Source organism: Pseudoduganella sp. jia 9, assembly GCF_055502615.1.
Genome location: NZ_JBUPWE010000004.1, coordinates 229,556 through 286,268, shown reverse-complemented (window position 1 = coordinate 286,268; position 56,713 = coordinate 229,556). Strand labels below are relative to the sequence as shown.

Here is a 56,713-nt window from a genome sequence, read left to right as displayed (position 1 = left end):
GCCCAGGTCGTGCAGGCCGAGCAGGCCCAGGCCCAGCATCACGAACGGGAAGGCGCTGCCATCGTTCATGCCGGCCTCGGAGCTCAGCGTAAAGCGCAACGGGTCCTTGTCGCCGGCATGGCGCAGCTGTACGTCGCTCGCCAGCACCGGATCGGTCGGCGCCAGGATCGCGCCAAGCAGCACGCCGGCACCGAGCGGCAAATCCAGCACGTAATACGAGAACAGCGTCATCAACAGCACCGATATCGCCATCGCCAGCCATGCAAGGCGGATGGGTGGCAGCCAGCGCGGGATCGTTACCGGAACGGGCATCTTGATGCCCGCCGAGAACAGCGAGATCAGCACCGCCACCTCGGTCAGTACCTCGAGCAGCGGCGCCTCCGCGAACGGATCGAAGGAGAAGATGCCGAGGCCGAACGGTCCCACTACCAGGCCAACGGCGAGGTAGATCATTGCGGATGTGAAAGGGAGATGAGCGATCGGCGTTCCCCACAACCCGCGCGCCAGCATCAGGCAGCCGATCAGGAGGAACCACTGGAATGTCGGCATGTGGAAATACCAGGACTGCGAGGCCCGATCTTACCGGCTCGTGTCGCAATGCGGCGCCAGCGATAGCGGGGCAGGTGGCGGCTTCAGTCCCCGCTCATCGCCTGCCGTTGCCGCTCCATGAACTCCTGCAGCGTATCGATCCCGCGCAGCTGCAGGATGGTGTTCCGTACGGCGGCTTCGAGCAGCACCGCGATGTTGCGGCCGGCGGCGACGGGGATCACGACCTTGCGGATCGGCAGGCCCAGCACGTCTTCGGTGGGGAACTGGAATGGCAGGCGTTCCACTTCTTCCTCGAGGGCGGAGCGGCGCACCAGGTGGACGATCAGCTTCAGGCGCATCTTCCGGCGTACCGCGGTTTCGCCGAAGATCGCCTTGATGTCCAGCAGCCCCAGCCCGCGCACTTCGAGCAGGTTCTGCAGCAGGGGCGGGCAGCGGCCCTCGATCATGTTCGGCGCGATGCGCGAGAACTCGACGGCATCGTCGGCCACCAGGCCATGGCTGCGGGAAATCAGTTCGAGGCCCAGCTCGCTCTTGCCCAGGCCGGAATCGCCGGTAATCAGCACGCCGACACCGAGCACGTCCATGAACACGCCATGCATGATGATGCGTTGCGCCAGCTTCTTCGACAGATACACGCGCAGGAAGTCGATCACCTGCGCCGCCGGCAGCGGCGTGGAGAACAGCGGAATATTCTTTTCGTCGCAGATCGCGAGAATGTCGGGCGGCGTTTCCAGCCCTTGCGCAACGATCAGTGCCGGCGGCCCGCCGGCGATCAGCTCGCCGATGACGTGGGCGCGCGTGAGTGCCTTGAGCCGATGGTAATAATTGATTTCCTGGTGTCCGAACACCTGGATACGGCCCGGATGGATCGTGTTCAGGTGGCCCACCTGGTCGGCGGCCGAGGCGGCATCGCCGGAGATCGTGCGTTCGCCGCCGGGAAAGCCGGCGAACCACCCCAGTTGCAAAGATTCCCGATTGTCGTCGTACAGGCGTTGAATCGTCAGGGGATTTTGCAGCATGGGCTTTTTTATTGTGGAGTAGGGCGAGGCCCGGTTTAACCTGCCGCCTGCAGACTGGGTTGCCAGTTCACGATGCGGCGATGGACGGACTGCGGGTCGGGATCGGTGGACAACGCCTGGCGGAAACTGTCGTCCGAGAACATTTCTGCGATCTCGGAAAGGATTTCCAGGTGCTGCTGCGTCACATGATCGGGAATCAGCAGGAAGAACAACAGGTTGACAGGCTTGCCGTCCGGCGATTCGAATGGAATCGGCTCGGCCAGCCGCACGAAGGCCGCCAGTGGCGACTTCAGGCTTTTCGCGCCCTTGACCCGGCCGTGCGGCACGGCCACGCCGTGGCCCAGGCCAGTCGAACCCAGCCGTTCACGGGCAAACAGGTTGTCCGAAACGGTCGAGCGGGCGATGCCGCAGTTATTCTCGAAAATAAGGCCTGCTTGCTCGAAAGCTCGCTTCTTGCTGGAAACTTCTAAATCCAGTTGAACGTTCTCGGGCGAAAGGATTTTACTCAGGTTGTTCATAACGCGACGTAATTGGTGCGGCGCACAAAGATGGCTGGCGAGCAGAATTATAGGCCTGTTTGTCCGCCGTGTAACCCGAAATTGCTCGGACCGGCAACGGCGCCTCGTTGCGGGCCAGCGTGCCATGCACGCGATGAAAAGTATCCAGTTTGGCCATGAATATGCCTGGCAATATGCGTGACGCTATTTCCACGTCAAAACAATGCCGGGCGCCGACATTTCCATCGCATGAAATCGCATTGACCGATTATTGCGCGTTTCCGGCCAACGTGCCGCGAGCATCCTGAAGCTGAGCATACTCTCATCGCGGCTGCTTTGCGCTGACTCAATTATTGTCTTGCGTTGCGTAAATTCGACGGCCGGCCGGCCTTGGTGAAATTGCTGCGCCAAGGATTGATGTCGAGCCCGCCACGACGGGTATACCGGGCGTATACGGTCAGGTGCGCCGGTTTGCACTCGCGCAGGATGTCGACAAAGATGCGTTCCACGCACTGTTCGTGGAATTCATTGTGTTCGCGAAAGCCGATCAGGTATTTCAACAGGCTTTCCTGGTCGATCTGCGGCCCGGAATAACTGATCTGCACACTGCCCCAGTCCGGCTGGCCGGTCACCAGGCAATTCGATTTCAGCAGGTGCGATACCAGGGTCTCTTCGACCGGCAGCTCATCGAAGTTCGCTTTCAGGATCGACGGCTGCGGCGAATACTGGTCGACCTCGATGTCCAGGCGGTCCAGCAGCAGGCCGTCCAGCTCGCCCATCCGCAGGGTCGCGAAGTCTTCCTGCATCGTCAGCGCCACCTGCACGTTCGCGCCAGTGGCAGCGGACAGGTCCTGCTGCAGCAGGTCGCGCAGCGCGTCCGGGCCACCCAGCCGTGTCTGGTTGAAGGAATTCAGGTACAACTTGAACGACTTCGATTCGATGATGTTCGGCGAATCGGCCGGCACCGTAATCCGCGCCACCGCCACCTGCGGTTTGCCACGCATGTTCAGCCACGACAGTTCGTAGGCATTCCAGAGGTCGACACCGAAGAACGGCAGCGTGCCGGTCAGGCCGAGCTCGTCACGCTTGCCGATGCGCGGAATCGGGAACAGCAGCTCCGGTGCGTAATCGGTGCGATAAGCGGAGTTCTTGCCGAGCGGAGAATGTTCGGGGGAATTCGACATGGCGGGCCTTCAAGACGGGACAGCCTGCCATGGTAGCGCAAAACCTCGAAGCAGGAAAACGCCTGGGCATGCATGGCAAAAATCAGGGACGGACCCTGTTTTTCAGGAAACCCGCGAAGAACAGGCCGGCGAGCGAACCCGATTTCCGGAAGTTTCCCAGAAAACAGGGTCCGTCCCTAATTTTGCCTAATTTTGCATTGGCAGTACGCTGTTACAGGAACAGCTTGTACACCGGGTTCTGCGTCTCGTCCCAGTACCGGTAGCCGAGCGTGGCGAGGAATTTGGCGAATTCGTCCATTTCTTCCGGCGGTACCTGCAGGCCGATCAGGATGCGGCCCACGTCACCACCCTGCGAGCGGTAGTGGCACAGGGAGATGTTCCAGTTCGGCGCCATGCTGTCGAGGAAGCGCATCAGCGCGCCCGGGCGCTCGGGGAATTCAAAACGGTACAGCAGTTCATCCTGGGCCAGCGCGCTCTTGCCGCCCACCAGGTGGCGCAGGTGGGACTTGGCCAGTTCGTCGTGCGTCAGGTCCAGCGTGCGGAAATCGTGCTCCTCGAAGCGGCGTGCCAGCGCGCTCGATTCGCCGCGGTCGGCGATCTGGATGCCGACGAAGACGTGGGCCTGTTCCTGGTCGCTGATCCGGTAGTTGAACTCGGTCACGTTGCGCGGGCCGATCAGGCCGCAGAAGCGCTTGAAGCTGCCGCGCTGTTCGGCCATCGTCACGGCAAACACGGCTTCGCGGAATTCGCCCAGCTCGGCGCGCTCGGCCACGAAGCGCAGCCGGTCGAAGTTCATGTTGGCGCCCGAGGTGACGGTGATCAGCGTCTCGTTGACGATCGGGTTCCTGGTCAGCGCGGCGCGCTCGATATAGGCCTTGGCGCCGGCCACGGCCAGCGCGCCGGACGGTTCCAGGATCGAGCGGGTATCGGTAAACACGTCCTTGATCGCCGCGCAGATCGCATCCGTGTCGACGATGATCACATCGTCCACGTACTGCTGCGCGAGGCGGAACGTTTCCTCGCCGACCAGGCGCACCGCGGTGCCGTCCGCGAACAGGCCCACGTCCGGCAGGGTCACGCGCTCGCCCGCCTTCAGGCTGCGCGCCATCGCATCGGCATCCATCGTTTCCACGCCGATGATCTTGATGTCCGGCCGGATCTGCTTGATGTACGCGGCCACGCCCGAGATCAGGCCGCCGCCGCCGATCGCGATGAAGATCGCATGGATCGGCCCGGAATGCTGGCGCAGGATCTCCATGCCGATCGTGCCCTGGCCGGCGATCACGTCGGGATCGTCGAACGGGTGCACGAACGTCAGCTTCTGTTCCTTTTCCAGCGTCAGCGCATGGTTGTAGGCATCGGTATAGGACTCGCCGTGCAGCAGCACTTCCACGTTGTCGCCGCCGCGCGCCTTGACCGCTTCGATCTTCAGCAGCGGTGTGGTGGTGGGCATCACGATCACGGCGCGGCAGCCCATGCGCGCGGCCGACAATGCCACGCCCTGCGCATGGTTGCCCGCGGAAGCACAGATCACGCCGCGCTTCAGCTGCGTTTCCGACAGGTGCGCCATCTTGTTGTAGGCACCGCGGATCTTGAAGCTGAATACGTCCTGGATATCCTCGCGCTTGAAGTAAATGCGGTTCTGGAAGCGCTGCGACAGGGTCGGCGCCAGTTCCAGCGGCGTTTCATGGGCAACGTCGTAGACGCGCGCGGTAAGGATCTTCTTCAGGTAGTCGGTAGTCATGGTCTCGAGCGGAGTAAATCCAGGCGGATGGCGGGGGCGATGAATCGACGGTGGATAACCGGGAAGTACCCGAACGGGTACAGGGTGCGCGGGGTGGTGCGTGCCTGTTCATTCGTGCGGGGTTGACATGGGTCGAATCATTATAATGGGAAGCTCCCGCTACCCGCCAAATCTTCATGATCGCCTTTGCATGATCGCAGCAACGTCATCGAAACCCCGTCATCGCATCTCCATGGTTGACACTGCATGATTGAGAGCGCCATCGCCTGGCTGCTGGCCTTCCTGGCGGCGCCGGAAGTGGGGTTGACGTCGGTATTCATCATCTCGTTCATTTCCGCGACCCTCGTTCCGCTCGGCTCCGAACCGGCCGTGTTTGCCGTCTGCAAGGCCAACCCCGAACTGTTCTGGCCCGCGATCCTCGTGGCCACCTGCGGCAACACGCTGGGCGGCGTGGTCGACTACTGGATGGGGTATTACGCCAAGGCGGCTTTCGCGAAGGAACGCGAAAGCCGCTGGTTCGGCTGGCTGTCGCACTACGGCGCGAAGACGATGCTACTGTCGTGGCTGCCCGGCATCGGCGACCCGCTGTGCACCCTCGGCGGCTGGCTGAAGCTGCCGTTCTGGCCCGCCGTGGGCTACATGGCGATCGGCAAGTTCGCCCGTTACCTGACCATGACGGTCGCGCTGCTGTACATCCCCGACGGTTTCTGGCGTTCGCTGGTGAATCTGCTGGGTGGTTGAAGCGCTACACTTTATTTTGCTCGGACGGAATGCGCGCACGTTTTTGATATTTTTGCATGTCAAAGCCGCATGGATGTCGTTCATCGGTGAATGTTGCCGAATATTATTTCGTCACTTTACGTACACGTAACCCGGCAAAAAATAGGGGTGTTGGGGCGTGGTGCGCCGCAATAAGTTAAAATGGACCCCTTAGTGACCATCTCCAGCGTCTTCTGTATCCCCCACACATGAACGCACCAGCACACATCCAGGCCCTGCTCGCAGAATCGCCGGACGGCCACGCGCCGACCCGCGTCCGTGAAATCCCGTACAACTACACATCGTTCTCCGACCGCGAAATCGTCATTCGCCTGCTGGGCGAGGAGTCGTGGCAACTGCTGGACGAACTGCGCAGTGCCCGCCAGACCGGCCGCTCCGCGCGCATGCTGTACGAGGTGCTGGGCGATATATGGGTGGTACGCCGCAACCCCTACCTGCAGGACGACCTGCTGGACAACCCGAAACGCCGCCAGGCGCTGATCGACGCGCTGCATCACCGCCTGTCCGAAGTGGACAAGCGGCGCATGGCCATCGACGCCGATGAAACCGGTGAAGCCGCCGCGAAGCGCGCCGCCAGCGTCGAAAAGCTGCTGGCCGCCGCCGGCAAGGCCGTGGCCGATTTCGGCGAGGAATTCCGCCTGATGTACGACCTGCGCAAGCGCGCGGTCAAGGTGCTGGGCCGCTACACCGCCAAGCACAACATCTGCTTCGACGGCATGAAGCGCGTCTCGCACGTGACCGACGCCACCGACTGGCGCGTCGAGTACCCGTTCGTCGTGCTCACGCCGGATGCGGAAGAGGAAATGGCTGGTCTCGTGAAAGGCTGCATCGAACTGGGCCTGACGATCATCCCGCGCGGCGGCGGCACCGGCTATACCGGCGGCGCCATCCCGCTGACGCCGCTGTCGGCAGTGATCAACACGGAAAAGCTGCTGCGCATCGATCCCGTGGAGATGAAGGTGCTTCCTGGCCTCGATCGCGATTACGCCACCATCTACACCGAGGCGGGCGTGATCACGAACCAGGTGTCGGTTGCGGCCGAGAAGGCCGGCTTCGTGTTCGCGGTCGACCCCACGTCGGCGCATGCCTCGTGCATCGGCGGGAACATCGCGATGAACGCGGGCGGCAAGAAGGCCGTGCTGTGGGGCACCGCGCTGGACAACCTGGCATCGTGGCGCATGGTCGACCCGAACGGCGACTGGCTCGACGTCACGCGCCTGGATCACAACCTGTCGAAGATCCACGACACGCCGCTGGCCCGTTTCAAGCTGGAATGGACGCACCCGAACGCCAAGGGCGAGGCGAAGGGCGCGCCATTCAAGACCGAGATCCTGGAAATCGCCGGCCGCAAGTTCCGCAAGGAAGGCCTCGGCAAGGACGTGACCGACAAGTTCCTGGCCGGCCTGCCGGGCATCCAGAAGGAAGGCTGCGACGGTCTCATCACGTCGGGGCGCTGGATCCTGCACAAGATGCCGAAGTTTACGCGTACCGTCTGCCTGGAATTCTTCGGCCAGGCGCGCGATGCGATTCCGTCGATCGTCGAGATCAAGGATTACCTGGACGGCCTGCCGGCGCAGGGCGAGCAGTTCGCCACGCTGCGCCTTGCCGGCCTGGAGCACCTCGACGAGCGCTACCTGCGCGCCGTCGGCTACGCCACCAAGTCGAAGCGCGGTGTGCTGCCGAAGATGGCGCTGTTCGGCGACATCGTCGGCGACGATGAATCCGCCGTGGCGCTGGCCGCATCCGAAGTGGTGCGCCTGGCCAATACCCGCGTCGGCGAGGGCTTCGTTGCCGTCAGCCCGGAAGCGCGCAAGAAATTCTGGCTCGACCGCGCCCGTACGGCGGCGATCGCCAAGCACACCAACGCGTTCAAGATCAACGAGGACGTCGTCATCCCGCTGAACCGGATGGGCGAATACACGGACGGCATCGAGCGCATCAACGTCGAGCTGTCGATCAAGAACAAGCTGCAGCTGGCTGCCGCGCTGCGCGAGTACGTCGAAGCGGGCAACCTGCCGATCGGCAAGAGCGACGACGCGTCGGAAGACGGCGTCGGCGATGCCGAAATGCTGGGCGACCGCCCGCAGCAGGCCCTGGCCCTGCTCGACCAGGTGCAGGAACGCTGGGCCTACATCCTGGCCAACCTGGACAAGCCGCTGGATGCCGCGCGGCTCGAGCTGTACCAGCTCGGCCTGCAGGACCTGAGCGCTCTGTTCGAAGAACGCCTGCAGCGCCAGCCGGCCGCCACGCTGTTCGACGTGGTGCAGGACCGCACCGTGCGCATCAGCTGGAAGCAGGAGATCCGCGCCGTGCTGCGCCAGATCTTCAACGGCGCCGCCTACAAGCCGATCCTCGACGAAGCGCAGGCGATCCACAAGAAGATCCTGCGCGGCCGCGTGTTCGTGGCGCTGCACATGCACGCCGGCGACGGCAACGTGCACACCAACCTGCCGGTGAACTCGGATCATTACGAGATGCTGCAGGACGCGCACCAGGCCGTGGCCCGCATCATGAAGCTGGCGCGTTCGCTGAACGGCGTGATCTCGGGCGAACACGGCATCGGCATCACCAAGCTGGAATTCCTCACCGAAGACGAAATCGGCGAATTCCGCGACTACAAGCTGCGTGTCGACCCGGAAGGCCGCTTCAACAAGGGCAAGCTGCTGAACCTGCCCGGCATGGATGCCGACTTGCGCAACGCGTACACGCCGTCGTTCGGCCTGATGGGCCATGAGTCGCTGATCATGCAGCAAAGCGATATCGGCGAGATCGCCAACAGCATCAAGGACTGCCTGCGCTGCGGCAAGTGCAAGCCGGTCTGCAACACGCACATCCCGCGTGCAAACCTGCTGTACTCGCCACGCGACAAGATCCTGGCGACGTCGTCGCTGATCGAGGCCTTCCTGTACGAGGAGCAGACCCGCCGCGGCATCTCGATCCGCCACTGGGAAGAGTTCGAGGACGTGGCCGATCACTGCACCGTGTGCCACAAGTGCGAGACGCCATGCCCGGTGAACATCGACTTCGGCGACGTGTCGATGAACATGCGCAACCTGCTGCGCAAGATGGACAAGCGCTCGTTCAATCCGGCCAAGGCCGCCACGATGTTCTTCCTGAACGCGACCGATCCGGGCACCGTCAACGCGGCGCGGCAGGCCATTGTCGGAGTCGGCGCCAAGGCCCAGCGCCTGGGCAACGAAGTGTTCAAGAAGGTGGCGCGCCAGCAGACCAAGGCACCGCCGCCGACCACGGGCAAGCCGCCGATCCGCGAGCAGATCATCCACTTCGTCAACAAGAAGATGCCGGGCAACCTGCCGAAGAAGACGGCGCGCGCGCTGCTCGATATCGAAGACGACAAGATGATCCCGATCATCCGCGATCCGAAGAAGACCAATGCCAACACGGAAGCGGTGTTCTACTTCCCGGGCTGCGGCTCCGAGCGGCTGTTCTCGCAGGTGGGCCTGGCTACCCAGGCCATGCTGTGGGAAGTGGGCGTGCAGACGGTGCTGCCGCCGGGCTACCTGTGCTGCGGCTATCCGCAGCGCGGCTCGGGCGACTACGACAAGGCCGAGAAGATGATGACGGATAACCGCGTCCTCTTCCACCGCATGGCCAACACGCTGAACTACCTGGACATCAAGACCGTGCTCGTCTCGTGCGGTACCTGCTACGACCAGCTGGCCACGTACGAATTCGAGAAGATCTTCCCCGGCTGCCGCATCATGGACATCCATGAATACCTGCTGGAGAAGAACGTCAAGCTGGAAGGCGTGACCGGTACCCGCTACATGTACCACGATCCCTGCCATACGCCGATGAAGCTGCAGGACCCGATGAAGACCGTGAACGCGCTGGTGCAGACGCACGACAGCGTGAAGATCGAGAAGAACGACCGCTGCTGCGGCGAGTCGGGCACGCTGGCCGTGGCGCGGCCGGACATCTCCACGCAGGTGCGCTTCCGCAAGGAAGAAGAGATGGTCAAGGGCGCGGACAAGCTGCGTGCCGACGGCTTCGATGGCGACGTGAAGATCCTCACGAGCTGCCCGGCGTGCTTCCAGGGCCTGTCGCGCTTCAACGAGGATTCGGGCACCACCGCCGACTACATCGTCGTGGAAATCGCCCGCCACCTGCTGGGCGAGAACTGGATGCCCGATTACGTGAAGCGCGCCAACGACGGCGGCATCGAGCGCGTGCTGGTATGACGCAGAACGACGCGGTGAACGGCGCGATGGCCTGCGACCTGTGCACCCTGCTGGCGGCGCCCCCTGCGGGCACCGTCATCTGGAGCGACGATGCGCTGTCCGTTGTCGCTGTCGACGAGCCGGGCTACCCCGGTTTCACGCGCGTGGTGTGGAATGCGCACGTCAGGGAGATGACCGACTTGCCGGCCGCGGAGCGCGATCGCGTGATGCGTGCCGTGTGGGCCGTGGAAGCGGCGCTGCGCGACGTGCTCGCGCCGCACAAGGTCAACGTGGCCAGCTTCGGCAACATGACCCCGCACGTGCACTGGCACGTGATTCCCCGCTATGCGGACGATGCGCACTTCCCCAACCCCACGTGGGGCACGCGCCAGCGCGATCCTGCCGCTGCCGCGCTGGCCGTGCGCACCGCCTTGCTGCCCGAGCTGCACGCCACGATCCGCGAACGCATGACGCATGAGGCATGAGGCGTGACGCACGAAGCACGAAGCACGAAGCACGAAGCACGAAGCACGAAGCATAGAAAACTGACCTAAGCTGATTCATTATGGCCAATCCCACCGCTATTACCCTGCATAACAAATCGCGCACCCTCGAAATCGCTTTCGACGATGGCGCATCGTTCAACATCCCCTTCGAGCTGCTGCGCGTGTATTCGCCGTCGGCCGAAGTGCAGGGCCACGGCCCCGGGCAGGAAACGCTGCAGGTCGGCAAGCGCGACGTCGGCATCACCGACCTGGAACCCGTGGGCCAGTACGCGCTGAAGCCAATCTTTACGGACGGGCACTCCTCCGGCCTGTACACCTGGCAGTACCTTTACGAGCTGGGTGCTAACCGCGATGCGCGCTGGCACGACTACATCGGCCGCCTGCATGCCGCCGGCTTCTTCGGCGATACCGGGCGCGAACCGGGCGCCGTCCTCCACGGCACGGAGACCAAGGCCCATCACGGCTGCGGCCACCGCCACTGACCCATCACCGCCGGCTGTGCTGCTCGTCGGCAAGCTGTTGTAAAAAAGCTGTCCCCAACGTTGTTTAGCAACCAGCTCGGCAGTTGGGGCGGATCTGCCATCGTTGCACGCAAGTCGTGCAAAACGGGATCGGGTCGAGATCTTTCTAGCAAGTTTCTGTTGCTCTGCGGCTACTTTCTGGTGCATTCCAACGGTGCGATATTGTGCGCACCAAAGCGTGGCAGGAGAATACGGTTCTCTGACCGCTGCGCTTTTCCAGGAAGACCACATGCCCAAACTTACCGTTCGATTCAGCCTGATGGCTGCGCTATGCCTGTTTACCGTGATGATCGCGATCGGCGCGGCGCTTGGTGTGTTCATGATCAAGCGCTCCAACGGCGCATTGTCGCTGGTGCAGGATATTGCCCTGGAAACGCAGGCAATCAATGACGTCTACAAGGACGCCACCCGCGTTCGCTCCAGCCTGAACCGCGCCTATTCGGAATCGCGCGACGGCGGCCAGGTCGCCGGCAACGGCAGCGCCCTCGGCAATGCCACGAATTACCTGGTCCGCACACGCAAGGCGCTGGCCGATTTTGCTGCTGCGCCGCCATCCCAGGGGACCGATGCCCAACTGCGCAACGATCTCGTCGCGTCATCGACCCGCATGCTCGATACGCTCGAAGGGGCCATTGCCGCGCTGAAGAGCAATGACATTGCCGCCTTCGCCACGATCAACAGCCGCGACCTGACACCGCGCGGTGCCGAGATCTCGACGCTGCTGGAAAAGTTCCAGAAGCAGAACACCGAGCGCGGCGAAGCGCTGATGAAGGAGCGCAACGGCGAGTACCGGCTGGTGCTGTGGCTGGTGGCGCTGGGCCTGGCCGGTGCAATGGCGCTGGTCATCGGCATGCACGTATTCCTGCGCAACCTCGTCATCTCGCCGCTGGAGCGCGCCGTGCAATTGCTGGACGGCGTGGCGCACGGCGACCTCACCGCCCAGGTGGAAGCACGGGGCAACAACGAGATCGACCGCCTGATGGGCGGCATCGGCAAGATGCAGCAAAGCCTGATCGAGATGGTGTCGAACGTGCGCGCCGGTGCCCAGGCGATCGGCACGGCCGCCAACGAGGTTGCCATGGGCAACCAGGATCTCTCCTCGCGAACGGAAAGCCAGGCCAGTGCGCTGGAAGAAACGGCCGCCACGATGGAAGAGCTGACCAGCACCGTGCAGAGTACCGCCGACAACACGATGCAGGCGCGCGAGCTGGTCGAGGCAGCCTCCACGAAGGCGGCGGCGGGCGGTGCCGTCATGGGCCAGATGTCGGAGACCATGGCGGCGATCGACGCATCGTCGCGCAAGGTGGTCGACATCATCGGCGTGATCGACGGCATTGCTTTCCAGACCAATATCCTGGCGCTGAACGCGGCCGTGGAAGCAGCGCGCGCAGGCGAGCAGGGCCGCGGCTTTGCCGTGGTGGCTTCCGAGGTGCGCACGCTGGCCCAGCGCAGCGCCGCGGCAGCCAGGGAAATCAAGGGGCTGATCGCCGATTCCGTCGACAAGGTGGGCTCCGGCAGCATGCTGGCGACTCAGGCGGCGCAGGCCATGAACGAGATGGTGGCCAGCGTCGAACGCGTGACGGGCATCGTCGTCGATATCGCCGAAGCGAGCCGCGAGCAGAGCAACGGCATTGCGCAGGTGAACCAGTCGATCACGCAGATGGATGAAGTCACGCAGCGCAATGCGGCGCTGGTCGAGGAAGCGGCTGCCGCCACGCAAGCGATGCAGCACGAGACGGAAAACCTGCTGGGCGCCGTCAGCGCCTTCAAGCTGTCGAACGATGCCGCTCCTGTTCCAGCACGTGCCCATGCTCCTGCACCTGCATCGCCAAGGCCGGTGGTTGCGCTGCCGCGCGCGGCCGCGTCCGGGAAGGCGCCGCAGCCGCGCGCGCAGAAGCCGGCAGCCAGCAAGGCGCCTGCCGCGGACGAGTGGGAAGAGTTCTAAACCGGTTTCGTGGTGACCGGTGCGGCACGGCAGGTGGCGCACCGGAGGCAAGCGCGATGCGACAGCAGTGTGGCGGATGGCTTCAAGCTGATACCGCCGATGTTGCCGGGCGGCCTGGATGACGTGCTGCACTCATCGTGGCAGAACTGCAACGGCGCGGATCGTTCCGCACCCATTCCAGCAATACCACTTCGCGCGAACTGCGCCGAAGGCAGGGCCCGAAGGCCCAGGTGTCAATTGGCTTGTCAGTTGACTGCGCCAGCGCGGCGGCGCTGCACGTATTCCTCGTAGCGGCGCTGTTCGCGTTCCCAGATGTAGCGGAAGGCGGCACGGGCGGCCGGCGGCAGCGTACGGATCGCCTCGGCATTGAACGGCATCGGTGCGGGCGGCTTGCCACCCTGGGCGCGGCGCGCCTGCGCATCCGTTGCGTCGATCATCTGGCGAGTTGCCTCATCGATCTCCGGAAAATGAATATCCTTGGGGAGTTGATGTTGAAGCTCCATTGTCTTCCTCCGTAATCAGTAGACAGATGCCGTGTCGAAGAGACCGGCTTGATCGCTTAACGCTGCCTTGTGGAGGGTGGTTGACATGATTTTGAAAAAGTGTTTGAAATTGCATAATCGGCAATGTGTGTTGAGCCGGCGACCCACGAGCGCTACCTCCTGGATGACGCTTGTATAATGCCGGGAGATCAACCGCCCCAGCGCAATCATTCACCTACGCTAATGACCAACACCACCCATTTCGGTTACAAGACCGTCAACGAGGATGAGAAAGTAAAGGAAGTCGCCAAGGTCTTCCATTCCGTCGCTGCCAAGTACGACGTGATGAACGACCTGATGTCCGGCGGCCTGCACCGCATCTGGAAGACGTTCACCATTGCCAATGCGGGCGTGCGCCCCGGCATGAAGGTGCTGGACATTGCCGGCGGCACGGGCGACCTGGCCAAGGCGTTCGCCAAGCAGGCCGGGCCGACCGGCGAGGTCTGGCTTACCGACATCAACGAATCGATGCTCCGCGTGGGCCGCGACCGGCTCTTGAACAAGGGCCTCGTGACCCCCACCTTGTTGTGCGATGCGGAGAAGCTGCCGTTCCCGGACAATTATTTCGACCGTGTCAGCGTGGCCTTCGGCCTGCGCAACATGACGCACAAGGACCAGGCGCTGGCGGAAATGCGCCGCGTGCTCAAGCCCGGCGGCAAGCTGCTGGTGCTGGAATTCTCGAAGGTGGCCGAGCCGCTGCAAAAACCGTACGACCTGTATTCGTTCTCGGTGCTGCCATGGCTGGGCAAGCGGATCGCCAACGATTCGGAAAGCTACCGTTATCTCGCCGAATCGATCCGCATGCATCCCGACCAGGAAACGCTGAAGACGATGATGCAGGCGGCAGGGCTGGAGCGGGTCCAGTATTACAACCTGACGGCAGGTGTGGCCGCTTTACATACCGGCATCAAATTGTAGTCAACACAGGACAAAAGCCATGAAACTGAAAAAACTCCTCGTCGGCGCCACCCTGGCGCTGGCCGCCATCTCGATGACGGCGGAGCTTGCCGCGCGTCCGATGGGCGGCGGCAAATCTTTCGGCCGCCAGTCGCAGAACGTCAAGAACATGGCGCCGCGCCAGGCGCAGCCAGCCACGCCGCAACAGCAAAACGCGGCGCGTCCGGCCAACCAGCCGGCGCCGGCACCGGCCGTGCCGGCCAAGCGGCCGAGCATGTGGAAGGGCATCCTTGGCGGCGCACTGCTGGGCCTTGGCCTGGGCGCACTGCTGTCGCACCTGGGTATCGGCGGCGCGCTGGCCAGCGCGATCGGCACGATCCTCACGTTCGCGCTGATCGCCGCGGCGATCTTCTTCATCTGGCGCCTGATCAAGGGCAAATCGCAGGGCAGCCGTGCCCAGCCTGCCAGTGCCTACGCCGGCGGCTTCGGTGGCGGCAGCAGCGGCGGCAATGGCGGGTTCAATAACCCGGCACAGCAAGGCGGTTCGTCCACGCCGGAAATCGGTTCGCGCCTGCAGCCGGCATCGTCGGGCTTCGACCTGAACAAGCCTGCCTCGAACGTGCAGCAACCGCACCAGCAATGGGGTGTGCCGGCAGACTTCGACCAGGCCGCGTTCCTGCGCCATGCCAAGGGCAATTTCATTCGCCTGCAGGCGGCCTGGGACAAGAGCGACGTGAACGATATCCGTGAATTCACGACGCCCGAAGTGTTTGCCGAACTGCGCCTGCAGATCCAGGAACGCAACGGCAAGGCCGACTACACCGACGTGGTGGAACTCGAAGCCGAACTGCTGGGTATCGAGAACACGGGTACCGAGTACGTGGCCTCGGTGCAGTTCTCCGGCCGCAGCAAGCCGGCCCCGGATGCGCTGCCGGAACCGCTGAACGAAGTATGGAACCTGGTCAAGCCGGTCAACGGCAATGGTGGCTGGCTGCTCGGCGGCATTCAACAGCTTGCCTAAGCCCGTCGTCACCATTGTGCAGGGTTAACCCCTGCAAACTGGTAAGATCGAAACCGCCCCGGATTCCCTGGGCGGTTTTGTTTTTTTGCGCCTCTAAAAAATGTTCCCATTTCCCACTGCGCTGCCGACATTGTCGATGCCGGCCGCTGCCACGATCAACCACCTGCTGGCGCAGGAGCCCTGGGCCCGCGCCGAGCTGAAGCAATATGCGGGCAAGGTGGCCCGCATCGATGCGTCGCCCGTCGAGCTGCGCCTGCGCGTGGCGGCCGACGGTATGGTCGAGGCTGCCGCTGCCGGGCAGGCCGCGGCGGTGACGATCCGGCTGAAACTGTCGGACCTGCCGCTGATCGCGCAAAACCGCGAGCGTGCGTTTTCATATGTGCAGATCGAGGGCGATGCCGAATTCGCCAACGCGATCTCGCGGCTGTCGCAGGCCTTGCGCTGGGAAGCCGAGCACGACCTGGAAAAACTGGTCGGCCCGGTGGCGGCGGTGCGCATGGTAACGGGGGCACGGTCGGCCCTGGCGACGCTGCAGAACGGACATCGCAAGGCCACGGAGAACGTGGCCGAATACTTCCTCGAGGAAAATCCTGTCCTGGTGCGCCCCGTGACGGCCCAGGCGTTTGCCGGCGACGTGACGCGCCTGCGCGACGATGTAGAGCGTTTCGCCAAGCGGCTGGAAAAGCTGGAACAGAAAATTAACAAGAAAAGCATTCACCCTCGATGATCCTGAAATTTCTTCGCCTGTTCAAAATCCTGCGTGTGATCGTCAAGTATGGCCTCGACGAAATCGCCATTTCCGGCTTCGACAAGCCCGGCATCAACCGCTTCTTCGACACGGCCTTCTTCTGGCGCAATATCGCCACGGCACGGGCGATCCGCCTGCGCATGGCGCTGGAAGAGCTGGGCCCCATCTTCGTCAAGCTGGGGCAGGTGCTGTCCACCCGCAGCGACCTGATCCCTCCGGATATCGTTGCCGAGTTATCGAAGCTGCAGGACCGTGTGCCGCCGTTCGATTCCGAACTGGCGGTGGCGCAGATCGAGCGCTCGCTGGGCGCTCATCCCGACCAGCTGTTTGCGCGCTTCGAGCGGGTGCCGGTAGCGTCCGCATCGATTGCCCAGGTGCACTTCGCCGCGTTGCCCGATGGCACGCCGGTGGCCGTCAAGGTGCTGCGCCCCGGCATGAAAAAGCTGATCGACGAGGACGTGGCGCTGATGAACCTGGCCGCCGACATGATCAACCGGCTGTGGAAGGACGCCCACCGCCTGAAGATGAAGGAAGTGGTCGCCGAATTCGACAAGTACCTGCACGACGAGCTGGACCTGATGCGCGAGGCGGCCAACGCCGCGCAATTGCGCCGCAATTTCGCCGAGTCGAACCTGCTGATGGTGCCGGAGATGTACTGGGATTACTGTTCCAGCGACGTGATCACGATGGAACGGATGACCGGCATTCCCGTATCGCAGATCGACCGGCTGGTGGAGGCGGGCGTCGACCTGAAAAAGCTGGGCAGCGATGGCGTGGAAATTTTCTTCACGCAGGTATTCCGCGACGGCTTCTTCCATGCGGACATGCACCCGGGGAACATCCTCGTATCGATCGATCCGGCCACGTTCGGCCGCTACATCGCGCTGGACTTCGGCATCGTCGGCACGCTGAACGATTACGACAAGGACTACCTGTCGCAGAATTTCCTGGCGTTCTTCCGCCGCGACTACAAGCGGGTAGCCGAGGCGCACATCGAATCGGGCTGGGCGCCGAAGAACACCCGCGTCGACGAGCTGGAAGCAGCGGTGCGGGCGTGCTGCGAGCCGATCTTCGACCGGCCACTGAAGGACATCTCGTTTGGCCAGATTTTGCTACGCTTGTTCCAGACGTCGCGCCGTTTCAATGTCGAGGTACAGCCCCAGCTGGTGCTGCTGCAGAAGACGCTGCTCAACATCGAAGGCATGGGCCGCGTGCTGGACCCGGACCTGGACCTGTGGAAGACCGCCAAGCCGCACCTGGAACGGTGGGTCTCCGAGCAGGTGGGCTGGCGCGGCCTGGTGGACAAGCTGAAGGCGGAAGCGCCGCGTTACTCGCACATCCTGCCGCAACTGCCACGGCTGACGCACCAGGCGCTGACGGCGCTGGGCGAGCGCGACGACAGCACCAACGAGCTGTTGCGGCAGCTTGCCGAGGAGCAACGCCGTACCAACCGGTTATTGAGCTTTTTTGTTTATTTCGTCGGTGCGTTCGTGGCGGGGGCCATCGGCTTCCAGGCCTGGCTGCGCTGGCATGGAGTACTGTGAATGCCCGAATTCGATACGCGCGACCCTCTCGAGCCCAACTTCTGGGATGAACGCTTCGCCCGGCAATTCATGCCCTGGGACCTGGGCGGCATTCCCGAGCAGCTGCGCGGCCTGGTGGCCTCGCGCGATGCGGCGGCCGATGCGGCGGTCGTGCCGCCGGTGGCGCTGATCCCCGGCGCCGGCTCCGCCTACGAGCTGGACCTGATGTGCGAGGCGGGCTGGGAAGCGCTGGCCATCGATTTTTCGCCGAACGCGGTGGCGCGGGCAAAACAGGTGGTCAAGCGCTGGCCCGAGCGGATCGTGCAGGCAGACTTCTTCACCTGGCAGCCGGACAGGAAGCTGGACGTCATCTACGAACGTGCCTTCCTGTGCGCGCTGCCACCCGAACACCAGCCGCGCGTCGTGCAGCGCTGGGCCGAACTGCTGCCGCACGACGGCCTGCTGGCCGGCTACTTCTTTTTCGGCGACACGGCCAAGGGCCCACCGTTCGGCATCGCCCGTGCCGAACTGGACGCGCTGCTGGCGCCGCACTTCACGCTCATCGAAGACGAGCCCGTGCCCGACTCGCTGCCCGTCTTCGACGGCAAGGAACGCTGGATGGAGTGGCGGCGCCGCTGAACCATCCCTCAAAACCGGTGACAGGCACCTATTCTTTTGAAACATTTCCGGAAAATAGGTGCCTGTCACCGGTTTTCCCGGCCAGCAAGTGAAGCTCAGTCCGCAAAAACACTTATAATTCAGGGTTTTTGATGTTTTTTGCGGAGTAACAGATGCCTATCTATGCCTACCGCTGCGAGGAATGTGGCTTTGCCAAGGACGTGCTGCAAAAGATCTCCGATCCGCAGCTCACGGAATGCCCATCCTGCGGTAAATCCACTTTCAAGAAGCAGTTGACCGCGGCCGGCTTTCAATTGAAAGGCACCGGCTGGTATGTGACCGATTTCCGTGGCGGTAATGCGCCAGCCACCGGCGTGGCCGGCGCTGCGAAGGCCGACGGGGCGAAGAGCGAATCGTCGCCCGCTGCGCCGGCCGCACCCGCGGCGCCGACGGTCCCGGCGGCGACCGGCACCGGCGACAAGAAATAAGGCGCCGATGAACCTGATACGCAAGTGCTTCCTGACGGGCCTGCTGGTGCTCGTGCCCCTGGCCATCACGGTCTGGGTGCTGAACATCATCATCGGCACGCTGGACCAGTCGCTGCTGTTCGTCCCGGCGCGCTGGCAGCCGCGTACGCTGGTCGGCTTCGACATTCCCGGCTTCGGCGCGATCCTCACCATTCTCATCGTGTTCGTCGTCGGCCTGCTGGCCAACAACCTGATCGGCAACTATGTGCTGAAGCTGTGGGAAAAGCTGTTGCACCGCATTCCCGTGGTCAGCTCGCTGTACGGCAGCGTGAAGCAGGTCTCGGACACGCTGTTCTCGTCGTCCGGCAATGCCTTCCGCAAGGCCGTGCTGATCCCTTACCCGCACGCGAACTCGTACACGATCGGGTTCCTGACGGGCGCTCCCGGTGGCGACGTGAAAAACCACCTGGTGGGAGACTATGTCTCCGTGTACGTGCCGACGACGCCGAACCCGACCTCCGGCTTCTTCCTGATGATGGCGCGCGAAAACGTGGTGGAGCTCGACATGTCCGTCGACGCCGCCCTGAAATACATCGTATCGATGGGCGTGGTTGCGCCCGAATGACGCGCCCGAATGAACCCATTGCTGTCCAGCTCAACTACAGCTCAAATTAACCTGAACGAGAAATAACCATGTCAATGCGTACTCATTACTGCGGGCTCACCACCGAAGCCCTGCTGGGCCAAACCGTCAGCCTGTGCGGCTGGGTGCACCGTCGCCGCGATCACGGCGGCGTGATCTTCATCGACCTGCGCGACCGCGAAGGCCTGGTCCAGATCGTCTGCAATCCGGAGCAGGCGGAAGTGTTCAAAACGGCCGAGTCCGTGCGTAACGAGTACTGCCTGCGTGTCACCGGCGTCGTGAAAGACCGCCTGGCCGGCACCGTCAACAACAACCTGAAGTCCGGCAAGATCGAAGTGGTCTGCTCGCAGCTGGAAGTGCTGAACCCCTCCGTGGCCGTGCCGTTCCAGCTGGACGACGACAACCTGTCCGAAACCACCCGCCTGACGCACCGCGTGCTGGACCTGCGCCGCCCGCAGATGCAGAACAACCTGCGCCTGCGCTACAAGGTGACGATGGAAGTGCGCAAGTACCTGGACGATCTGGGTTTCATCGACATCGAAACGCCGACGCTGACCAAGTCCACGCCCGAAGGCGCGCGCGACTACCTGGTGCCGTCGCGCGTCAACGCCGGCCAGTTCTTCGCGCTGCCGCAGTCGCCGCAGCTGTTCAAGCAGCTGCTGATGGTGGCCAACTTCGACCGCTACTACCAGATCACCAAGTGCTTCCGCGATGAAGACCTGCGCGCCGACCGCCAGCCGGAATTCACGCAGATCGACTGCGAAACCTCGTTCCTGAACGAGCAGGAAATCCGCGACCTGTTCGAAGACATGATCCGCAAGGTATTCAAGAACACGCTGTCGATCGACCTGCCGAACCCGTTCCCGGTGATGGACTTCTCGGAAGCCATGGGCCTGTACGGTTCGGACAAGCCGGACATGCGCGTCAAGCTGCAGTTCACCGAACTGACCGAAGTGATGAAGTCGGTCGACTTCAAGGTGTTCTCCGCCGCCGCCAACCTGCCGAACGGCCGCGTGGTCGGCATGCGTGTGCCGAAGGGCGCCGAGATGCCGCGTTCGGAAATCGACGCGTACACCCAGTTCGTCGCCATCTACGGCGCCAAGGGCCTGGCTTACATCAAGGTCAACGAGAAGGCCAAGGGCCGTGACGGCCTGCAGTCGCCGATCGTCAAGAACATCAACGACGAAGCGCTGGCCAGGATCCTGGAGCTGACGGGTGCCGAGGACGGCGACCTGATCTTCTTCGGCGCCGACAAGGCGAAGGTCGTCAACGACGCGATCGGCGCGCTGCGCGTGAAGATCGGCCACAGCGAATTCGGCAAGAAGAACGGCCTGTTCGACGACGTGTGGGCACCGCTGTGGGTGATCGACTTCCCGATGTTCGAATACGACGAGGAAGACGACCGCTGGACCGCCACGCACCACCCGTTCACGGCGCCGAAGGATGGCCATGAAGACATGCTGGAAACCAATCCGGGTGCCTGCATCGCCAAGGCCTACGACATGGTGCTGAACGGCTGGGAACTGGGCGGCGGTTCGATCCGTATCCACCGCGAGGAAGTGCAGTCGAAGGTGTTCCGCGCGCTGAAGATCGGTGCCGAGGAAGCGCGCCTGAAGTTCGGCTTCCTGCTCGACGCGCTGCAGTACGGCGCGCCGCCGCACGGCGGCCTGGCGTTCGGCCTGGACCGTATCGTCACGCTGATGACGAAGTCCGATTCGATCCGCGACGTGATCGCGTTCCCGAAAACGCAGCGCGCCCAGGATCTGCTGACGCACGCGCCGTCGGAAGTGGACGAGAAGCAGCTGAAAGAGCTGCACATCCGCCTGCGCGCGGCCGAGCCGAAAGTGGCAGGGTAAGGACACTCGATAAACCTACTGCGCGACGCCAGCTCCGGTCTGCGATGCTCCGCTCCGGCGGACCGGCCGTATCGACATACGGCTGCGCGTCTCGACCGGACCTGACGCCGCTCGCTACGGTTTCTCGAGGTCCCTCAACGTTGTATATTCGAAGGGCGCCTTGGCGCCCTTTTTTCCGCCCGCTTTCCGGAAAATATGCAAAAACCACCCAAAATCCCCATCTCCGTGCTGGTCGTCATCCATACCGCCGACCTGCAAGTGCTGCTGATCGAACGCACCGGCCACCCCGGCTTCTGGCAGTCGGTCACCGGCTCGCTGGACGCGGCCGACGAGCCGCTGCTTGCCACCGCCACGCGCGAGCTGTTCGAGGAAACTGGCATCGTGGCCGATGGCGAGCGCATCGTGCTGCGCGACTGGCGCCTGTCGAACGTGTACGAGATCTACCCGGTCTGGCGCCACCGCTACGCGCCGGGCGTCACGCACAACACTGAACACGTGTTCAGCGTGGAAGTGCCGCGCGACATCCCGATCATGCTGTCGCCGCGCGAGCACACCGCGCACGTGTGGCTGCCGCACCTGGCGGCAGCCGACAAGTGCTTTTCCGCGTCGAACGCGGAAGCGATCCTGCAACTGCCGCGAATGCTGGGGCGCTGAAGGCGCGGCTTAGCGCACGGCAGGCCGGCGCGAGCGCCGCAGCTGTGCGATCAGCAATGCCACGCCGGCCGCGCCCAGCAGTGGCAGGCTGCCCGGTTCAGGCTCGCTCTGCCCCTGGAGAGTGGGGCGGAAAGCAATGTCGCCGCCGATGAGATCGCCGAAGTAGCTGCCCGTCTGGTTGAACAGCGAAACCGAGCCGGCGGCCTGCGGGCCGCTGGCCTGGTCGGTACCGGCCATGCCGATCGGGGCATCGGTTTCAAACAGCAGGCGGCTGGGCGCCGGCTGCTGTGCGGCATCGTGGCCGCCGTCGCGGGCAGTCGCGAAACCGGCATTGGCCGGACCCGCATCCTGCAGGATTGCAAAAGCCGGGGCGGGTGCCGCCGCCAGCATGGCCAGTGCGGTGCAAAGCCTGGTGCAGAAAGTGCTGATCGCCATAGTAGTCTCCCGTTTGCGTCAGTCGTTATTGGAAACTTCAAGTTCCTCTGTGGATTCAACTATATGCGATAACCGGGACGTTGGCAGCAACCGATTGTGCGGGCGGCACACAATTGCCGCGGCTGGCAAGAGTGAATTCCGCGGTCCGGGGTACAGTAATGGAATTGCACAGGGCGGCGCATGGAATGACTGCGGGATGAATGCGGGCTGAGCTGCACATTGCCCGTTCTCGCCAATCGTATCCCCGGCGCACGATTGCCGGATGAAAGAGCACGGTTGGCGCTAGAATGGCTTTCATGAAGATCAAAGTCGCCACCTACAACATCCACAAGGGCGTGTCATACCGCAGCAAGCCGCGGGTGCTCGCGCTCAAGCAGGCCATCGCGGCATTCGATGCCGACCTGATCTTCCTGCAGGAAGTGCAAGGCCAGCACGACCGCATTGCCGCCCGCTTTGGCGAGGAACACCATGGGCCCAAGCACTGGCCCGGTGGCGGCCAGCATGAGTTCTTCGCCGGCGAATCGCACCAGTCCGTGTATGGCCTGAACGCGCAATACGATCATGGCCACCACGGCAATGCGCTGCTGTCGAAGCATCCGATCGCCAAGTGGACCAATACCGACATTTCCGATCATGCCTACGAAGCACGCGGCATCCTGCATTCGATCGTCGAGACGCCGAAGGGCATCGTGCACTGCTATGTGATTCATCTCGGGCTGTTCGAGCGCAGCCGCGTGCGGCAGGTCGAGGCGCTGATCGATGCGGTGAACCTGTCCGCGCCAAACAACGAGCCGGTGATCATCGCCGGCGATTTCAACGACTGGCGCAATACGCTGAGCGCCAAGCTGCGCAAGGCGCTGGGCGTGGTCGAGGTGTTCGACGAAATCGGCGCCAGTTCCAGCCTGGGCGACCTGGTTCGTACCCTGGCCCGGCGGCAGGCGGCGGTCCGTCCGGCCCGCACCTTCCCCTCCGCCTTGCCCTTCTTCCGCCTGGATCGTATCTACGTTCGCGGCTTCGAGGTAGAATCGGCGCAGGTCCTGCATGGCCCGATCTGGGCCAAGCTGTCGGACCATGCGCCGCTCGTCGCTACCCTGAAACTGTTATAGCGTTATGCGCCCTGTCGATTTCATCGCCGACAACGAAGTCAAACTCCTGCACTGCGGTACCGAATTCTTCCCTGGTTTGATGGAAGCGATCGATGCCGCGCAGTACGACGTCTATTTCGAGACGTATATCTTCGCGGACGATGAAACAGGGCAGGCCGTGCAGGCCGCGCTGATGCGGGCGGCGCAGAGGGGCGTTACAGTGCGCATGATTACCGACTGGTTCGGCACCGGCGCAGGGCGGGTCAAGCGGATGCATGCGCAGCTGCAGGGGGCGGGCGTCGAGCACCGTATCTTCAATCCCTGGTTCAGGCGCGGCGTCTCGCGCACGCACCGCAAGATCTGCGTCGTCGACCGCTGCATCGCCTTCGTGGGCGGCATCAATGTCAACGACGACATGTTCTGCGACTACGACCACAACATCGCTCTTTCCGCGCCGCGCTGGGATTTCGCCGTGGCGGTCAAGGGGCCGCTGGTGGCGAATATCCACCAGGAAGCCGTGGCGCAATGGCGGCGGCTGGGCAAGATGCCGCTGACCGAGCGGATCGGCCTGTACCAGGAAACCCGCCGTGCCAACAGGGCCGCCGCCGAAGCCAGCACCACCGTGCAAGCGGGATTCGTGGTGCGCGACAATTTACGCAACCGCCATACCATCCAGCGTGCCTACCTGAAAGCCATGGGCGCCGCGCGCAAGAGCGTACTGCTGGCGAACCCGTATTTCGCGCCGGGGCGCAAGTTCCGGCGCGCACTGTCGCAGACGGCGCAGCGCGGTGTCGAAGTGACCCTGCTGATCGGCGTTGGCGAGCACTGGCTGCAGGATGCGGTGGCGCACTCGTTTTATCCGAAGCTGTTGGCCTCCGGCGTGCGGGTGGTGGAGTATCGCAAGACCCAGCTCCATGCGAAAGTGGCCGTCATCGACGATGAGTGGGCCACCGTCGGCTCTTCCAACGTGGACGGGTTGAGCCTTTTTTTGAACCAGGAAGCGAACGTCGTGATCAAGGATGCCGCCTTCGCCAGGGATTTGCGCAGGCATATCGAGGCGGCCCTGGCCGAAGGCGTGGAAATCCACGCGCACGAATTCGAACACATCGGCCGCTTCCGCCGAATCGGCTACGAGATCGCCTACGTGGTGTACCGGACGCTGATGCGCATTTTTGCAGTGGGAAAATACGCTTGATGGACAATGTAAGGATCGACAAATGGCTGTGGGCCGCACGCTTCTTCAAGACGCGCAACCTGGCCATCGACGCGATCGACAACGGCAAGGTAAAGATCAACGGCGACCGCGTAAAACCGGCGCGACTCGTCAAACTGGGCGAAAAGCTCCACATCGACAACGGCTCCGATGAGTGGGACGTATTGGTGGTGGGCCTGTCGGACAAGCGGCAGGGCGCCCCGATCGCCCGCACGCTGTACGAGGAAAGCGAGGAATCGATTGCCCGGCGCGTCAAGGAAGCAGAGCGCCGCAAGCTGTTCCACGAACCAGCCGCCGACCTCAAGGGCCGCCCGACCAAACGCGACCGCCGCATCCGCGACCAGATCGACCACGGCGAATAAGACAAAAAATAGGGACGGACCCTGTTTTTGAGGCAATATCAATAAATAGGGACGGACCCTGTTTTTGGGGCAATATCAAGCGAAAACGGTGACAGGCCTTTGCGGCGTACCGACCGGTTTTGTGGAACATTTCGGGAAACCGGAGCCTGTCACCGGTGTTCTGCACCCGTTTTCCCCCAGCGTGAAATCCGCTGTCAAGCCCCGCGCGCAAGGCCGGGTACAAAATAGAACGCCACCTCTAACGATCCCGTTTGACATTTATCCAGCCCTGGATAATAGTACGAGCGTTCGTAATTTTTTTCACACGAAGCAAACCTGCCGGGGGAAAATCGAAGTTCCTTTCTCCCCTGAAGCCGGATGCCAAAGTGAGCAATTTAGCCATCAATACCTCGACAAAATTCATGCGCAAGGGCGAAATGACCCGCGCCGCCATCCTGGACGTGGCGTTGGACCTGGCCAGCCGTGACGGGCTGGAAGGCCTGACGATCGGTCTGCTGGCGGACCGGATGAACATGAGTAAATCGGGCGTATTCGCCCACTTTGGCTCGCGTGAAGATTTACAGCTGGAAGTGCTGAAGCTTTACCACCGCCGTTTCGAACAGGAAGTGTTCTACCCCAGCATCAAGGAAGCGCGCGGCTTGCCGCGCCTTCGGATGATGTTCGCGCACTGGGTCAAGCGCGTGTCGGTCGAGATCGCGTCGGGCTGCATCTACATCAGCGGCGCCGTCGAGTATGACGACCGCCCGGGCCCGATCCGCGAAGCGCTGGTGACGATGGTCGGCGCATGGCAGGGCGCTCTGCTGCGCGCCACGCAGCAGGCGATCGAATGCGGTCACCTGAAGGCGGATACCGATGCGCAGCAACTGGTGTATGAGATGTATGGCCTGATCCTGGCCGTGCACCACGATGCCCGCTTCCTGCGCATCCCCGGCGCCGTCGAACGCGCCACGGTCGGCTTCAACCGCCTGGTCGAAAACTATCAGTCTTGAATTTACAGTCATAACACCTGCCGCATCCACAAGATGCGGCATCAATCACACTTAGCCTACAGTCGCAGGAGATAAACATGGGTCAATACGTCGCGCCAATCCGGGATATGCAATTCGTTCTGCATGAGTTCCTGAAGGTGGAAGAGCAGCTCAAGGAACTGCCGGCCCACGCCGAGACCGATGCCGACATCATCAACGCCGTGCTGGAAGAAGGCGCGAAGTTCACGTCCGAAGTACTGTTCCCGCTGAACCACTCCGGCGACCGTGAAGGCTGCCACCACGACGCGCAGGCGAAAACCGTCACCACGCCGAAGGGCTACAAGGAAGCGTACAAGCAGTACGTCGAAGGCGGCTGGGCGGCGCTGGCCTGCGATCCGGAATACGGCGGCCAGGGCCTGCCGGTGGTGCTGAACAATTCGTTCTACGAGATGCTGAACTCGTCGAACCAGGCATGGACGATGTACCCGGGCCTGTCGCACGGCGCCTACGAGTGCCTGAAAGAGCACGGCACGGACGAGCAGAAGAAGACCTACCTGCCGAAGCTGGTATCCGGCGAGTGGACCGGCACCATGTGCCTGACCGAACCGCATTGCGGCACCGACCTGGGCCTGCTGCGCACCAAGGCGCTGCCGAACGACGACGGCTCCTGGACCATCACCGGCAACAAGATCTTCATCTCGGCCGGCGAGCATGACATGTCGGAGAACATCCTGCACCTGGTGCTGGCCCGCGTGCCGGACGCACCGGAAGGCTCGAAAGGCATCTCGCTGTTCCTGGTCCCGAAATTCCTGCCGGACGCCAATGGCGGCATCGGCGAGCGCAACCCGATCTTCTGCGGCGCCATCGAAGAAAAGATGGGCATCCACGGCAATTCCACCTGCCAGATGAACCTGGACGGCGCGAAAGGCTGGATCATCGGCCAGCCGAACAAGGGCCTGAACGCGATGTTCGTGTTCATGAACGCGGCCCGCCTGGGCGTGGGCATGCAGTCGCTGGGCCTGACCGAAGTGGCTTACCAGAACGCGCTGGTGTACGCGAAAGACCGCCTGCAGATGCGCTCCCTGTCCGGTGTGAAGGCCGCCGACAAGCCGGCCGACCCGATCATCGTGCACCCGGACGTGCGCCGCATGCTGCTGACGGCGAAAGCGTTCGCCGAAGGCGCCCGCGCGCTGACCAGCTATGTCGCGCTGCAGATCGACCGCGAACTGAACCACCCTGACGAAGACGTGCGCAAGGAAGCCGCCGACGAAGTGGCGCTGCTGACGCCGATCGTGAAGGCCTTCATCACCGACAACGGCTGGATCGCCACCTCGGAAGCGATGCAGGTGTTCGGCGGCCACGGCTACATCGCCGAATGGGGCATGGAGCAGTACGTGCGCGACGCCCGCATCAACATGATCTACGAAGGCACCAACACCATCCAGTCGCTGGACCTGCTGGGCCGCAAGATCCTGATGGACAACGGTTCGAAACTGCGCAAGTTCGGCGAGAAGATCCGCGCCTTCGTCGAAGAGAACGGCACCGATGAAGCGATGTCCGAGTTCGTCACCCCGCTGGGCGACCTGGGCGAAAAAGTCACCAAGCTGACGATGGAAATCGGTATGAAGGCCTTCCAGAACCAGGATGAAGTGGGCGCCGCCGCCGTGCCTTACCTGCGCGTTGCAGGTCACCTGGTGTTCTCGTACTTCTTCGCGCAGATGGCCAAGATCGCGCTGGAGAAGCAGGATTCCGATGACAAGTTCTACAAGGCCAAGCTGGCCACCGCGCGCTTCTACTTCGGCCGCCTGTACCCGGAAACCGCGATGCTGATCCGCCAGGCGCGTTCGGGCGCATCGAACCTGATGGCGCTGGACGCCGACCTGTTCTAACAGACCAAGGACAACAACAATGACCAATTTCACTGTCAAAAAAGTCGCCGTGCTCGGCGCCGGCGTGATGGGCGCGCAGATCGCCGCCCACTGCGTGAACGCCAAGGTGCAGGTCGTGCTGTTCGACCTGCCGGCCAAGGAAGGGCCGAAGAACGGCATCGTGCTGCGCGCCATCGAGAACCTGAAAAAGCTGTCGCCGGCGCCGCTGGGCGACAAGGAAGATGCGTCGCTGATCCAGGTCGCCAACTACGAGGACAACCTGGACCAGCTGGCCGATTGCGACCTGATCATCGAGGCGATCGCCGAGCGCCTGGACTGGAAGCATGACCTGTACAAGAAAGTGGGCCCGCACATCGGCGCCAACGCGATCTTCGCCTCGAACACGTCCGGCCTGCCGATCGAGCAGCTGGCGCAAGGCTTCGACGCGGACCTGAAGGCGCGCTTCTGCGGCGTGCACTTCTTCAACCCACCGCGCTACATGCACCTGGTGGAACTGATCCCGACCGAAGCGACCCGCCCGGAAATCCTGGACCAGCTGGAAACCTTCCTGACCTCCGCGCTGGGCAAGGGCGTGGTGCGCGCGAAAGACACGCCGAACTTCATCGCCAACCGGGTCGGCATCTTCGGCATGCTGGCCACGATCCACGAAGCCGAGAAATTCGGCCTGTCGGTGGACGTCGTCGACGACCTGACCGGCGCCAAGCTGGGCCGCGCCAAGTCCGGCACGTTCCGCACGGCGGACGTGGTCGGCCTGGACACGATGGGCCACGTGATCAAGACCATGCAGGACAACCTGAAGGACGACCCGTTCTTCAGCGTGTACCAGACGCCGGAAGTCCTGGCCAAGCTGATCGAGAAGGGCGCGCTGGGCCAGAAGACCGGCGGCGGCTTCTATAAAAAGGTCGGCAAGGACATCCTGCGCCTCGATACCGCGACCGGCGAATACGTGCCCGGCGGCGGCAAGGCTGCCGACATCATCGGCCGCATCCTGAAGGAAAAGGACCCGGTCAAGAAATTCAAGGCGCTGCGCGAATCGACCAACCCGCAAGGCCAGTTCCTGTGGGCGATCTTCCGCGACGCGTTCCACTACATCGCCTACCACCTGGACACGATCGCCGACAACGCGCGCGACGTCGACTTCGCGATGCGCTGGGGCTTCGGCTGGAAAGTGGGCCCGTTCGAAACGTGGCAGGCCGCCGGCTGGAAGCAGATCGCCGAGTGGGTGAAGCAGGATATCGAAGAAGGCAAGGCGCTGACGAACGCACCGCTGCCGGCCTGGGTCTTCGACGAGAAAGTGGCCGAGAAGGGCGTGCACACGCCTGAAGGTTCGTACTCCGCCAAGTCGAACAGCTACGTGCCGCGCTCGAACCTGGCCGTCTACGAACGCCAGGCATTCCGCGCGCCGGTACTGGGCTCGGGCGACACCGATCCGTCGAAAGCCGGCACCACCGTGTTCGAGGACGACGACGTGCGCCTGTGGCACTCCGGCGACGACGTGCTGGTGATCTCGCTGAAGACCAAGATGCATGTGATCGGCCAGGGCGTCATCGACGGCCTGAAGCGCGGCCTCGCCGAAGCCGAGAAGAACTTCAAGGGCCTGGTGATCTGGGGTACCGACGCGGCCGAAGGCGGCGCGTTCTCCGCCGGCGCCGACCTGCAGTCGGCCCTGCCGGCCTTCATGGCCGGCGGCGCCAAGGCGCTCGACCCGCTGATCAAGGACCTGCAGAACACCTTCATGGCGATGAAGTACTCGAACGTGCCCGTCGTCGCCGCGGTTGCCGGCCTGGCGCTGGGCGGCGGCTGCGAGCTGGCGCTGCATGCGTCGCGCCGCGTGGCATCGATCGAGTCGTACATCGGCCTGGTGGAAGTGGGCGTGGGCCTGATCCCGGCCGGCGGCGGCCTGAAGGAAGCGGCCGCGCGTGCCGCCAAGGAAGCCAAGGGCAACGACATCCTGCAATTCCTGAAGACGGGCTTCATGAACGCGGCCACCGCGAACGTGTCCAAGTCCGCCCTGGAAGCGAAGGCAATGGGTTACCTGAAGGAAGACGACATCATCGTCTTCAATCCGTACGAACTGCTGCACGTGGCGAAAGTCACCGCGCGCTCGATGTTCGATTCCGGCTACCGCGCACCGCTGCAGCGCCCGATCACCGTGACCGGCCGCTACGGCTGGGCGACGATCCGCGGCCAGCTGGTCAACATGCGCGACGGCGGCTTCATCTCCGCGCACGACTACAAGCTGGGCGACATGATCGCCGAGATCGTGTCCGGCGGCGACATCGACCAGGGCAGCGTGGTGTCCGAGCAGTGGCTGCTGGACATGGAACGCAAGGCCTTCCTCGAACTGCTGAACAACCCGAAATCGCAGGAACGGATCATGGGCATGCTGCAGACCGGCAAACCGGTGCGTAACTAAGTTGGGCCAATGAGCGCAGAACCCTTAGGACAAAAAACATGAGCAAACAACTGCAAGACGCATACATCGTCGCCGCGACCCGCACCCCGATCGGCAAGGCCCCGCGCGGCGTGTTCAACAAGACCCGCCCGGACGACCTGCTGGTGCACGCGATCCGCGGCGCCATGGCCGCCGTGCCGAACCTGGACCCGGCGCTGATCATCGACGCCATCATCGGCTGCTCGTTCCCGGAAGCGGAGCAGGGCTTCAACGTGGCGCGTAACGCCGTGGTGCTGGCCGGCCTGCCGAACACCGTGGGCGGCGTCACCGTCAACCGCTACTGCGCCTCGGGCATCACCGCGCTGGCGATGGCGGCGGACCGCATCCGCGTCGGCGAAGCCGACGTGATGATCGCCGGCGGCGTCGAATCGATGTCGATGGTGCCGATGATGGGCCACCACCCGTCCATCAATATGGAGACGTTCAAGGATGAAAACGTCGGCCTGGCCTACGGCATGGGCCTGACCGCCGAAAACGTGGCCAAGCAGTGGAAAGTGTCGCGCGAAGACCAGGATGCGTTCGGCCTGGAATCGCACCGCCGCGCCATCGCCGCCCAGCAGGCCGGCCTGTTCAAGGACGAGATCACGCCGGTGGAAGCCATCACCCGCACGCCGGACCTGCGTACCGGCGAGATCAAGGTATCGAAGCGCCTGGTCGAGAACGACGAAGGCCCGCGCGCCGATGCATCGGCCGAAGGCATGGCCAAGCTGAAGCCGGTCTTCGCCGCCAAGGGCACCGTGACGGCGGCCACGTCGTCGCAGATGTCCGACGGTGCCGGTGCGCTGATCGTCGTCTCGGAAAAGATCCTGCGCGAGCACAACCTGACGCCGCTGGCCAAGTTCTCGTCGTTCGCCGTGCGCGGCGTGCCGCCGGAAATCATGGGCATCGGCCCGAAGGTGGCGATTCCCGCAGCGCTGGCCGCCGCCGGCATCACGCAGGACCAGCTGGACTGGATCGAGCTGAACGAAGCATTCGCCGCGCAGGCGCTGGCCGTGATCCGCGACCTGAACCTCGATACGAGCAAGGTCAATCCGATGGGCGGCGCGATCGCGCTGGGCCATCCGCTCGGCGCAACCGGTGCCATCCGCGCCGCGACCGTCGTGCACGCCCTGCGGCGCAACAACCTGAAGTACGGCATGGTCACGATGTGCGTGGGTGCCGGCATGGGTGCCGCGGGCATCATCGAACGCGTGTAATCCACGCAGGGTAGAAGAAAAAAGGGGCGCCGCGGACACAATCCCGGCGCCCTTCATCATTCAAGACAAGGAAGAGACATGGCTATTGAAGTCAGCAAGGCAAACGGCATCCTCACGCTGGAATTCAACCGCATCGGACGCAAGAACGCGATCACCTCCGCGATGTACCAGGCGCTGGCCGATGCGATCAACGCCGCCCAGGACGATACCGACGTGCGCGCGATCCTCATCACCGGCAAGCCGGAAGCCTTCACGGCCGGGAACGACCTGGAAGACTTCATGAAGACCACCCGCGCCAACGACGGCGTGGCCTTCGGCGACCGCCCGGTGTTCCAGTTCATGCGCGCGCTGTCCGGCTCCGCCAAGCCGGTGGTGGCCGCCGTCAGCGGCCTGGCCATCGGCATCGGCACCACCTTGCTGATGCACTGCGACCTGGTCTACGCGGCCGACGGCACGAAATTCTCCGTGCCGTTCACGCAGCTGGGCCTGTGCCCGGAATTCGGCTCGTCGCTGCTGATGCCGCTGGCCGGCGGCCACGCGCGCGCGGCCGAGAAGCTGATGCTGGGCGAGCCGTTCACGGCGCAGGAAGCCTATGACATGGGCATCGTGTCGAAGGTGCTGCCCGCCGCCGAGGTGCTGGACCACGCCCGCGCCCAGGCCGCCAAACTGGTGGCGCTGCCCGCCGCGTCGATCCGCACCACCAAGCGGCTGATGACGTCCTCGCGCAAGGCGCAGCTGGAAGCGATCATCGCCGAGGAGAGCAAGCTGTTCTTCGAGATGCTGCAGGGCGCGGAAGCGAAGGAAGCGTTTACGGCCTTCTTCGAGAAGCGCAAGCCGGATTTCACGAAGTTCGCGTGACGCTGCATGCTGGCGGGGCGGGCGGTGGAAACACTACCTTGACAGGCCGCGCAGCGTTGCTCCAGCGGCGTGAGCGCGCTGCCCGTGCGCCACCTTTGCCTCATCCATATATATAATCGTCAAGCCCGGGCCACGGTTCCGCCCACCTACCCGCCAACGGATCGCCGTGCCCATCGCCCCCGACCAGTTCGACTACGAAGCCGCCTTGCGCGGCTGCGCGCGCGGCGACCGCCAGTCGCTGCGCAGCCTGTACGACCAGGAAGCACCGCGCCTGCTGGGCGTGGCCCTGCGCATCGTGCGTGAGCGCCAGGCGGCCGAGGATGTGCTGCACGATGCCTTCGTCAGCATCTGGACGAAAGCGGGCACCTTCGATGCCGCGCGCGGCGCGGGCCGCGGCTGGATCTACAGCATCGTGCGCTACCAGGCGCTGGACGCGGTGCGCAACGGATCGCGCGAAGTGCTGGTCGAAGACGAGGACGCGCTGGATGCCCTCGACAGCGATGCCACGGCGCACATCGCCGACGCCTTCGAACTGCGGCAGGATCTCGGCCGGCTGGAACACTGCCTGACGCAGCTCGATGCGGCAAAGCGCAACAGCATCCTGTATGCCTATGTGGATGGCTGCTCGCACAGTGAAATCGCCGAGCGCCTGAAATCGCCGCTGGGCACCGTCAAGGCCTGGATCAAGCGCGGCCTGACGGCGCTGCGGGAGTGCATGGTATGACCCCGATCCGCGATCCCCACGAAGTCGCCGGCGAATACGTGCTCGGCACGCTGTCCGCCGAACGGCGCCGCGAAGTCGAGCAAGCATTGCCGAACGATGCCGCGTTGCGCGGCGCAGTGCAGTACTGGGAACAACGGCTGCTGCCGCTGACGGACCTGGCCGAGCCGGCCGAGCCGTCGGCCGCGCTGTGGGCGCGCATCGAACGCAGTACGGCAGCGTCGTCCGCGGCGGCATCGGCGGCTGCGCCTGCACGCGGCAAGGCACCGGGAGCCGGCTGGTGGAACAAGCTCGATCTGTGGCGCGGCCTGGCCGCTGGCGGCTTCGCGGCCGCCGCGATCATGGCGGTGGTGGTGGGCGTGCGCATGCAGGCACCGGAAGCGCCGGGCTACATGGTGGTGCTGGCCACGCCGCAGAACGCGGCGCCGGGCTGGGTGATCCGCGCCACCGGGCCGAATTCGATCCGCCTCGAACCGCTGGTGAAAACAGCCGTGCCGGCCCAGCGTGCGCTGCAGCTGTGGACCAAGGCCGACGGCTGGAGCGGCCCGGTATCGCTGGGCCTCGTCACGCCGGGCCAGGCGGTCGACGTGCGGTTCGACAAGCTGCCGCCGCTGCAGCCGAACCAGCTGTTCGAAATCACGCTGGAACCGGAGCAGGGCTCGCCGATCGGTCGCCCGACGGGGCCGATCCTGTACATCGGCCGCGCCGTCAAGGTGATGTAGACGCGGCCGCGCGCTTGCCTACTTGAGCGAGATGGCGATGTCGCGCAGGCCCGGCGCGCTGTTGGCACCACCATTGCCGATCACCGAGGTGGCGGGCGTGGCCGCGCCGTTGACCGGTGTCGCGGTACCCGACAGCAGGTCGATGCGGTACAGCGTGCTTGGTCCCGTGGCCGAGGTGCGCAGCGCCGCCAGCGCCAGTCCATTGGCCCCGCCCGCGATATCCATGCCCACATCCCCGGCGGCATCCACGCCCAGCCGTCCAACGTCCACCAGCGTGCCGTCGTTCGGCGGCATCTGCATGGCCAGCACGTCGCTGGCGGTATCGAGGTCGAACAGGATCGTCGACGTCGTGCCGGCGATGCTGTTGTTGTAGGCGGCGGCCGTGATCGTGGCCGCGCCGCTGGCCCGGTTGATGGCGCCATCGGTGGTCGTCGCGCCCGTGTCGACGTTGATGCGCAGGTTCTGGCCCGAATTGCCGATCACGCGCAGGCGGTCCGCTACCGGGTTGAAGTCCACGGCGAACGCGGTGCCGGCAATCGCGGAATAGGGCGCGGTGGTGTCTGCCGCGTCGGCCATCAGCGTGGCTTTCACGGTGGTTGCGCCGGTCGCCGGATCGATCGTCACGAGGCGTGCCGCCGACGTCAGGCCATACAGCATGCCATCCTTCGGCCGGACATCGATGCCCAGCAGCGTTTCGCCGGCATTCAGGCCCGATACGGCGACCGTGGCATCGATCGTGTTCGGCGTCGCCACCTTGAAGGCAACCAGGCGATTGTCGTCCGTCAGGCCATGCACCATCGGCGCCTGGGCCGGGCGCAGCGCGATGCCGCGGATGTCTTCCGAGCCGCCCACCGCGCCCACCAGCGTGGCAGGACTGGCTGTTGCCGCCAGGTTGATGCCGTACAGGTTGCGCGCACCGGCCACGGTGGCGACCATATAGCCCATGTTGGTGCGCGCATCGATATCGAAGCCGTTGGCCGCGGCCGCATCGATGCCCAGCGATACCGGCGTGGCCAGCGTGCCGTTGTTGGGCGGGTTCTGGGAGTACAGCGTATCGGTGACGGTATCGAGCGCAAACAGCGTGGTGGTACCGGTGCCGGCGAACGAATTCGTGTAGGCCGACGCGGTCACCTGCGTCGTGGCGGCGCCGCCGTTGATGCCGCCATCGGTGGTGGTAGCGCCGGTGTCGACATTGATGCGCAGGTTCTGGCCCATGTTGCCGACGACGCGCAGGCGGTCCGCGACCGGGTTGAAGTCGACGCCGAAGTCGGTGCCGGCCAGCGCCGTGAAGGGCGCCGTGGTATCTGCCGCATCGGCCATCAGCGTGGATTTCAGCGTTGCCGCACCGCTGGCGGTGTCGATCGTGTACAGGCGGCCGGTCGAGCCCACGCCGTACAGCTTGCCGTCCGCGGGCCGGAAGTCGATGCCGAGCAGGTTTTCGCCGCTCTGCAAGCCGGTAATCGTGGCGGTCGTGCGCACCGTGCCGGGCATGTCGCGGTTGAAGGAAATCAGCTTATTGCTGGCGGTCAATGCGAAGACGTCGCCCGGCGTCATGGCCGGCACTTCCGGCGCGGGCGGCGGAACATGGTGGTCGTCGTCGTCGTTGCCGCCGCAGGCGGTCATGCCGAATGCGAGCGAAAGGGCCAGGGCAAGCGTGGAAAACTGGGGTCGGTTCATGATCGGTCCTCGGTAGTTGTAGGCTCAACAGCTGCCGGGATGGCAATGTTGTGCGTGTACTACTCCCGGCGAGACCGATTGGATGCAGCGCGCCCGGATTTATTTTCAGGCGCCTGCGGCACGCAGCTCGTCGGTTCAGCCCTGCTTCCCGCCCAGACCGGGGGAATGCGCTGTTTCCACGGCGCCGCCGCTTCCAGCTGTCCGGCAAGCCTGAACAACAGACCGTCGTCGCCCCAGCCGGCGGCAAACTGGATACCGATCGGCAGGCCCGCCGCGTCGTGCCCCAGGGGCACCGACATCGCCGGGGTTCCCGCCACGTTGAACACCGGGGTGTAGGGCGAATGTCGGAAGACGTGCCCCGTCCATGCAAGTCCATCGTGCTGCGCGCTGCCGGCCGCATACGTGCCGACTGGCTGCGCCACATCCGGCAGGGCTGGTGTCATCAGCACATCACGGCCTTCGAAGTACGCCGCGACCGCTCGGCTGACGAGGTTGCGCGTCTCCAGTGCGCCGGCAAACGCGGTGGCCGCGGCGCGCTTGCCATATTCATAGCAGGCCAGCGTGGACGGTTCCAGCGTCGACAGGTCCGCCGGTCGTCCGCATGCCGCGGCGAACGCATCGATCCAGCCCACCAGGTTCGCACACCAGATCTGCGCGTTGGCATGGACGAAGCTTTCCCACGACACGCCGATGTCCAGCGTCGCCTCGTCCACCTCGTGGCCCAGTTCCCGGCACAGGCGCGCAGCCCGGTCCAGGCAGGCCAGTGTTTCGGGCGCCGGCCGCTGGCCGCCCCACGCCGTCGCCATGACACCGATGCGCAGGCAGCCCGGCGGGCGCGTGACTTCCGCCAGGAAGCCATCGGCGGGCGGCGGTGTGAAATAGGGCTCGCCAGCGTCGGGCACGTTGATCGCGTCGAGCAGGGCGGCGCTGTCGCGCACTGTCCGGCTGACGCCCAGTTGCACACCGAAGCCGTTGAACACCTCGTCCATGCCCGGTCCGTTCGATACGCGGCCACGCGTCGGCTTCAGGCCGAACAGGCCCGTCGACGCCGCCGGAACGCGGATCGAGCCGGCGGCATCGGTGGCATGCGCGATGGGAACGATGCCCGCCGCGACGGCTGCCGCGCTGCCGCCGCTGGAGCCTCCGGCGCTGTGGCCGAGGTGCCAGGGATTGCGCGTGGCGCCATGGAACAGCGATTCCGTCGTGGTGCTGAACGCCATTTCCGGCGATGCGGTGCGCCCGACCGTCACCAGGCCGGCCCGCCGGAAGTGCCGCATCAGGTTCGAGTCCTCGGCAGCGACATGGCCGGCCGCAAGGCGGCTGCCCAGCTCCAGGCGCTTGCCCGCCATGGCGATGGCCACGTCCTTGATCAGGAACGGAACGCCGGCCAGGGGTCCGCTCGCGTGGGCCGTGGAATCTTCTGCCCAATGTTCGACGACGGCATTCAACCGTGGGTTGACGGTGGCAATGGCCTGCAATGCCGCGGCTTGCAGTTCGCCGGGCGTGACTTCGCCGCGCCTGACCAGCCCGGCCAGGCCGAGCCCATCGTACGTCACGTATTCGGATGCTTTCACAACGACTCCTTTCAGGGTGATACCGATCGGTATCATTTCGGTCGGGCTATAATGATACCGATCAGTATCAACTGTCAAGGAGTTTGCATGAGCGAGGAAGAGGGTGGAAAACCGCCGCTGCGCGAGCGGGTGTTCCAGGCGGCGGCGGAACTGTTCCATGCGGAAGGGATTCGCGGCGTGGGCGTCGATGCCATTGCCAGGGCCGCGCAGACCACGAAAATGGGCCTGTACCGGCAATTCGCATCGAAGGATGAGTTGATCACCGAGTGGGTGGGCTACCAGGTGGAGCAGTACACGGCGGTGCTGGACCGCCTTGCCGAGCGCTGGCCGGACGACCCGCGGCGCCAGCTCGCCGGTTTCGCCGAATTCATTGCGGACGACGTCGCGAGCGCAACGCATCGCGGCTGCACCTTCATCAACACGGTCGCCGAGCTGCCGGACGCCACGCATCCGGCACGCAAGCTGATCGAAGAGCACAAGGCACGCCAGCTGGCGCGGCTGACGAAGCTGTGCCGCGCGGCGGGCCACCAGCATCCGGGCCGTACCGCGCTGCACCTGACGCTCGTGCTGGAAGGGGCGCAGGCCGTGGCGCAGAACGGCTCGGCTCCGGACCTGCGCAAGCGCCTTCTGGAGATCGCCGCGGCGATCGTCGGCTGACGCGCGTCAGGCCGGCACCAGCCGCGCCACCGGCCGCTCCTCCCTGATCGGCAGGTTCACCAGCGCCGCCGCCAGCGCCAGGGCGGCATCGGCCCACCACATCCAGCTGTAGTCGCCCATGACCGTCACCGCCACGCCGCCCAGCCACGCGCCGAAGAAGCCGCCGACCTGGTGGCTGAGCAGCGTGAGCCCGAACAGCGTCGCGAGGTAGCGCGTGCCGAACAGTTTCGCGGTCAGCCCCGCCGTCGGCGGCACGGTCGCCAGCCACGTCGCGCCCAGCACGGCGGCGAACACGTAGAACGTCAGCGGCACTTTCGGCGCCGCGAGATACAGCAGCACGGCGACGGCGCGCGACGCATACATCCACCACAGGATCATCTTCATCCGCACCCGGTTGCCGAGAGCCCCGGCAGCCAGGCTGCCCGCCACGTTGGCCAGGCCGATGATGGCCAGCGATGCCGAGGCCACGTTCGCATCGAGGCCGCACAGGCTGACTTCACCCGGCATGTGCGTGACGAGGAAGGCGATATGGAAACCGCAGGTGAAGAACCCGGCATGCAGGCACCAGTAGCTGCGGTCGCGCAGCGCGATCTTCAGTTGCTCGCGCAGCGTGATGCCGGCGGGTTCCGCTCCGGCGCCGGACTGTGGCCGGGGCTGGCCGCGCAGCCACCATGCCATCGGCGCGGTGGTCAGCGCGATTGCCGCCATCATCCACATCGCGTGCATCCAGCCGAATGCCGACATCACGGCCTGGTTCAGCGGCGCGAAGACGAACTGGCCCATGCTGCCGCCCGCGTTGATCACGCCGCCGGCGAACGAACGGCGCTCGGCGGGAATGTGCTTCGCGGTGGCGCCGATCAGGATCGAGAAGCTGCCCGCGCCCGCGCCGGCGGCACTGAGGATGCCGATCGCAACGATCAGGCCCCACTCGCTGGTCACCTGGGTGGTCAGCGCGGAGCCGGCCGCCAGCATGACCGCGCCCAGCACGATGACGCGGCCCGGGCCCCAGCGGTCGGCAACGGCGCCGAACACCGGCTGCACCACGCCCCATACCAGCTGGGCGATCGCCATTGCAAAGCTGATCGTGGCGACACCCAGCCTGGTATGCGTGTTCAGCGGCGAAAGAAACAGGCCCAGCGAGCCGCGCGTGCCCATCGTCACCATCAGGATCGCGGCCGCCATCAGCACGAATGTCCAGTGGCCGGCAGCTTGCCGGGCGATGGGCGGGGAATTGGTCCGGGTCGAGGTATGCATGGGTTTTCCTGTGTCATGGGGATGGTGCATTATCGGCAGCGGAAAAGGGCGGGACAAATGATAAGATTTCGGCTCTACTATAGAAAATCTATACCATGACGGTTCCGGTCAAGGCGCTGCTGGCATTCGATGCGGCCATGAAGCACAACAGTTTCTCGCTGGCCGCAGCGGAGCTGCACGTGACGCCCGGCGCGGTGGGGCAGCAGATCCAGAAGCTGGAAGAGTGGCTCGGCATGCCGCTGTTCGTCCGTTCGACGCGGCAGGTGCAGCCTACCGCCGAGGCGCTCAGTTACTGGAGCGCCATCGCGCCTGCGCTGGCGCGCATCCAGCAGGCCAGCGACCAGTTGCGGCTGAAGCAGAGCGCTGAAGTGTGGGTGTCGATTCCGCCGACGCTGGCGGCCAAGTGGTTCGCGCCGCGGATGGCCGCGTTCCTGACCCGGCATCCGGGCATCTCGCTGCACCTTTCCGCCACCACCGCGCTGGTCGACCTGGAGCGCGACCGGGTCGACCTGGCGATCCGCCATTTCGACGGCAACGATCCGGGCCTGCAGGCGGACCTGCTATGGCCCGACGCGATCCACCTGTACTGCGCGCCGGCCTATGTCGACCGGCTGCGGCTGAGGAAGCCGGAAGACCTGGCGCGCGCCACCCTGCTGCACACCACCTTCCATCCACACTGGAAGGAATGGCTGCAACGGTTTTCGTCGCTGTCGGGGAAGCAGATCGACGCCATTCCCAGCCAGCATTTCGACCAGGGCATGCTGGCGATCGAAGCGGCCCGGCACGGCCAGGGTGCGGTATTGAGCAGCGCGGTGCTGACCGAGGCGGAAATCCGCGACGGCTCGCTGTGCGAGCCGTTCGCGTGCACGCTGCCGCTGACGAAGGGATACTACGTCGTGCACCATCGGCAGGCGGCATTGCGTCCCGCCGCCGTGGCGCTGAGGGACTGGCTGCTGGAGGCGGCCAAACACTGATGCCTGTATCGCGCGCAGGCCGCCGCGGCGAGTCAGGCCGCCGGATGCCGGCGGTAATGGCTCAGCACAGGGCCGGTGCCAGCCAGCCGGTCGATGCTGTCGCCGAACATCCGGGCGGAAGCGGCAAGCACCAGCGCTTCCCCGGCGGCCGGCTGTTCCAGCATGGCGGTGGTGGCACGCGCCAGCACGGGCAGTTCCTCGGCAAGCGGCGCGCCATGGTCGGCAAACAGTCCCTCATCGCCGGAACCGGCAACGGTGCGGATGCGCCGGCTCTCCCGGTAGGCGCTGAAGCCCCATAGTTTTTCTATACAGTGCAGCGCCATTGCCATCAGTTCTCCGCGGGGGTACAGCGCCAGTAGCGTCTCCCGGAAGCCGCCGCGCAGGCTGCCGTTGACGCGCGACCACGCGTTGCCATGGATGAGTGCCCCCGCCAGGTCCGCATGGCAGACCAGCACGCCGCCGGGATAGGCGCCGACGAACATCGCGTCATCGCCGGGATGCAGCGCCTGCCACAGCGAGACCTCGCCGGCGTGCCGGTAACCGTCCGCGGCGAGTTCGCGCACGATGCGTGCCGCGCGATCGACGTCATTGCCGGCGGAAGCCCCGAAGCCACCCGGCCTGTCCGTCGCGCACACGATCGACAGTTCCCAGCGCATCGCGGCCGCTTCCGGTTTGATCTCCCGCCTCATCTCCCGCGCCATCGCCGGCTTCATCCCGCGTCGCCACCGGTGTCCGCGTCTTCCGGTACCGAGGTATTCACGGCCGGCGCGTCGTGCCCGGCGCGGTGCGCCGCCAGTGCGCCCAGCACGATGGCGTCGAGGCCTTCGCCCCGCGCGGTATCCATGTGCAGGTAGAGCCGGCTGCGCATGCGCGGTGCCCAGTAGCGCTGGATGTGCTGGGCGATGCCCGTCTGCGCCTCCTCCCGGTCGGGGAAGGAGGCGTAGAAACTGCCGATCTGGTTGGCCATCGTGACCAGGTTGTCGATGTTCATGCGCGCACCTCCGCAAGCGGGTTGGCCAGCCCGGGATCGGCCAGGCCCAGTTGCGCGGTATTGAAGCGCTGGTACTCGCGCTGCCATTCGGACGGCTGCTGCACCGGCATCACCTGCACGGCGGTTACCTTGTACTCGGGGCAGTTGGTGGCCCAGTCGGAATTCTCCGTGGTGATCACGTTGGCACCGGATTCCGGGAAGTGGAAGGTGGTGTAGACCACGCCCGGCTGCATCCGCTCCGTTACCAGCGCGCGCAGCACGGTCTCGCCAGCGCGGCTCTGGATGCCCACCCAGTCGTCGTCCTTGATGCCGCGCTCCTGCGCATCGTGCGGATGGATTTCCAGCCGGTCCTCGTCGTGCCAGCGCACGTTTTCCGTGCGCCGCGTCTGCGCGCCCACGTTGTATTGCGACAGGATGCGGCCGGTGGTCAGGATCAGCGGGTAGCGCCGCGTGACCTTCTCGCTGGTGGCCACGTACTGGGTGATGATGAAGCGGCCCTTGCCGCGCACGAAGGTATCGACGTGCATCGTCGGCGTGCCCTCCGGCGCCGCGTCGTTGCAGGGCCACTGGATGCTGCCCAGTTCATCGAGCCGGCGGTAGCTGACGCCGGCGAAGGTGGGCGTCAGCCGCGCGATCTCGTCCATGATCTCGGACGGATGGCGGTAGTTCATCGGGTAGCCCAGCCGGTTCGACAGCGCCATCGTCGCTTCCCAGTCCGCCAGGCCGGCGCGCGGCGGCATCACCTTGCGCACCCGCGAGATGCGCCGCTCGGCATTGGTGAACGTGCCGTCCTTCTCCAGGAACGACGAGCCGGGCAGCAGCACGTGCGCGTACTTGGCCGTCTCGTTCAGGAAGATGTCCTGCACCACGATGCACTCCATCGCCGACAGCGCCGCGGTCACGTGCTGCGTATTCGGATCGGACTGCACGATATCCTCGCCCTGGCAATACAGGCCCAGGAAGCTGCCGTCCAGCGCCGCCTCGAACATGTTCGGGATGCGCAGGCCGGGTTCGTCCTGCAGCGGCACGCCCCAGGCCTGCTCGAACAGGCCGCGCACGGTGCTGTCGGAAACGTGCCGGTAGCCGGGCAGCTCGTGGGGGAAGGAACCGATGTCGCAGGAACCCTGCACATTGTTCTGGCCACGCAGCGGATTCACGCCCACGCCTTCGCGCCCCACGTTCCCGGTGGCCATGGCCAGGTTGGCGATCGCCATCACGGCCGTCGAACCCTGCGCATGCTCGGTCACGCCGAGGCCGTAGTAGATCGCCGCGTTGCCGCCAGTAGCATACAGCCGCGCCGCCGCGCGCACCTGCGCCGCCGGCACGCCGGTCACGCCTTCCATTTCCTCCGGCGAATTGGCCGGCTGCGCCACGAAGTCGCGCCACTGCAGGAAGGCACGGTCCTCGCAGCGCTCGGCGATGAATTCTTCCGCCAGCAGGCCTTCGGCGACGATGACGTGCGCCAGCGACGACAGCAACGCCACGTTGGTGCCGGGCCGCAGTTGCAGGTGGTGGTCGGCGCGCACGTGCGGCGACTTGATCAGGTCGATGCGGCGCGGATCGACGACGATCAGGCGGGCGCCCTGGCGCAGCCGCTTCTTCATCCGCGAGCCGAACACCGGGTGGCCGTCGGTGGGATTGGCGCCGATCACCAGCACCACATCGGTATGTTCGATCGACTTGAAGCTCTGCGTGCCGGCCGATTCGCCCAGCGTCTGCTTCAAGCCATAGCCGGTGGGCGAGTGGCATACCCTTGCGCAAGTGTCCACGTTGTTGTTGCCGAAGGCGGCGCGCACCAGCTTCTGCACCAGGTAGCCTTCTTCGTTGGTGCAACGCGACGACACGATGCCGCCGATCGCGTCGCGGCCGTGTTTTGCCTGGATGCGGCGGAACTCCGATGCCGCGTAATCCAGTGCCTCGTCCCACGACACTTCGCGCCACGGATCAGTGATCTTCGCGCGGATCATCGGCTTCGTGATGCGGTCCTTGTGCGTGGCATAGCCCCACGCGAAGCGGCCTTTCACGCACGCATGGCCCTCGTTGGCCTTGCCGTCCTTTGCCGGTACCATGCGCACCACCTCGTTGCCCTTCATCTCGGCGTTCAGCGAGCAACCCACGCCGCAATAGGCGCAAGTGGTGGTGATGCTGTGTTCGGCCTGGCCCAGCCAGATCACCGATTTTTCCGTCAGCGTGGCCGTCGGGCAGGCTTCCACGCAGGCCCCGCACGACACGCATTCCGATTCCATGAACGGTTCGTTCTGGCCGGCTGAAACGCGCGAGTCGAAGCCGCGGCCGGAGATCGTCAGCGCGAACGTGCCCTGGGTTTCCTCGCATGCCCGCACGCAGCGGTTGCATACGATGCACTTCGACGAGTCGAACGTGAAGTAAGGGTTCGATTCGTCCTTCTTCAGCGTGAGGTGGTTGTCGCCGTCGTAGCCGTAGCGTACTTCGCGCAGGCCCGTCACGCCGGCCATGTCCTGCAGCTCGCAGGCGCCGTTGGCGGGGCAGGTCAGGCAGTCGAGCGGGTGGTCGGAAATGTACAGCTCCATCACGCCCTTGCGCAGCTGCTGCAGCTTGGCCGACTGTGTGCGCACCACCATGCCTTCCTCGACCGGCGTGGTGCACGAGGCGGGATAGCCGCGGCGGCCGTCGATCTCCACCAGGCACAGCCGGCACGAGCCGAACGGCTCCAGGCTGTCGGTGGCGCACAGCTTCGGAATGTTGATGTTGCCCAGCGCGGCGGCGCGCATCACCGAGGTGCCCGCCGGGACGGTCACGCGCTCGCCGTCGATCTGCAGCGTGACATAGTCGGTGAACACCGCGGGTGGCGGCGTGCCGAGGTCGCGGACCAGGATGGTTTCGATCATCGTGTTCTCCTCAGGCGGCGTGCCGGGACGTATCCGGCTGGCCGAAGTCTTGCGGGAAGTGGTTCAGTGCCGACAGCACCGGGTAGGGCGTCATGCCGCCCATCGCGCACAGCGAGCCGTTCAGCATCGTGTCGCACAGGTCGCGCAACAGCACGACCTGCTGGACCGGCTGCGTGCCGGCACGGATCTTGTCGATCACTTCCACGCCGCGCGTGGAGCCGATGCGGCAGGGCGTGCACTTGCCGCACGATTCGATGGCGCAGAATTCCATCGCATAGCGCGCCAGCTTGGCCATGTCGGCGCGGTCGTCGTGCACCACGATGCCGCCGTGCCCCAGCACCGCCCACAGCGATGCAAACGCTTCGTAGTCGAGCGGCGTATCCCATTGCGATTCCGGCAGGTAGGCACCGAGCGGGCCGCCCACCTGCACCGCCTTGATGGGTCGGCCGGAAGCGCTGCCGCCGCCGTAGTCGTACAGGATCTCGCGCAGCGTCACGCCGAAGGCAAGCTCGATGAGGCCACCATGCTTGATGTTGCCGGCCAGTTGCACGGGCAGCGTGCCGCGCGAGCGGCCCATGCCGTAGTCCTGGTAGTAGGCGGCGCCCTTGTCGAGGATGATGGGCACGGTGGCCAGCGACAGCACGTTGTTGATGACGGTGGGCTTGCCGAACAGGCCGGCCAGCGCCGGCAGCGGCGGCTTGGCGCGCACGATGCCGCGCTTGCCTTCCACGCTTTCCAGCAATGCCGTTTCCTCGCCGCAGATGTAGGCGCCGGCGCCCTTGCGCACTTCCAGTTCGAACGCGCGGCCGGAACCCAGCACGTTCGTGCCCAGGTAGCCATGGTGGCGGGCGACGGCGATGGCGCTTTCCAGCCGGGCGATCGCGTGCGGGTATTCGCTGCGCACGTAGATGTAGCCGCGCGTGGCGCCGACGGCGACGCCGGCGATCGTCATGCCCTCGACCAGCACGAACGGATCGCTTTCCATGACGATGCGGTCGGCAAAGGTGCCGGAATCGCCTTCGTCGGCATTGCAGACGATGTATTTTTCGCTGCCTGGCGCCTTCAGCACGGTATTCCACTTGATCCCGGTGGGGAAGGCGGCGCCGCCGCGGCCGCGCAGGCCGGAGGCGGTCACGGCGGCCACGATCTCCGCCGGCGCCAGCGCGAGCGCGTTGCGCAGGCCGCGGTAGCCGTCGTGCGCAAGGTAGCTGGCCAGCGAGCGCGGTTCGGTGATGCCGATGCGGGCGAACGTCAGCCGCTGCTGGCGTGCCAGATACGGAATTTCCTCCACCAGCCCGAGGGCGAGCGGATGGCCGGGCGCCCAGCCGGCATCGAACAGGCCGGGCACGTCCGCCGCATCGACAGGGCCGAAGCCGGCGCGGCCTTGCGGGGTTTCCACTTCCACCAGCGTTTCAAGCCACAGCAGGCCGCGGGTGCCGTTGCGCACCACGGCGATGTCGAGCCCGCGCTGCGCCGCTTCGGCCGCGATGGCGGCCGCCACTTCGTCGGCCCCGACCGCCAGCGCGGCCGAATCGCAGGGCACGTAGATGCGCGTTGTCATACGGCCTCCCGGGATGGCACCGACACGGCATCGGTCCTCAATACATTGGTCATCAGCGCATCGAAGCGCGCCGGCGTCACGCGGGCAAACACGGCTTCGTTGATCGTCAGCGCCGGCGCGGTGGCGCACTGGCCCAGGCAGTACACCGGTTCCAGCCCGAACGTGCCGTCGGCGCTGCGGCCGTGCAGGCCGCAGCCCAGCGTGCGCTCGGCATGCGCCAGCAGGTCGTCGCCGCCCATGCTCTGGCAGGCTTCGGCGCGGCAGATCTGCACCACGCAGCGGGGCGGCGGTTCGGTGCGGAAGTAGTGGTAGAAGGTGATCACGCCATGCACTTCGGCGCGCGACAGGTTGAAGTGCGCGGCGATGGCGGGCACGCGGTCCGGCGGGATGTAGCCGGCACTGTCCTGCAGCCCGTGCAGCACCGGCAGCAGCTGGTCCTGCCGGTTGCCGAGGCGGGCGAACAGTTCGGCGAGGATGCCGTCGACGGCGGCCTGGGTGGCCAGGCTGGCCTGGACGGTGGGGGTGGCGACTGCGGGCATTGGCGTCTCCTGGTGATGGCCGCTTATGCTCTGGGTTGCATATGCGGCATGTGCTTATTGGTCTATTTATCGTGTAAATTCAGGCTAGCACCCTCCGAAAACACTATCAATAGGAAGGATTTTGCATATGCTCACCGTGGAAATCCGGCCCGACTGGTTCCTGCGCGATGCCCGCGGCGGCACCACCGCGCTGCCTGCGCTGCTGGCGCTGCTGGGCGCCGTCAGCGAGACGGGCAGCATCAGCAAGGCGGCGACCCAGGGCGGCATGTCGTACCGCCATGCCTGGGGCCTGCTGGAGCAGTTCAGCGAGCGCTTCGGCGCCGCCCTCGTGCACAAGGTGCGCGGACAGGGCACGGTGCTGACGCCGCTGGCGGAAAAGCTGATCTGGGCCGATCGCCGCATCGGCGCGCGCCTTACGCCGCTGCTCGACAGCCTGGCATCCGAGCTGCAGCAGGAACTGGCGCGGGTGCTGGCCGCCGACACACGCGGCGTACGATTGACGGCCTCGCACGGGTTCGCCGTGGCGGCGCTGGTGGCGCAGTTGCGCGACGCGGGAGCCGCGGTGGACATCAGCTACCGCAGCAGCACCGAGGCCGTGGCGGCGCTGGCGCGCGGCGAGTGCGACCTGGCGGGCTTTCACCTGCCGCTCGGGAAATTCGAAGGCGCGGCGGCGGCGAACTACCGGCCCTGGCTGAACAACGGGCGTCACGCCTTCCTGCACCTGGCCTGCCGCGAGCTGGGCCTGTTCGTGGCGCCGGGCAATCCGAAGGGCGTCACCGGGCTGGCCGACCTGGCCCGGGCGGACCTGCGCTTCGTCAACCGCCAGCACGGCTCGGGCACCCGCGTACTGCTGGAACTGCTGCTGGCCGACCGCGGCATCGATCCTGCCAGCATTCCGGGGCACGACAGCGCCGAGTTCACCCATGCCGCGGTGGCGGCCTACGTGGCGAGCGGCATGGCGGACATCAGCTTCGGCGTGGAAACGGCGGCGCGGCGCTTCGGCCTCGGCTTCATTCCCGTATGCCGCGAGCGCTACTTCCTTGCCTGCGACAGGGCGGCGCTGGCCCAGCCCCTGCTGGCGGCCGTGGCGGCGGCCATGGCGCACGAACGCTTCCGCGCCGCGCTGGCCGATCTGCCGGGCTACGACGGCACGCTGGCCGGCACCGAGGACGACCTGTCCGCGCTGTTTTGACAATTTGTTAAAACAATTTTTTAAACTTAACCGCGGTCAAGGATCGTTCGGATGCCCGCCCGCTATGATGGCTTGCGTCTGATGCCCGACAAGAGCTTGTCCAGGCTCATCAGGCGGCGCAGAATACAAAAAAAATAACACCCCATCCCAGGCATCCGAGGAGACCGGCATGAGCAAGGCACTGGAAGGCATTCGCATTCTCGACTTCACCCATGTCCAGTCCGGACCCACCTGCACCCAGCTGCTGGCCTGGTTCGGCGCCGACGTCATCAAGATCGAGCGGGCCGGCGAGGGCGACGCCACGCGCGCCCAGTTGCGCGACATTCCGGATGTCGACAGCCTGTACTTCACGATGCTGAACCATAACAAGCGCTCGATGACGCTCGATACCAAGCGGCCGGCCGGCAAGGCGGTGCTGGAAACGCTGATCCGCGACTGCGACGTGCTGGTGGAGAACTTCGCGCCTGGGGCGATGGACCGCATGGGTTTTTCCTGGGAGCGCATCAGCGAGCTCAATCCGCGCATGGTCGTCGCCTCCGTCAAGGGCTTCGGGCCAGGCCCGTACGAGCAGTGCAAGGTGTACGAGAACGTGGCGCAATGCGCCGGCGGCTCGGCCGCCACGACGGGCTTCGACGACGGGCCGCCCGTCGTCACCGGTGCCCAGATCGGCGACAGCGGCAGCGGCCTGCACCTCGCGCTGGGCATCGTCACGGCGCTGTTCCAGCGCACCGCCACCGGGCGCGGCCAGCGCGTGCAGATCGCCATGCAGGATGCGGTGCTGAACCTGTGCCGCGTCAAGCTGCGCGACCAGCAGCGCCTGGAGCGCAACGGCGTGATGGAGGAGTATCCCCAGTACGCCAATGGCCGGTTCGGCGAATCGGTGCCGCGCGCGGGCAACGCCTCGGGCGGCGGCCAGCCCGGCTGGATCCTGAAGTGCAAGGGCTGGGAGACCGATCCGAACGCCTACATCTATTTCATCGCCCAGGCGGCCGTGTGGCCGGCGATCTGCCGCGTGATCGGCCGCGAAGGATGGATCGAGGATCCGGCCTACGCCACGCCGCGCGCCCGGCTGCCGCACCTGATGCAGATCTTCGCCACCGTCGAGGAATGGACGAAGACACTGACCAAGTTCGAAGTGATGGAAATCCTGAACCGCGACGACATTCCGTGCGGCCCGATCCTGTCGATGAAGGAGCTGGCCGATGAGCCTTCGCTGCGCGCCACCGGCACCATCGTCGAAGTCGACCATCCGGAGCGCGGGCCCTATCTCACCGTCGGCAATCCGATCAAGCTGTCCGACAGCCCGACCACGGTGCGGCGCTCGCCGCTGCTGGGCGAGCACACCGGGGAAGTGCTGTCGCAACTCGGCTACAGCGACGAGCAGATCGCCGCGCTGCGCGCCGAACGGGTGATCTAATACGGGAGGCGCGATGCGCACGCTGGTGATGTACCACCCCGATTGCCTGGAGCACCTGCCCGGCCCGGATCATCCCGAATCGCCGGGCCGGCTGCACGTGGTGATGCAGGCCCTGTGGCAGGCCGAATTCGCCGGGCTCGAATGGCGCGAGGCGCCGCGCGGCAGCCGCGAGCAGCTGCTGCTGGTGCACGACGCGGACTATGTCGATACCGTGGCCGCGCTGGCGCCCCTCGAAGGCAGGTCGGTTCTCGACGGTGGCGACACGGTGATGTCGCGCGGCTCGTGGGATGCCGTGATGTGCTGCGTGGGGGCGGCCTGCGCCGGTGTCGACGCGGTGCTGGCGGACGAGGCGGACAACGTGTTCTGCGCCACCCGCCCGTGCGGCCACCATGCCGAGCCCGATCGGGCGATGGGTTTCTGCATCTTCAACCAGGTGGCCATCGCGGCGCACTACGCGCTGCATGCCCACGGCCTGGCGCGGGTGGCCGTCATCGATTTCGATGTCCACCACGGCAACGGCACGCAGGCCGCCTTCCACGCCGAGCCGCGCCTGTTCTTCGGCTCCAGCCACCAGTCGCCGCTGTACCCCGGCACCGGCGCGGCCAGCGAGCATGGCGGCAGCAACAACATCGTCAACGTGCCGCTGCCGCCGGGCTGCGGCTCGCAGGCGTTCCGCAACAGCGTGGCGATGCGGCTGCTGCCTGCGCTGCGCGCGTTCGAACCCGAACTGATCCTGGTCTCCGCCGGCTTCGACGCGCACCGCCTCGACCCGCTTGCGCAGATGGAGCTGGACGACGAGGACTTCGGCTGGATCACGCGCGAGGTGATGGCCATCGCGGCGGACGTGTGCGGCGGGCGCATCGTCTCCGTGCTCGAAGGTGGCTACAGCGGCGCCGGGCTGGCCGGCGGCTGCGCGGCGCATGTGCGGGCGCTGATGGGAAGGTAGGGCGGCAGCCGTCAGCCCGCCGTCGGTATCAGCCGGCCGATCCACTCGGCGCCATCGTCGAGCAGGAACTGCCGGAAGGCGCTGGCCACCGGCGGCAGCCGCTTCTCGAGGCGGTGCACCACATACCAGTTCAGCATCAGCGGGAAGCGCTCGACCGGCAGCACCACCAGGCTGCCCGCCGCCACTTCGCGGCCGATCGTGTGCGCCGACAGGAAGCCCAGGCCGATGCCGGCGATGACGGCCTGCTTGATCGTCTCCGTGCTCTTGATCTCCATCGCCACCTGCAGTTCGGCCAGCCGCGGCCCGAACGCATCCTCCATCGAATGCCAGGTATCCGAGCCCCGTTCGCGCACCACGAACGGGTGCCGCACCAGTTCGCGCAACGTGATCGGTCCGCGATCGGGCGCCGCCAGCGGATGCTGCGGCGCGGCGACGATTACATAGGGGTGTGGCGCGAATGCATCGTTCTGCGTGTCCTGCGACGGCGGGCGCACCATCACGGCGAGGTCGGTACGGTTGGCGGCCAGCTGGCCGAGCAGTTCTTCGCGGTTGTGCACGGTGAGGTTCAGCTGCACGCCCGGATGCCGCCGCGCGAACGCCACCATCAGCTGCGGGAAAAAATAGTCGCCGGCGCTGATCACCGCCACGTCCAGGCGGCCGCCGGAGATGCCGCGGTGCTGGGCCATCGCCGCCTCCGCTTCCTCGAACTGGAGGATGATCGCGCGGCTGAACGGCAGCAGCTCGGCGCCGGCCTGGGTCAGGAAGGTCTTCTTGCCCAGCTGCTCGAACAGCGTGGCGCCGACGTGGCCTTCCAGTGTGCGGATCTGCGTCGAGACGGCCGGCTGCGTCAGATGCAGCTCCTCGGCGGCGCGTGAAAAACTGAGGTGGCGCGCCACCGCCTCGAACGTCTTCAGCTGGCGCAGCGTGGCATTCCGCATGGCGTTCCGATGTATTAGGGATCGCTGATGATTATCCCTAAAAACTTTAACTTTTACTAATCATTTGACGCGCCTAGTATTGGCTGGTCAGCACCACCAACACACGGAGGAGACCATGACCATCACCGGCAGCGCCGCCACGGCGCAACGCAATGCCTGGAACGCAGCCTTCCACGAACTGGGCCTGCCCTGGTTCTGGGATACCGGCTGCGAACTGCCCGACTGCGGCGCCGAACACGCCTGCGTACGCGACTACCTGGCAAGCCACCAGCCCCACCTGCTCACGGTCTACGACGCCGACTTCCTGGTGGCGGCGATCCTCGCCACCAAGGAACGCTGCGAGGCGCAATGCGCCGCGGCGGGCGGCGACATGGCGGCGGCGATCGACTGGCGCGAGCTGCGCCAGCCGCAGATCGGCATCTGAAATGCGCCGGCCGGAACGTGCGGGATTGCCACTACTCGAAACGATTTTTTGATTCTTAACCGCGGTCAAGGATATGCGAAAACCGTTCTTCCACAATCGATCCATCTGTTGAACTTCAAATAAGTGATCGAGGCCCATGGCGCGAGCCGGCGGCCCCGGTCAATACCAGGTTCCAGAGTCTATCGGCAGCTTTCGTGGACCCAACAGGAGACAAGACCATGAGCAACCCACTGCACCGCAGCATCGCCCGTCACCGCCTGCGAAACTCCGCTTCCCCGCCGGATGCGCCGCCAGCTTCACGGCCAGGCCATCAACGTCAATAACAGCGGTACCCCGACAGCGCTGAATAATCAGATGGGAGACATTGCATGAAAACCGACGCATCGAAAACAATCGAAAGGCCAGCATCGTTCCGCTGGATGCAACTGGTCATGGGCATCGTCTGCATGGCCATGATCGCCAACCTGCAGTATGGCTGGACCCTGTTCGTCAATCCGCTCGCCGAGGCGCACGGCTGGACCAAGGCATCGATCCAGGTGGCCTTCACGATCTTCATCCTGACCGAAACCTGGCTGGTGCCGGTCGAGGGCTGGGCCGTGGACAAATGGGGCCCGCGCCCCGTGGTGCTGTTCGGCGGCCTGCTGTGCGCCATCGGCTGGGTGATGAACTCGTATGCATCGACCCTGACCGTGCTGTACATCGCCGCGGCCGTCAGCGGCATCGGCGCCGGCGCCGTCTACGGCACCTGCGTGGGCCAGTCGCTGAAATGGTTCCCGGACCGCCGCGGCCTGGCCGCGGGTCTGACCGCCGCCGGTTTCGGCGCCGGCTCGGCCGCCACCATCATCCCGATCTCGAACATGATCGCGGAGCGCGGCTACCAGGACACGTTCCTGTACTTCGGCATCGGCCAGGGCGCGATCGTGATCCTGCTGGCACTGATGATGGTGCGTCCGCCCCACACGGCGATCAAGGCCGCCAAGAAGAAGGTCAATCCGAACGTGCTGCAGACAACGGCCGACTTCAAGCCTTCGCAGATGGTGCGCACCCCGGTGTTCTGGGTGATGTACACGATGTTCGTGCTGGTCGCCGCCGGCGGCCTGATGGCCACCGCGCAGATGGGGCCGATCGCTACCGACTTCGAGATCGATGGCGTGAAGTTCAACGTCATGGGCATGGTCCTGCCGGCACTGACCTTCGCCCTGGCGATCGACCGGGTGCTGAACGGCCTGACGCGGCCATTCTTCGGCTGGGTGTCGGACCAGATCGGCCGGGAGAAGACGATGTTCATCGCCTTCGCGCTGGAATCGGTGGGCATCATCCTGCTGTACTACTTCGGCCGCGATCCGATCATGTTCGTCATCCTGACCGGCCTGGTGTTCTTTGCCTGGGGCGAGATCTACAGCCTGTTCCCGGCCACCACGGCCGATACGTTCGGCACCCGCAACGCCGCCGGCAATGCCGGGTTGATGTACACGGCGAAGGGCACGGCATCGATCTTCGTGCCGATCTCCAGCATCATCACGGCCATGACGGGCAGCTGGGAAGCCGTGTTCTTCGTCGGCTGCGGCATGAACGCGGTGGCCGCCATCATGGCCTGGTGGGTGCTGCGGCCGATGCGCAAGCGCTTCATCGAAGAGTCGTCCGGCACGGTCAGCGTGCAGGATGACGAGAAACTGATGACCGGCAGTGCCGGCACCACGACCGCATCGCCGCTGCCGAACTGACCGGCAACCCCGCGGCACTCCCCCGGCAAGTCCGCATGCACCGGCGTGCATGCGGACTCCCCGCGCCCCACCGTTCCCGACGAGGCTTCCCATGATCCAGCACTGGATACGTTTCACGCATCTCGACACCTTGCGCTTCGGCACGCTCGAGGGCGACAAGATCCGCGTTTTCAAGGGCGACATGTTCGACGCGCCGCAGCGCACCGACATCGCCATCCACCTGGCCGAAGTGCAGCTGTGCACGCCCGTCGTGCCGGGCAAGGTGCTGGCGATGTGGAACAACTTCCATGCGCTGGGCAGGAAGCTCGGGCTGCCGCCGCCGGAAGAGCCGCTGTACCTGATGAAGCCGCCGACCTCGTACCTGGCGCCGGGCGGCACGATCCGCAAGCCGCGCTGCGACGGCAAGGTGGCCTTCGAAGGCGAGCTGGCGATCGTGATCGGCCGCAGCTGCAGCGGCGTCTCCGTGGAGAATGCGCCCGACCATATCTTCGGTTACACCTGCGCCAACGACGTGACCGTGAGCGAGATCATCGGACGCGATCCCACGTTCCCGCAGTGGGTGCGCGCCAAGGGCTTCGACACCTTCTGCCCGTTCGGCCCCGTCGTCGCCACCGGGCTGGATCCGGCCATGCTGGTGGTGCGCACCATCCTGAACGGCGAGGTGCGCCAGGACTACCCCGTCAACGACATGGTGTTCTCCGCGGCCGAACTGGTCAGCCGGGTGTCGCAGGACATGACATTGGAACCGGGCGACCTGCTGCTGTGCGGCACGTCGGTCGGCGTGGGCTCGATGCGCCCGGGCAGCACCGTCGTGGTGGAGATCGACGGCATCGGCAGGCTCACCAACCGTTTCGAGTAAAACCCAGGGAGCAGATGATGAAGATCGCAGTGATCGGAGCGGGAGCAATCGGTGGGTTGGTGGGGGCGCGGCTGGCGCTGGCGGACGAGGACGTGACATTCATCGTGCGCGGCGCCAACCTGGAAGCCATCCGCAACCGGGGCATCAGGCTGATCGAGGCCGATGGCCAGGTACGGGTCGCGGCGCGCGTGCGCGCCACCGACGACTATGAGGCGGCAGGACCGCAGGACGTGGTCATCGTGGCGCTGAAGGCGCACCAGGTGGCCGACGTGGCGGGCCGCATCGGCGCGCTGTTCGGGCCGGAGACCGTGGTGGTGACCATGCAGAACGGCATTCCGTTCTGGTACTTCCATCGCCACGGCGGCGAGTTCGAAGGGCGGCCGGTGCTCAGCGTGGACCCTGCCAACCAGCTGGCGCAGGCCATTCCGCCGGCGCGCATCCTCGGCTGCGTGGTCTACCCGGCGGCGGAGCTGGTGTCGCCCGGCGTGATCCGCCATATCGAAGGCAGCCGCTTCCCGCTGGGCGAACTCGACGGCAGCACGAGCGAGCGGGCCGGCAGGGTGGGGGCCTGCTTCGAGCATGCGGGCCTGAAGGCGCCGGTGCTGGACAATATCCGTGCCGAGATCTGGCTGAAGCTGTGGGGCAACCTCAGCTTCAATCCCATCAGTGCGCTGGCGCATTCCACGCTGGTCGACATCTGCCAGCACCCGCTGGCGCGCAACCTGGCCGCGAGCATGATGCGCGAGGCCGAAGCGGTGGCGGCCAAGCTGGGCATCGCCTTCCGCGTCACGCTGGACCGCCGTATCGAAGGCGCGGAAAAGATCGGCAAGCACAAGACATCGATGCTGCAGGATGTCGAGGCCGGGCGGGGACCGGAGATCGACGCGCTGGTGGGATCGGTGATCGAGCTGGCGCGGATGACGGGTACGCCGACACCGCACATCGATTCCGCGTATGCACTGGTGAAGCTGCTGGAGCAGTCGATGGCCGAGGCGCGCGGCGGCGTGCGGCTGCACAAGGCGGTGGCGGCCTGACCGCGCCAGGCTACGGACGAAAAAAAACCGGGACAGCGCGTCGTCCCGGTTTTCGTGACCCTTCGAGGCTTACAGGCCCCAGGTGTAGGCCGCTTCTTCGCGGTCCTGCTGCTGGTCGCTCAGCTTGTCGCGCCATTCCAGCTGGAAGAACTGGGCGATCAGGCCGGCGAGCGAGAAGTCATTGTTCTGTTGCTTTGCGGTATCAGTGAGGCCGTTCATTTTGCTGCTCCTTGAATGGTTGAAAGCGTGTATGCCTTTGATTATAAAGGCGGCACACCCCCGGTCCAATTGACGGCAGCCATAACGGTCATTCAATGTATGAATGACTGTCTATGAAAAAGCGCTCAAAAATCAGGCAAATTTATTTAGTGAGTGTCGGTAGGAAACTGTTGTTTTCACCTGCTGCTTGGGGTAACCGGACAGTGAGCGGGAGCTCGCCGGCTACCTGCGCACGCGCGTCAGATCTTGCCCTGGTGCTTCAGCCGGCTCAGCGTCTCCGGCGACAGGTTCAGGTAATACGCCAGTTCCTTCTTCGGCAACCGCTCGAACAGTTCCGGAAACTTGCGCATGAAGCGGTGCACGCGGCCCGGCGCATCGAGCAGGTGCAGCGTGATCGTGTGGGCCATGATGCCGCTCATCAGGTTCATCACTTCGAACTCGAATGCCTGCTTCACCACGCTGTGGCTCTGCAGGAAATCCACCCACTGCGACAGCGGCATGCTGGCCACGCGCGCCTTCGTCATGCACACGATGCTGTACGGCGTGGGCGTCTTCAGGCACCACGCGGCATAGCTGGTTTCGATGTCGCGTTCGGAGGAGAAGCGCAGGATCATTTCCTTGGCTTCGTGGTTGGTGACCAGCCGCTTGAGGATGCCGTCCAGGATGAAGTACTGCTGCATGTCGTACACGCCCTGGTTCAGGAGCAGGTCGCCCTTCTGGTGATTGGTCACCGTCAGGTATGGCTCCAGGGCGGCCATTTCGCTGTCGCGCATTTCCTTGAGAACGATGTTCTGTTTCAGCTGTGCGCGAATGATGTTTCGTTCAGGGTGATTTGCGATGAGCGTCATGCGTAACCGACCAACATACACGAGATTGTCATCATGCGGTGAATCTTGACCGCGGTCAATGATTCAAATCAGAGCGGCTGGCTATGATGGTTCCAGGGCGAATCGGCTGGCCAGGTCGCCTGAACCGACGGGCACCTCGAAAATAAATGGAGACAACCATGACCCACAATGTATCGGTAGAAGTCACCGACGGCTTCCACCTGGTGATCGATGCGCTGAAACACAACGACATCGATACGATTTTCGGCCTGGTCGGAATACCGATCACCGATCTCGCCCGCCTGGCGCAGGCCGAGGGCATGCGCTTCATCGGCTTCCGGCACGAGCAGAACGCGGGCAACGCGGCCGCCATCGCCGGCTACATGACGAAGAAGCCGGGCATCTGCCTGACCGTGTCGGCACCGGGCTTCCTGAACGGGCTGACGGCGCTGGCGAACGCCACCACCAACTGCTTCCCGATGATCCTGATCTCCGGTTCCAGCGAGCGCGAAATCGTCGACCTGCAGCAGGGCGACTACGAAGAGATGGACCAGCTGAACGTCGCCCGTCCGCACTGCAAGGCGGCGTTCCGCGTGCTGAAGGCCGAGGACATCGGCATCGGCATCGCACGGGCGATCCGCGCCGCCGTCTCCGGCCGTCCCGGCGGTGTGTACCTCGACCTGCCGGCGCAGCTGCTGGCGCAAACGATCGAGGCGGGCCACGCACAGCGCTCGCTGGTCAAGGTCATCGATGCTGCGCCGCGCCAGCTGCCGGCACCCGAGTCGGTGGAGCGCGCGCTGGCGCTGCTGAAGAGCGCGAAGAAGCCGCTGATCCTGCTCGGCAAGGGCGCCGCCTATGCGCAGGCCGACGCCGACATCCGCGCCTTCGTCGAACGCACCGGCATTCCCTACCTGCCGATGTCGATGGCCAAGGGCCTGCTGCCCGACACGCATGCGCAATCGGCTTCGGCGGCCCGCTCGTTCGTGCTGGCCGAGGCGGATGTCGTGGTGCTGGTCGGCGCGCGCCTGAACTGGCTGCTGGCGCACGGCAAGGGCAAGACGTGGGGCAAGCCGAAGCAGTTCGTGCAGATCGATATTGCGCCGACGGAAATGGACAGCAACGTGGCGATCGCCGCGCCGCTGGTCGGCGACATCGGTTCCTGCATGGGTGCGTTGCTGGCGGGGCTCGATGGCGCGGGTATCGACAAGCCGGACGGCGAATGGCTCGGCGCGATCGCCCA

At 65.0% G+C, this 56,713-nt stretch carries 53 protein-coding genes (2 of these 53 cut by a window edge); 34 read left to right on the top strand and 19 right to left on the bottom strand.

Translation table 11 applies throughout. The annotated features are described in order from the left end of the window. The 6 genes from ACY34H_RS06180 to ilvA all read right to left on the bottom strand — a co-directional run. A protein-coding gene (locus ACY34H_RS06180) for a cation:proton antiporter (RefSeq protein ID WP_464976606.1) crosses the window boundary here: on the bottom strand, positions 1-549 show its start. Its footprint begins 705 nt before the window's first position; only the first 549 of its 1,254 coding nucleotides appear in the window; the start codon lies at positions 547-549; its stop codon lies off the left edge, out of view. 83 nt (positions 550-632) lie between these two features. Next, on the bottom strand, positions 633-1,568 hold the full coding sequence (gene hprK, locus ACY34H_RS06175; RefSeq protein WP_130186459.1) for an HPr(Ser) kinase/phosphatase: 936 nt from the start codon (positions 1,566-1,568) through the stop codon (positions 633-635). Positions 1,569-1,603: 35 nt separating this feature from the next. Beyond that, a complete protein-coding gene (locus ACY34H_RS06170; protein WP_464976605.1) occupies positions 1,604-2,086 on the bottom strand; it encodes a PTS sugar transporter subunit IIA in 483 nt (160 codons plus the stop codon). Beyond that, entirely contained in the window at positions 2,070-2,243 is a 174-nt protein-coding gene (locus ACY34H_RS06165) for a hypothetical protein (RefSeq protein ID WP_464976604.1), read from the bottom strand. The genes ACY34H_RS06170 and ACY34H_RS06165 overlap by 17 nt, the downstream gene beginning before the upstream one ends. Positions 2,244-2,415: 172 nt before the next feature. Beyond that, complete coding sequence (gene queF / locus ACY34H_RS06160) at positions 2,416-3,249, bottom strand: NADPH-dependent 7-cyano-7-deazaguanine reductase QueF (protein WP_464976603.1); 834 nt, start codon at positions 3,247-3,249, stop codon at positions 2,416-2,418. Between the two features lie 211 nt (positions 3,250-3,460). Next, a complete protein-coding gene (gene ilvA / locus ACY34H_RS06155) occupies positions 3,461-4,993 on the bottom strand; it encodes a threonine ammonia-lyase, biosynthetic (RefSeq protein ID WP_464976602.1) in 1,533 nt (510 codons plus the stop codon). A gap of 246 nt (positions 4,994-5,239) precedes the next feature. On the opposite strand from ilvA, the gene ACY34H_RS06150 reads away from it, so the two are divergent. The 5 genes from ACY34H_RS06150 (at position 5,240) to ACY34H_RS06130 (ending at position 12,926) form a co-directional block, all read left to right on the top strand. Beyond that, positions 5,240-5,734 (top strand): YqaA family protein, encoded by a 495-nt coding sequence (locus tag ACY34H_RS06150; protein WP_464976601.1) that lies wholly within the window; start codon positions 5,240-5,242, stop codon positions 5,732-5,734. Positions 5,735-5,961: 227 nt separating this feature from the next. Further along, positions 5,962-9,975, top strand: coding sequence for a DUF3683 domain-containing protein (locus ACY34H_RS06145; RefSeq protein WP_464976600.1), 4,014 nt, complete (start codon positions 5,962-5,964; stop codon positions 9,973-9,975). Then, complete coding sequence (locus ACY34H_RS06140; RefSeq protein WP_464976599.1) at positions 9,972-10,439, top strand: HIT family protein; 468 nt, start codon at positions 9,972-9,974, stop codon at positions 10,437-10,439. The genes ACY34H_RS06145 and ACY34H_RS06140 overlap by 4 nt, the downstream gene beginning before the upstream one ends. 80 nt (positions 10,440-10,519) lie before the next feature. Further along, entirely contained in the window at positions 10,520-10,942 is a 423-nt protein-coding gene (locus tag ACY34H_RS06135; protein WP_464976598.1) for a gamma-butyrobetaine hydroxylase family protein, read from the top strand. Between the two features lie 268 nt (positions 10,943-11,210). Continuing rightward, positions 11,211-12,926: a methyl-accepting chemotaxis protein gene (locus ACY34H_RS06130; RefSeq protein ID WP_464976597.1), complete on the top strand. Its 1,716-nt coding sequence runs from the start codon at positions 11,211-11,213 to the stop codon at positions 12,924-12,926. 245 nt (positions 12,927-13,171) lie between these two features. On the opposite strand, the gene ACY34H_RS06125 is transcribed toward ACY34H_RS06130, so the two are convergent. Beyond that, positions 13,172-13,363, bottom strand: a complete 192-nt coding sequence (locus tag ACY34H_RS06125) for a hypothetical protein (protein WP_464976596.1) — start codon at positions 13,361-13,363, stop codon at positions 13,172-13,174. 288 nt (positions 13,364-13,651) lie between these two features. Between ACY34H_RS06125 and ubiE the strand changes: the two genes are divergently transcribed. The 9 genes from ubiE to nudB all read left to right on the top strand — a co-directional run bounded on the left by ubiE (position 13,652) and on the right by nudB (position 21,895). Further along, on the top strand, positions 13,652-14,386 hold the full coding sequence (gene ubiE, locus ACY34H_RS06120) for a bifunctional demethylmenaquinone methyltransferase/2-methoxy-6-polyprenyl-1,4-benzoquinol methylase UbiE (protein ID WP_131148006.1): 735 nt from the start codon (positions 13,652-13,654) through the stop codon (positions 14,384-14,386). A 19-nt stretch (positions 14,387-14,405) separates the two neighbouring features. After that, complete coding sequence (locus ACY34H_RS06115; RefSeq protein WP_464976595.1) at positions 14,406-15,386, top strand: Tim44 domain-containing protein; 981 nt, start codon at positions 14,406-14,408, stop codon at positions 15,384-15,386. Positions 15,387-15,486: 100 nt separating this feature from the next. Further along, a complete protein-coding gene (locus ACY34H_RS06110; RefSeq protein ID WP_464976594.1) occupies positions 15,487-16,113 on the top strand; it encodes a ubiquinone biosynthesis accessory factor UbiJ in 627 nt (208 codons plus the stop codon). Then, a complete protein-coding gene (ubiB, locus tag ACY34H_RS06105; RefSeq protein WP_464976593.1) occupies positions 16,110-17,678 on the top strand; it encodes a ubiquinone biosynthesis regulatory protein kinase UbiB in 1,569 nt (522 codons plus the stop codon). The genes ACY34H_RS06110 and ubiB overlap by 4 nt, the downstream gene beginning before the upstream one ends. Further along, positions 17,679-18,296: a methyltransferase gene (locus ACY34H_RS06100; protein WP_464976592.1), complete on the top strand. Its 618-nt coding sequence runs from the start codon at positions 17,679-17,681 to the stop codon at positions 18,294-18,296. Between the two features lie 152 nt (positions 18,297-18,448). After that, positions 18,449-18,763: an FmdB family zinc ribbon protein gene (locus ACY34H_RS06095; protein ID WP_464976591.1), complete on the top strand. Its 315-nt coding sequence runs from the start codon at positions 18,449-18,451 to the stop codon at positions 18,761-18,763. Between the two features lie 16 nt (positions 18,764-18,779). Continuing rightward, positions 18,780-19,367, top strand: coding sequence for a DUF502 domain-containing protein (locus ACY34H_RS06090; protein ID WP_464976659.1), 588 nt, complete (start codon positions 18,780-18,782; stop codon positions 19,365-19,367). Between the two features lie 68 nt (positions 19,368-19,435). After that, on the top strand, positions 19,436-21,241 hold the full coding sequence (gene aspS / locus ACY34H_RS06085) for an aspartate--tRNA ligase (RefSeq protein ID WP_464976590.1): 1,806 nt from the start codon (positions 19,436-19,438) through the stop codon (positions 21,239-21,241). 195 nt (positions 21,242-21,436) lie between these two features. Further along, complete coding sequence (nudB, locus tag ACY34H_RS06080; RefSeq protein WP_464976589.1) at positions 21,437-21,895, top strand: dihydroneopterin triphosphate diphosphatase; 459 nt, start codon at positions 21,437-21,439, stop codon at positions 21,893-21,895. A gap of 9 nt (positions 21,896-21,904) precedes the next feature. Here nudB and ACY34H_RS06075 read toward each other — a convergent pair whose 3' ends face one another. Further along, a complete protein-coding gene (locus tag ACY34H_RS06075; protein ID WP_464976588.1) occupies positions 21,905-22,330 on the bottom strand; it encodes a PEP-CTERM sorting domain-containing protein in 426 nt (141 codons plus the stop codon). 296 nt (positions 22,331-22,626) lie between these two features. Between ACY34H_RS06075 and ACY34H_RS06070 the strand changes: the two genes are divergently transcribed. The 10 genes from ACY34H_RS06070 to ACY34H_RS06025 all read left to right on the top strand — a co-directional run bounded on the left by ACY34H_RS06070 (position 22,627) and on the right by ACY34H_RS06025 (position 33,799). Then, entirely contained in the window at positions 22,627-23,436 is an 810-nt protein-coding gene (locus ACY34H_RS06070) for an endonuclease/exonuclease/phosphatase family protein (protein ID WP_464976587.1), read from the top strand. Positions 23,437-23,440: 4 nt separating this feature from the next. Continuing rightward, entirely contained in the window at positions 23,441-24,610 is a 1,170-nt protein-coding gene (gene clsB, locus ACY34H_RS06065; RefSeq protein WP_464976586.1) for a cardiolipin synthase ClsB, read from the top strand. Beyond that, positions 24,610-24,990: an RNA-binding S4 domain-containing protein gene (locus ACY34H_RS06060; RefSeq protein WP_464976658.1), complete on the top strand. Its 381-nt coding sequence runs from the start codon at positions 24,610-24,612 to the stop codon at positions 24,988-24,990. Before clsB ends, ACY34H_RS06060 begins: the two co-directional genes overlap by 1 nt. 401 nt (positions 24,991-25,391) lie before the next feature. Next, positions 25,392-25,979: a TetR/AcrR family transcriptional regulator gene (locus ACY34H_RS06055; RefSeq protein WP_131147996.1), complete on the top strand. Its 588-nt coding sequence runs from the start codon at positions 25,392-25,394 to the stop codon at positions 25,977-25,979. Positions 25,980-26,056: 77 nt separating this feature from the next. Next, a complete protein-coding gene (locus tag ACY34H_RS06050; RefSeq protein ID WP_137315821.1) occupies positions 26,057-27,847 on the top strand; it encodes an acyl-CoA dehydrogenase C-terminal domain-containing protein in 1,791 nt (596 codons plus the stop codon). Between the two features lie 19 nt (positions 27,848-27,866). Next, positions 27,867-30,263 carry a 3-hydroxyacyl-CoA dehydrogenase/enoyl-CoA hydratase family protein gene (locus ACY34H_RS06045; protein ID WP_464976585.1) on the top strand — a complete coding sequence of 799 codons (2,397 nt, stop codon included), beginning with the start codon at positions 27,867-27,869 and terminating at the stop codon, positions 30,261-30,263. A 38-nt stretch (positions 30,264-30,301) separates the two neighbouring features. Beyond that, complete coding sequence (locus tag ACY34H_RS06040; protein ID WP_464976584.1) at positions 30,302-31,498, top strand: acetyl-CoA C-acyltransferase; 1,197 nt, start codon at positions 30,302-30,304, stop codon at positions 31,496-31,498. 78 nt (positions 31,499-31,576) lie between these two features. Continuing rightward, positions 31,577-32,356 (top strand): enoyl-CoA hydratase, encoded by a 780-nt coding sequence (locus ACY34H_RS06035; protein ID WP_464976583.1) that lies wholly within the window; start codon positions 31,577-31,579, stop codon positions 32,354-32,356. Between the two features lie 166 nt (positions 32,357-32,522). After that, positions 32,523-33,080 (top strand): sigma-70 family RNA polymerase sigma factor, encoded by a 558-nt coding sequence (locus ACY34H_RS06030; protein ID WP_464976582.1) that lies wholly within the window; start codon positions 32,523-32,525, stop codon positions 33,078-33,080. After that, complete coding sequence (locus ACY34H_RS06025) at positions 33,077-33,799, top strand: anti-sigma factor (RefSeq protein WP_464976581.1); 723 nt, start codon at positions 33,077-33,079, stop codon at positions 33,797-33,799. Before ACY34H_RS06030 ends, ACY34H_RS06025 begins: the two co-directional genes overlap by 4 nt. 18 nt (positions 33,800-33,817) lie before the next feature. On the opposite strand, the gene ACY34H_RS06020 is transcribed toward ACY34H_RS06025, so the two are convergent. Beyond that, complete coding sequence (locus ACY34H_RS06020) at positions 33,818-35,476, bottom strand: DUF4394 domain-containing protein (RefSeq protein ID WP_464976580.1); 1,659 nt, start codon at positions 35,474-35,476, stop codon at positions 33,818-33,820. 59 nt (positions 35,477-35,535) lie between these two features. Beyond that, positions 35,536-37,050, bottom strand: coding sequence for an amidase (locus ACY34H_RS06015; protein WP_464976579.1), 1,515 nt, complete (start codon positions 37,048-37,050; stop codon positions 35,536-35,538). 87 nt (positions 37,051-37,137) lie between these two features. Between ACY34H_RS06015 and ACY34H_RS06010 the strand changes: the two genes are divergently transcribed. Next, positions 37,138-37,707: a TetR/AcrR family transcriptional regulator gene (locus tag ACY34H_RS06010; protein WP_464976578.1), complete on the top strand. Its 570-nt coding sequence runs from the start codon at positions 37,138-37,140 to the stop codon at positions 37,705-37,707. A 6-nt stretch (positions 37,708-37,713) separates the two neighbouring features. Here ACY34H_RS06010 and ACY34H_RS06005 read toward each other — a convergent pair whose 3' ends face one another. Next, complete coding sequence (locus tag ACY34H_RS06005; RefSeq protein ID WP_464976577.1) at positions 37,714-38,961, bottom strand: MFS transporter; 1,248 nt, start codon at positions 38,959-38,961, stop codon at positions 37,714-37,716. 95 nt (positions 38,962-39,056) lie between these two features. Between ACY34H_RS06005 and ACY34H_RS06000 the strand changes: the two genes are divergently transcribed. Beyond that, positions 39,057-39,935 (top strand): LysR substrate-binding domain-containing protein, encoded by an 879-nt coding sequence (locus tag ACY34H_RS06000; RefSeq protein WP_464976576.1) that lies wholly within the window; start codon positions 39,057-39,059, stop codon positions 39,933-39,935. 32 nt (positions 39,936-39,967) lie between these two features. On the opposite strand, the gene ACY34H_RS05995 is transcribed toward ACY34H_RS06000, so the two are convergent. The 5 genes from ACY34H_RS05995 to ACY34H_RS05975 are packed head-to-tail and all read right to left on the bottom strand — an operon-like array spanning position 39,968 to position 45,893. After that, on the bottom strand, positions 39,968-40,624 hold the full coding sequence (locus ACY34H_RS05995; protein ID WP_464976575.1) for a DUF6928 family protein: 657 nt from the start codon (positions 40,622-40,624) through the stop codon (positions 39,968-39,970). A 20-nt stretch (positions 40,625-40,644) separates the two neighbouring features. Next, positions 40,645-40,926, bottom strand: coding sequence for a formate dehydrogenase subunit delta (locus ACY34H_RS05990; protein WP_130186423.1), 282 nt, complete (start codon positions 40,924-40,926; stop codon positions 40,645-40,647). Continuing rightward, a complete protein-coding gene (fdhF, locus tag ACY34H_RS05985; RefSeq protein WP_464976574.1) occupies positions 40,923-43,793 on the bottom strand; it encodes a formate dehydrogenase subunit alpha in 2,871 nt (956 codons plus the stop codon). Before fdhF ends, ACY34H_RS05990 begins: the two co-directional genes overlap by 4 nt. A gap of 10 nt (positions 43,794-43,803) precedes the next feature. Continuing rightward, positions 43,804-45,354, bottom strand: a complete 1,551-nt coding sequence (locus tag ACY34H_RS05980; protein WP_464976573.1) for a formate dehydrogenase beta subunit — start codon at positions 45,352-45,354, stop codon at positions 43,804-43,806. After that, positions 45,351-45,893 (bottom strand): formate dehydrogenase subunit gamma, encoded by a 543-nt coding sequence (locus tag ACY34H_RS05975; protein ID WP_464976572.1) that lies wholly within the window; start codon positions 45,891-45,893, stop codon positions 45,351-45,353. The genes ACY34H_RS05980 and ACY34H_RS05975 overlap by 4 nt, the downstream gene beginning before the upstream one ends. A 127-nt stretch (positions 45,894-46,020) precedes the next feature. Here ACY34H_RS05975 and ACY34H_RS05970 point away from each other — a divergent pair, with 127 nt between their 5' ends. From ACY34H_RS05970 to ACY34H_RS05960, 3 genes are all read left to right on the top strand, one after another. Continuing rightward, on the top strand, positions 46,021-47,085 hold the full coding sequence (locus ACY34H_RS05970) for a substrate-binding domain-containing protein (RefSeq protein ID WP_464976571.1): 1,065 nt from the start codon (positions 46,021-46,023) through the stop codon (positions 47,083-47,085). A gap of 169 nt (positions 47,086-47,254) precedes the next feature. Then, the gene (gene frc / locus ACY34H_RS05965) at positions 47,255-48,502 is read left to right on the top strand and encodes a formyl-CoA transferase (RefSeq protein WP_464976570.1); all 1,248 of its coding nucleotides are present in this window, start codon (positions 47,255-47,257) and stop codon (positions 48,500-48,502) included. 13 nt (positions 48,503-48,515) lie between these two features. After that, complete coding sequence (locus ACY34H_RS05960; protein WP_464976569.1) at positions 48,516-49,448, top strand: histone deacetylase family protein; 933 nt, start codon at positions 48,516-48,518, stop codon at positions 49,446-49,448. Positions 49,449-49,459: 11 nt separating this feature from the next. Here ACY34H_RS05960 and ACY34H_RS05955 read toward each other — a convergent pair whose 3' ends face one another. Then, positions 49,460-50,386: a LysR family transcriptional regulator gene (locus tag ACY34H_RS05955; protein ID WP_464976568.1), complete on the bottom strand. Its 927-nt coding sequence runs from the start codon at positions 50,384-50,386 to the stop codon at positions 49,460-49,462. 115 nt (positions 50,387-50,501) lie between these two features. Between ACY34H_RS05955 and ACY34H_RS05950 the strand changes: the two genes are divergently transcribed. The 4 genes from ACY34H_RS05950 (at position 50,502) to ACY34H_RS05935 (ending at position 54,427) form a co-directional block, all read left to right on the top strand. Then, positions 50,502-50,810, top strand: coding sequence for an HAD family hydrolase (locus ACY34H_RS05950; RefSeq protein WP_464976567.1), 309 nt, complete (start codon positions 50,502-50,504; stop codon positions 50,808-50,810). Between the two features lie 368 nt (positions 50,811-51,178). Then, positions 51,179-52,534, top strand: a complete 1,356-nt coding sequence (oxlT, locus tag ACY34H_RS05945; RefSeq protein ID WP_464976566.1) for an oxalate/formate MFS antiporter — start codon at positions 51,179-51,181, stop codon at positions 52,532-52,534. A 91-nt stretch (positions 52,535-52,625) separates the two neighbouring features. Continuing rightward, on the top strand, positions 52,626-53,393 hold the full coding sequence (locus tag ACY34H_RS05940) for a fumarylacetoacetate hydrolase family protein (protein ID WP_464976565.1): 768 nt from the start codon (positions 52,626-52,628) through the stop codon (positions 53,391-53,393). A 17-nt stretch (positions 53,394-53,410) separates the two neighbouring features. Beyond that, positions 53,411-54,427: a 2-dehydropantoate 2-reductase gene (locus ACY34H_RS05935; RefSeq protein ID WP_464976657.1), complete on the top strand. Its 1,017-nt coding sequence runs from the start codon at positions 53,411-53,413 to the stop codon at positions 54,425-54,427. Between the two features lie 69 nt (positions 54,428-54,496). Here the strand turns inward: ACY34H_RS05935 and ACY34H_RS05930 are convergent, their stop codons facing one another. Both ACY34H_RS05930 and ACY34H_RS05925 read right to left on the bottom strand, forming a co-directional pair. Then, positions 54,497-54,646 carry a hypothetical protein gene (locus tag ACY34H_RS05930; RefSeq protein WP_165497791.1) on the bottom strand — a complete coding sequence of 50 codons (150 nt, stop codon included), beginning with the start codon at positions 54,644-54,646 and terminating at the stop codon, positions 54,497-54,499. A 239-nt stretch (positions 54,647-54,885) separates the two neighbouring features. Beyond that, positions 54,886-55,494 (bottom strand): Crp/Fnr family transcriptional regulator, encoded by a 609-nt coding sequence (locus ACY34H_RS05925; RefSeq protein WP_464976564.1) that lies wholly within the window; start codon positions 55,492-55,494, stop codon positions 54,886-54,888. A 158-nt stretch (positions 55,495-55,652) separates the two neighbouring features. Here ACY34H_RS05925 and oxc point away from each other — a divergent pair, with 158 nt between their 5' ends. Next, positions 55,653-56,713, top strand: the 5' portion of a protein-coding gene (gene oxc / locus ACY34H_RS05920; RefSeq protein WP_464976563.1) for an oxalyl-CoA decarboxylase. Its footprint extends 646 nt past the window's final position; the window shows 1,061 of its 1,707 coding nt (coding positions 1-1,061); it begins with the start codon at positions 55,653-55,655; its stop codon lies beyond the right edge, outside the window.

Bases quoted from the DNA above. Each gene is read 5' to 3' on its own strand.
- hprK (WP_130186459.1), bottom strand. From the start codon at position 1,568: ATGCTGCAAAATCCCCTGACGATTCAACGCCTGTACGACGACAATCGG.
- ACY34H_RS06170 (WP_464976605.1), bottom strand. From the start codon at position 2,086: ATGAACAACCTGAGTAAAATCCTTTCGCCCGAGAACGTTCAACTGGAT.
- ACY34H_RS06165 (WP_464976604.1), bottom strand. From the start codon at position 2,243: ATGGCCAAACTGGATACTTTTCATCGCGTGCATGGCACGCTGGCCCGC.
- queF (WP_464976603.1), bottom strand. From the start codon at position 3,249: ATGTCGAATTCCCCCGAACATTCTCCGCTCGGCAAGAACTCCGCTTAT.
- ilvA (WP_464976602.1), bottom strand. From the start codon at position 4,993: ATGACTACCGACTACCTGAAGAAGATCCTTACCGCGCGCGTCTACGAC.
- ACY34H_RS06150 (WP_464976601.1), top strand. From the start codon at position 5,240: ATGATTGAGAGCGCCATCGCCTGGCTGCTGGCCTTCCTGGCGGCGCCG.
- ACY34H_RS06145 (WP_464976600.1), top strand. From the start codon at position 5,962: ATGAACGCACCAGCACACATCCAGGCCCTGCTCGCAGAATCGCCGGAC.
- ACY34H_RS06140 (WP_464976599.1), top strand. From the start codon at position 9,972: ATGACGCAGAACGACGCGGTGAACGGCGCGATGGCCTGCGACCTGTGC.
- ACY34H_RS06135 (WP_464976598.1), top strand. From the start codon at position 10,520: ATGGCCAATCCCACCGCTATTACCCTGCATAACAAATCGCGCACCCTC.
- ACY34H_RS06130 (WP_464976597.1), top strand. From the start codon at position 11,211: ATGCCCAAACTTACCGTTCGATTCAGCCTGATGGCTGCGCTATGCCTG.
- ACY34H_RS06125 (WP_464976596.1), bottom strand. From the start codon at position 13,363: ATGATCGACGCAACGGATGCGCAGGCGCGCCGCGCCCAGGGTGGCAAG.
- ubiE (WP_131148006.1), top strand. From the start codon at position 13,652: ATGACCAACACCACCCATTTCGGTTACAAGACCGTCAACGAGGATGAG.
- ACY34H_RS06115 (WP_464976595.1), top strand. From the start codon at position 14,406: ATGAAACTGAAAAAACTCCTCGTCGGCGCCACCCTGGCGCTGGCCGCC.
- ACY34H_RS06110 (WP_464976594.1), top strand. From the start codon at position 15,487: ATGTTCCCATTTCCCACTGCGCTGCCGACATTGTCGATGCCGGCCGCT.
- ubiB (WP_464976593.1), top strand. From the start codon at position 16,110: ATGATCCTGAAATTTCTTCGCCTGTTCAAAATCCTGCGTGTGATCGTC.
- ACY34H_RS06100 (WP_464976592.1), top strand. From the start codon at position 17,679: ATGCCCGAATTCGATACGCGCGACCCTCTCGAGCCCAACTTCTGGGAT.
- ACY34H_RS06095 (WP_464976591.1), top strand. From the start codon at position 18,449: ATGCCTATCTATGCCTACCGCTGCGAGGAATGTGGCTTTGCCAAGGAC.
- aspS (WP_464976590.1), top strand. From the start codon at position 19,436: ATGTCAATGCGTACTCATTACTGCGGGCTCACCACCGAAGCCCTGCTG.
- nudB (WP_464976589.1), top strand. From the start codon at position 21,437: ATGCAAAAACCACCCAAAATCCCCATCTCCGTGCTGGTCGTCATCCAT.
- ACY34H_RS06075 (WP_464976588.1), bottom strand. From the start codon at position 22,330: ATGGCGATCAGCACTTTCTGCACCAGGCTTTGCACCGCACTGGCCATG.
- ACY34H_RS06070 (WP_464976587.1), top strand. From the start codon at position 22,627: ATGAAGATCAAAGTCGCCACCTACAACATCCACAAGGGCGTGTCATAC.
- clsB (WP_464976586.1), top strand. From the start codon at position 23,441: ATGCGCCCTGTCGATTTCATCGCCGACAACGAAGTCAAACTCCTGCAC.
- ACY34H_RS06060 (WP_464976658.1), top strand. From the start codon at position 24,610: ATGGACAATGTAAGGATCGACAAATGGCTGTGGGCCGCACGCTTCTTC.
- ACY34H_RS06055 (WP_131147996.1), top strand. From the start codon at position 25,392: ATGCGCAAGGGCGAAATGACCCGCGCCGCCATCCTGGACGTGGCGTTG.
- ACY34H_RS06050 (WP_137315821.1), top strand. From the start codon at position 26,057: ATGGGTCAATACGTCGCGCCAATCCGGGATATGCAATTCGTTCTGCAT.
- ACY34H_RS06045 (WP_464976585.1), top strand. From the start codon at position 27,867: ATGACCAATTTCACTGTCAAAAAAGTCGCCGTGCTCGGCGCCGGCGTG.
- ACY34H_RS06040 (WP_464976584.1), top strand. From the start codon at position 30,302: ATGAGCAAACAACTGCAAGACGCATACATCGTCGCCGCGACCCGCACC.
- ACY34H_RS06035 (WP_464976583.1), top strand. From the start codon at position 31,577: ATGGCTATTGAAGTCAGCAAGGCAAACGGCATCCTCACGCTGGAATTC.
- ACY34H_RS06025 (WP_464976581.1), top strand. From the start codon at position 33,077: ATGACCCCGATCCGCGATCCCCACGAAGTCGCCGGCGAATACGTGCTC.
- ACY34H_RS06020 (WP_464976580.1), bottom strand. From the start codon at position 35,476: ATGAACCGACCCCAGTTTTCCACGCTTGCCCTGGCCCTTTCGCTCGCA.
- ACY34H_RS06010 (WP_464976578.1), top strand. From the start codon at position 37,138: ATGAGCGAGGAAGAGGGTGGAAAACCGCCGCTGCGCGAGCGGGTGTTC.
- ACY34H_RS06005 (WP_464976577.1), bottom strand. From the start codon at position 38,961: ATGCATACCTCGACCCGGACCAATTCCCCGCCCATCGCCCGGCAAGCT.
- ACY34H_RS06000 (WP_464976576.1), top strand. From the start codon at position 39,057: ATGACGGTTCCGGTCAAGGCGCTGCTGGCATTCGATGCGGCCATGAAG.
- ACY34H_RS05995 (WP_464976575.1), bottom strand. From the start codon at position 40,624: ATGAGGCGGGAGATCAAACCGGAAGCGGCCGCGATGCGCTGGGAACTG.
- ACY34H_RS05990 (WP_130186423.1), bottom strand. From the start codon at position 40,926: ATGAACATCGACAACCTGGTCACGATGGCCAACCAGATCGGCAGTTTC.
- fdhF (WP_464976574.1), bottom strand. From the start codon at position 43,793: ATGATCGAAACCATCCTGGTCCGCGACCTCGGCACGCCGCCACCCGCG.
- ACY34H_RS05980 (WP_464976573.1), bottom strand. From the start codon at position 45,354: ATGACAACGCGCATCTACGTGCCCTGCGATTCGGCCGCGCTGGCGGTC.
- ACY34H_RS05975 (WP_464976572.1), bottom strand. From the start codon at position 45,893: ATGCCCGCAGTCGCCACCCCCACCGTCCAGGCCAGCCTGGCCACCCAG.
- ACY34H_RS05970 (WP_464976571.1), top strand. From the start codon at position 46,021: ATGCTCACCGTGGAAATCCGGCCCGACTGGTTCCTGCGCGATGCCCGC.
- frc (WP_464976570.1), top strand. From the start codon at position 47,255: ATGAGCAAGGCACTGGAAGGCATTCGCATTCTCGACTTCACCCATGTC.
- ACY34H_RS05960 (WP_464976569.1), top strand. From the start codon at position 48,516: ATGCGCACGCTGGTGATGTACCACCCCGATTGCCTGGAGCACCTGCCC.
- ACY34H_RS05955 (WP_464976568.1), bottom strand. From the start codon at position 50,386: ATGCGGAATGCCACGCTGCGCCAGCTGAAGACGTTCGAGGCGGTGGCG.
- ACY34H_RS05950 (WP_464976567.1), top strand. From the start codon at position 50,502: ATGACCATCACCGGCAGCGCCGCCACGGCGCAACGCAATGCCTGGAAC.
- oxlT (WP_464976566.1), top strand. From the start codon at position 51,179: ATGAAAACCGACGCATCGAAAACAATCGAAAGGCCAGCATCGTTCCGC.
- ACY34H_RS05940 (WP_464976565.1), top strand. From the start codon at position 52,626: ATGATCCAGCACTGGATACGTTTCACGCATCTCGACACCTTGCGCTTC.
- ACY34H_RS05935 (WP_464976657.1), top strand. From the start codon at position 53,411: ATGAAGATCGCAGTGATCGGAGCGGGAGCAATCGGTGGGTTGGTGGGG.
- ACY34H_RS05930 (WP_165497791.1), bottom strand. From the start codon at position 54,646: ATGAACGGCCTCACTGATACCGCAAAGCAACAGAACAATGACTTCTCG.
- ACY34H_RS05925 (WP_464976564.1), bottom strand. From the start codon at position 55,494: ATGACGCTCATCGCAAATCACCCTGAACGAAACATCATTCGCGCACAG.